Genomic DNA, 50,818 nt, shown 5'->3' on the forward strand with positions numbered 1-50,818 from the left:
AGTCATCCGAGCCTTCTTCAAAATGCAATTGGAAGCAGTCTTCTGCCGCAGACCAGATTATGATAGATTGCGATTATACGCGACTGCCTGCCAAAATGGCACCGCCAACGGATATGCCCCGCTTACCCAGTGACCTCTGCCTTCGGAGGGCAGGGCACCAATCTCAAAGTATTGATTTTAAACGATATTTTCTGATGAATTGCACTCAAAATATCCTATATGTTCTCGTAAAGTTCATCTTTTTAGGTGCAAGTGAACGACTGGTCACTGTCTGATTCAGAAGTCTAACGCTGATGCCGCTTTACGTAAATAGTCTGGCGAGAAGCGTGCATACACCTTGAATGTCACCGCCGTGGATGAATGACCCAAGTACTGCGCAATTTCGTCCATTGATACACCAGCCTCGGCCATCCATACGGCCGCACTATGCCGCAAGTCGTGAGGCACGACATCTTTCAAACCAGCTCGATGCACAGCGCCGGCGAATCCTTTTTTAATATCCAGTACACGTTCACCGCCATATTCCACGACATATGGCGACTGCCTTGCCTTGTAGGCAGTTTGTAACGCTTCAAGTGAGATATCCGTCATAGGGACCACTGCACGGCCTTTGCGATTCTTGTCGCCAACAATTCCAAGCTTGATCAGCTTACGATCAAAATCCACGCGATCCCATGTAAGCTGTAGAATGGCCGTCTTGCGAGCAGCGGTCGTAAGAGCCAACACGCAGAACAGATGCATGTGAGGCGAAGCGCAGCCAGCTAACAACTGCTTAAATTCAGGCTTGGTGAGATACCTGTCTCGGGGAGGCGGAGCCGAAGGAGCTTCGAACCGCGCGCCGCTAACGCCGCGCCAATTCAAGGCTTGCCTAATGACGTTTATTTCTTTGAGGACAGTCGCCTCTTTTCGACCTGCCAAATAGCGAGCTTGCGCGTATTCCGAACAAATATCTTCGGTGATTTGATCGGGCCTGAGATGTGCGAAGTGTTCTTCAGCTTGTTTCCAAGCATAACGAAGTCGACCAGGATCGGCGATTTTCCCATCCTTTGCATCGATGTATGCAGCGACTATGTCGCCGACGAGAGATCCCGGCGGCGCTGCAAAGTCTCGTTTGAAGTCTGCTAGGCGACGTTCGGCCTCATCACTATCAGAGGTGCGGAGGCTGCGGCGTTGGGTTGATTTGCCGTCATACCAAACGGCGTACCATTTTCCGCGGAACAGTTTTTGTCGGATATCGTGGGGCATTCGTATTCCAATACAGCTTCATAAGGGACGCGATAAAGCCTGCCGACACGAAATGACGGCAGTCGGTTCTTATTGACCAAGTCTCGTATGTGCTGCGGACTGCATTGCCACCTTAATGCCAACGTTTCTGGAGTGAATGCGATATTATCATTTGAATGTTGTGATGTCATCACTCACCACCTTTCGTGCAGGGGTATCTGACTGATCGTGAAATTACTCGCAAAGGTCGGGAACCAATAATTCCGACCCACGTTGTTGCGGCAAGTTCCCTTCGCAAGGATATCGAGATGTCGGTTTTCAACAGCACGGTTCATAATTTTTACTACCTCTCCGAGCAACAAAATGGACTATGGGAAGTAAGGGAAACAGTCACCAATCAGCCGGTATCTCTGAACGGCCAATTCTGTTGTTCGCTTAAAAAGCGAGACGCTGAAGAACTGATTGAATATCTGAATGGTTTAGATGCATCGCTAGCAGCGTGACCATCACTCCCCGCCTTTCAGGGCTTGGCGACCGTTATATTCTAGATTGGCTGCGTGTGACCTTCATCAACATAACGCACCTCATCACCAACGACGACAGCCCGACCTGTTGCCGCCAGACGGCGAGCAACGGGCATGGGGACTCCAGCACTTCCAAGGGAAGCCCGGCCTATGCGCTGCGGGCCTAGCCGCAACGCATTGAGGAAGGCAGTGTCGATACTGTTGCCGCGTCTATCTGGGACAGGTGTATTCATCACGCCGCCCTCCGCTTGAAAGGACGGCGATTGTCGTTGGCCGGGCGCACACGGCGCATACGGATCTTCTCGCCCGTTTCGCGCGACACTTCATATGCAATGTCTTTGATTGTTGCGGCAGTTGCCGGGTCGCTCACGCGGTACCAACGTGCGATCGAAAGGATTGCTGCTGCTGTGGTGCCCTGCGCAATGAACTCGTCTGCGGTAAGGATGTGCGTGTGTCTGTTAGACATGAATAAGTGCTCCTCGTGTGGTTTTGGTAAGCGTGACGACCCGTGGCGTGAAAACGCGCGGATCGTCGATGATTGGGAAATCAAGGGGCGCTCCGCCCCGTCGCTATCTTTCGCGGTAAATCATGTGACGCCGAGACCCACTGCGCCGATGGTCACAAAGAACCCAATGACAACCGTCATCTCGACAGCTTCGCGCGCTGCGTATCGTATCCAAGGCATGGGGCGAGCGTGCTTCTTTGCACCGTAATCAGGGCGCCGCATCGGCTCATCGCTGCCTGCACGTGCTGCGTCTGCGTGCAGATCGGGTTCCATATCTGCGAGCATTTCCAGTAGGGCGCGGTTCATCACGCAGCCTCCGCCAGCTCGGGGTCTCCGCTCGTGACAGCCTCAACGCTGGCACCGGCCTCGCGGAGTTCGGCGAGAAAGACATCATGGTTAGATGTAGCAATAGCGCCGCTTGTTTGGAAAACTTCAAAGGTTTCGCCCGGGCAGAGCTTGGCGAGGCGCGCTGCCTCCGCCAGTGCTTGCTCAAACGATCCGTGTTCATATGGTAGGCTAGTGGCAACACTAACGCGGCCGGTTAGTTTGCCGCGGCGGAATACAAAGAATCCGCCACCGATTACTTCGTTCTTGCGAGGTGCTGGCGATCTTCTTCTTCTCGGTGAAACTGACGTCATAATTGATACTCCTCGTGTTTGGTGGGTTCAGCAGATCAAGCTGGTGAGGCTGTCTTCGTGCTGTTCTGTCACCTTTATATGCTTATCAGTCACCAAATGTCAACATGATCGATGACAAAAACACATCAACGAAATTCACAGAGTTAACCAAGTATGAATAATGTTCTTGAAATGTTCTCATTATGATGGAATCATAATTACAGTGTTAAGGGTGTGAGGTGTCATGGATCCGCTGTTTGTCGTGCAAGGATTTACTGCGTGCAGGTGGGGTGTGATTCCCGACGCTCCGATCCAGGTTGATACGGAAGATCACGCGCTGAGGCTGGCTCATCGCTTGTCGTGCGAAAAGCCGGCCGTCCTTGCTTTATATCGATGGAATAATGAGACGCAGATCATCGCAGCTATCGGCCGTGTACCTGCTAGCGCGCTTGAGGCTGTAGTTAATGGCTAGTGTTTAACGGGTGTTGTACTTGCCAACGACGCGATGACAGACGGGCCAATCCGCGCGAAATTCCTTGAATTCTTTATGCGGGTTGTACTGTTCCAGCATCCATTCTCGGTCATTGAAGCCAACAAGTCGCTTAATGATAGCTTCGTTCTCGTCCATTGCGCTTGTGTGATAAAGAATTACATCTTCATCGCGAACTGGCGGCAAATTAGGATTCACGAGAGCTGTTTCGCCCGGACGATAGGCAGGAACCATCGATTCCCCGGACAATAGAAGGCCGTAACCACCCTTAACGCCCTGCAGGACTGCGGGCATTTTCATATAGCTGATTGGATCAAAGGTGATGATGACGTGTCCATCGCCGCCCTTCGCTGCGGCGTAAACAGGCAGGCCGCGTTCTTGGCTTACAAGCTGATCGCCGGGGATGGGTGCCGGTGTGAACGTATCAGCAATAGGCTTAGCTGATGTCGCGGCCATCTCGCCATTACCAAAGGCAAGCCAATCTTCATTCAAATCCAGCGCGCGAGCCAAACGGGCGACAAACTCAACGCTCGCGCCGCGTTTCCCGCCTTCCAAAAGACTAATCGACGACTTGTCGCGCCCAATAAGAGCCGCAAGGTCAGCCTGACTCATTCCTTTAAGGTCACGCGCCGAACGAAGGCGCTGCGCGAAATCTTTGTCCATGATGTGCTTTTCGCATATTGTTGTGAAAATGTAACGTGCGAAAATGTCACCACATGTTGACATGGATGCGAATCTGTCAGATATAGGTGTCATCAACCGGCGCAAAAGACGCTGGGCAGTTCGAAGGAGGGCCTACCTCATGATGCCAGAGAACATCCTCCCAAGGATATCGGCACTCAATAGATAGAAGCCGCGCTGACGCGCAATTGAAACTGAGGAGAGAGCAAATGACCAATACCGCCGACAGAAGCGAACCGGCTCTCATTGAAGTGCCGCCGTAGGATCAATAGGGACGCTGCTGACCTGAATAGGGTCAGTGGCGCTTTCGGCATTACTATATGTCGAAAACTTTAAAGGCGGAGTTTATGAGCCGGCACCACCCGCTGCTCGCTCCGCCTCGTAATCCCAGCGCTTACACGAGGAGGGCTTGCGCCACTTCTACACGCTGGTTTCCTTCGCGAGTACCACCCCGCGCAGGACAACAGATGGCTTCACCAAGCCCATTTGTCAACCAACACCACGCACGAGGAGAGCATGAAAGATTATGAAACCATAGAAGAAGTGCATCGCATGCACGAGGTGGGCGCCAACCCGACCGAGATCGGAAACGCGCTTAGCCTGCCCAGATCGACCGTAGCGTCAATTCTGCGTCGACCAATTCCTAAATCTACTGCAGACCGCATCGTTGTGCGGTGTGTTTCGAACGGTGGATGGTCCACGGCCAATCACTGCGTCAGTTATATCGCAATGCCACGCATCCGTGCGCTGGAAGCCGCGAACGACAACTTCGAGCATCATTCAGAGCACAAACAGCCGGGCGCAATCGCAGCCTGAGCCACGTTGGCCGTGTCGGAATTACAGACCCACGTATTCTTGACCGGCCACAGATCAACCTCCTGACAGGAGGAATATTAATGAAATCCCATAACTTGCGTGAGCCGTACAAGGCTTACCAAACCAAATTCACGCGGACTGGTGAGCGGGACACGACGAACCGCAAGCCTTATCGAACACCCGCGCAGAAGCTGCATGCCCGCGACACTGCTATCCTTAAAGACGGCAGGTACGTTTCGAACGCACCTGTGTCGTTCAGCAGAACGAAGCGGGGTGCAGCGTGACTTGTGAATGTGGCGACTGCTGGGATCTGCCCGGCTCAATTGTGACCCACAAGCTTACGGGCTGGAAGGGCATCATCATCGGCGACCGTGACGGCTGCATGTTCCTCACGGTGCGGTTCTGGATACCAGGCACCGGGCTTGGGACGATCGAAGTTTCGCGCTTCGAAGTCGAACCACAGGCCAATGATGGCAACGGCGGTGGCGGCTCTGAGGTCGGAACTGAAGAAGACAATGTCATTCCGGTCGATTTCACCAAGGGCGTGAAACTTACCAAAAACACCAAAACACGAGGAGTAGCTTGATGGGTAAACTGAAAGTTGGAGATAAGGTTAGAAGCCTAGTAACACAGATCGACGTTCGCGCAGGCGAGCTTTACGAGGTGAAAACCGTCGATGATGGTGATGTTTGGGTCATCGATGACGTTGGCGACGAGTTTTACTTGACGTCAAATGAATTTGAAACTCTGCCTGTAGCTGCGAAGGCGCAGACATTTAAGGTCGGTGATCGGGTGCGCGTGATCAAAGCCGATCTATTTCGACAGGGGACGCGCGTCGGTGACATTGGCTATGTGACAAGTTCGAGCGGAAAAGTGGTAAGCTTTGATTTACACCATGAAACCGCTGGGGTGATTAACCAACTGGCTATCGACCCTTGGAAGCGAATCCAACTCGCCCCTTTCAAAATCGAAGCAGGCAAATACTATCGCACGCGTGACGGCCGTAAGGTTGGGCCAGTAAGGTCGGAGGGCTTGTATTGGGGAGCGCCTGAAGTAAACGATTCATATTATGATGACGGCAGGCAGTGGAGGACTTACGAGTCGCATCACGACCTCATCGCCGAATGGGTCGACGAGCCTGTCAAAGCAGCTGCACCGCTCCCGTTCATTCTACGGAACCTTAAATTCACGGTCGCACCTATTGCAAAACCCGCCATCGTTGCGCTGATTGAAAACGGCCAACCAAAGCCGTCAACAGCGCCTCATGTACATGCAAATGAAACGTTTGCCGCAAAGGAAGCCGCGCGACTAGCCGGTGTCCACAAGAGCCAGGAATTCGGCGTGTATGTGCTCACTCAGAAGGTGAGTGAACCGGCGCCATCCTACAAACACGTCTGGCAACGGTTCGCTGCTAAGGGCGAGAAGATTTCAGCGATCAAAGAGCTGCGATCTGTGACGGGTCTCGGATTGAAGGCGGCAAAGGATGCCATCGAACACTGGATCGCGCACGACGAGCCGTACTCGCGCATCGCCGCCTAACCAGTAAATCCCACCGATAAACCGACCAGCCCCGCTGCATCGCGGCGGGGAATGAGGAGGTATTATGCTTAGATTTCATAAGGACGGTGCCGAATGACGCCGCCCTTCAAAGACTCCGTCGTCGAAGACGACCGCATCTTGTCCAGCGAAACAACGCTAGGTCTCGGTGACCGCTTCGTCATGGGGCTGGCAGTTGTCGCGGCTTTAGCGCTGGCCATCGGCTTTTACTCATGGGTGCTGTTGTGAACGCTGTCACGCCAGCCGGTAATGGCACCGGTAAGATCGCGCGCTCCCTAGCTCTGACGGGCTTTACCCTTGGGTTCTTGCTGATCGTGGCAGGCTTCATTTTCTGGAATGCAGTGCTGCCGTTCTACGGACTGCTTTATTTGTGGGGTGGCCAATGACCTACCCACGGTTTCCCACGCTGGCCACATCGGCGCCAGTCTGGCTGATCGGCTCGCTAATCCTGCTGGTCGTTATTATAGGGCTGAAAATCCTATGAACGCCTTAGCTCTTATCGGCGGCATCGTCGTTTGCGCAATCATCGCCCACGGGGTTGCGCAGATCGTAATCAAAACCACCACACCACCAAAAAATACGAGGAGAAAATAATGCGAGGCATCGCGGCACTATTTGCGGGCTTTGTGGCCCTTCTAGTCACTATCACCGTTGTTTTCGGATCTTGGTACACAATCGACCAAGGTGAACGAGGCGTTTTGCTGCGCAACGGCGCAGTTGTTGGGTCTTCACAGCTCGGTCTTGGTTTTAAAACGCCTTGGATTGAGGAAGTCGTTAAAATCTCTGTCCAATCACGAGCGCAGCTTTACACAGAAGTGCCCGCCTATTCTAAGGATCAGCAATCTGCGGTGCTGTCCCTGTCTGTAAATTACCGCATCCCTGCTGATCAAGTGACTGAAGTTTACAGCACCTATGGCGGCGAGGATGGTCTCTTGTCTCGGCTTGTCGACCGACGAGTGAATGAAGACCTTAAAACCGTGTTCGGTCAGTTCACCGCAGTAGCCGCTATTCAGGACCGCTCACGCCTAAATCTTGAAGTCGCTTCTGCGATTCAGAGTTCGGTTAAAGGCCCCGTTATCATCGATAGTGTGCAGATTGAGAATATCGACTTCTCAGATGCTTACGAGGCCAGCATCGAGCAACGTATGCTTGCCGAGGTAGAGGTGCAGAAGCTTCGCCAGAACGCAGAACGTGAAAAGGTACAGGCAGAAATTACAGTCACGCAGGCAAAGGCCAATGCTGACGCGGTACGTGCCAAAGCTAATGCAGAAGCAGAAGCGATCCGGATTAAGGGTGATGCAGAAGCCACTTCGATCAAGGCACGCGGCGATGCACTTCGCGACAATCCCGGCCTTGTGGCTTTGACACAGGCTGAAAAATGGAATGGCCAGTTGCCAACCACGATGTTGCCGGGCGGCTCCGTGCCGATGCTGCAGCTGCGATAAGCAAACTCGGCGGGGTTCGCTCCGCCACACCACCACCGACCAAAGCACACGAGGAGTTAATTATGGCTATCAGCCTATCAAGCCTCAAATCGACGAAGAGAACGCACCCTCCCATTATCGCTCTTTATGGCACCGGCGGTATTGGAAAGACCAGCCTAGCAGCTGAATTTCCTGACCCGATTTATCTCTATACTGAGGGCGAGGAACCGCCGACCGACGTTGATATGGTGGGCGAGCAGATCGAGTCATTCGATGACCTGCTTGATGTCATCGGGCAACTCGTTACCGAAGAGCACGAGTTTAAAACGGTCATTATCGACAGTCTGGATGCTCTGGAAAAACTGGTTTGGAGATACACATGCGGCCGAATGGGTTGGGATAACATCGACAGTAACGATAAGGGATCGCCGACAGCTTTTGGCAAAGGCTACCTTGAAGCTGACAATGATTGGCAGGAGTACATTTCCGCAATCAAAGCGTTAGCCCGCAAAGACATCCATGTCGTGCAGATCCTGCACAGCGAGGCCAAGTCGTTTAATGACCCGATGGTTGATTCCTACGACCGCTACCGCCCTAAACTTCAGAAGCGCGCAGCGGATATCATCATGGAAAAGAGTGATGCTCTTCTCTTCATGAACAAGCGTGCGTCGGTGAAGCAGGTCGATAAGGGCTTTGGAAAGAAGGAAGCTAAGGCCGAAGGTATGTCCGGAGCGGAACGCGTAATCTACACAGACGAGCGTGCAGGGTTCCTGGCAAAGAACCGCATGAACATGCCAGCGTCGATCCCATACCGAAAGGGAAGCGGGTTCGACGATCTTTCAAAATACTTCTATGGCGCCACAAGTGACGCTGCTTGATGGGCTGGTCGTCAGGGAGTTCAACGTTCAGCGAGATCATCAAAGCTGTAAAGCCGGTTGTCGCTGACAAGGATGATCGAAAGAAGATTTACCGGCCAATCCTCAATGCGTTCGAAGCACAAGATTGGGACACACAAGATGAATGCGTAGGAGAGGATGAAGCCTACGATGAGCTCTATAATGAGCTTTATCCCCGCGATTACGACTAACCACACCACCAACACGAGGAACTAAGACATGGCGAGACTTGGAACGGCGTTTGACGCCACCCAACACGACACGACGCAGTCGGATTACTCCGAGCTGCCTAACGGTACATACAAGATGGAAATCGAAGCGGCCGACGTGGTGCCGACTTCGACTGGCAGCGGCACCATTCTGAAAACCACAATGAAGGTGCTCGAGCCTGTTGAATATGCTGATCGAAAGCTGTTCAACAACTACAACATCGAGAACAAGAACCCGCAGGCGCAGGAGATCGGCCAGCGACAGTTCGCCAGCCTTTGCCGCGCGCTCGAAATGTCCTCGGTAGAAGACACCGACGACCTGCTCTTTAAGTCGTTCACGGTGCGAGTGGCCCTCGGCAAGCCTTCAAAGGACGGCCAGTATCCGGCGCGTGCCGAGATCAAGAAATACTTCTTCCCTGACGAAAACAACGTGCCTGAGCCGAGTATTGACGCTCAGCAGCCTGCGGCGGCAGCGCAGCGCCCAGCAAACGACAACCGTCCGGCAGCGGCAAACAACAACAAGCCTGCGCAGCCTGCAAAAGCTGCGGGAAGCCGTCCTTGGTCTAAGTAAAGGCCGGAACAGAAACAGCTGCCTGTGCTTGCGCGCCGGTAGCTTACCGAACCAACACGAGGAGTTTTGAATGGCTTACGAATCTGAGCGCAGACAGATCGATGCTGCGCTTCCAATACGCTTTGACGGTGCGTTTGTTGCTGGTGGCGCAGTAACGAGCGTGTTCACCGGTACTGACATCAATGACGTCGATTTGTATTTCAAATCTCGCCGCGCATTTGAGCGAGCTGTTTATGATGCATATGAGGAGGGCCTTTGGTGCGTGGCTGCCAGTAAGCGCGCCGTGACCTTTACCGATCGGAGCAACAATATTGCTCAGCTGATGTATTTTGACTTCTTCCCAAGCGCCCAGTCTATTTTTGACGCCTTTGATTTTACCGTTTGCATGGGTGCGGTTGATCTGGACGCTGGCGCCAATAGCCCTGACTCCGGGTTTGCCTTTCATCCAGACTTTCTGAAGCACAACAGCCAGCGCTTTCTGAAATTCAATGCTGGCACACGCTATCCACTCGCGTCAGCTACCCGCGTCCTGAAATACCAACAGCGAGGCTACACGATAGGCAAAGGCGACATTATGAAAGTTGCCTTGGCCGTTCGGGGTGTGAAAATTGAAACTTGGGAAGATCTCAAAGACCAGATCGGCGGCGCGTATGGTGACAAGGTTGTGTTGGGTAACGAGGACAAGCCTTTCACCATTGAGGCGGCTATTGAGGCGCTGACTGTGGACGATGCGGAAAGTGAACCATGGGTGCAACCGGCCAACGATAACATGCCGGGCAATGCAGAAGCACTGCTGGAACACCTTGCCGATCTCAATGGCATCGAATTTGTTCCGCCTGAGCTTGATGAAGACGGCTGGCCTCTAGCGGCCTAAGACCCAACCACGGCGCGGTCACCAGCCGCGCCTAACACCACCAACACGAGGAGAAACCCATGCGGGTAACGCTTGACCGAGCGCAGCTGTCGCACGCCTTGTCGACCGTGACAAAGGCAGTTGAGGCCAGAACGACAATTCCCATTCTTGGCAACGTGCTTTTGTCCGCGGACAAAGGACAGCTGAGCATCACCGGCACCAATCTTGATCTGGAAATCAGCACCAGCTTGCCGGTTCTGGACAGTCAGGACGGGACAGTCACAGTTGCGGGCAAGCTGCTTCTGGATATTGCCAAGCGCGCCACAAGTGACATTAATTTAGAAGCAGACGACAATCATCTGGTCGTTAAATCTGGCAGGAGCCGCTTCAAGCTGGATACGCTGCCAGCTGCTGACTTCCCGTCCTTCAATCACGGAAGCTTCGACACCACGATCGAAGTGGATCTCGCATCACTCGTGCAGGACGTGCAGTTCGCTGTAAGCACCGAAGAAACCCGCTATTACCTGAACGGCGTCTTTCTGGAAGCGAAGGACGGCCATATCATTGCCACGGCTACAGACGGTCATCGCCTAGCATCGACACGCATCGAGCAGGACTCCACGTTTGCTCCCGTTATTCTGCCGAACAAGTTGCTGTCATTGCTGCCGACCGGAGTCGTGTCAGTTTCGCTGTCGTCAAACAAGGTGATGGTCGAAAGCGGTTCGACCGTCATCGTGTCGAAGCTCGTCGACGGCACATATCCGGATTACGAGCGCGTTATCCCAAAACCATCAGAGCGTGTCGCTACGCTGTCGGCGAAAGCACTGCGCGAAGCCGTCGGCCGCACGTCAGTTATCGCCACCGAGCGTGGTAAGGCGGTTCGCTTCTCATTTGCGTCTGATGCTCTGACGCTCAATGTTGCTAATCCAGATCGCGGCGACGCAACTGAGGAGATGGAAGTCAACTTCAGCAGCGAGCCGCTGACGATCGGTTTCAATGGTCAGTATGTCACCGACCTCATGGCAGCGTTTGGCGCAGATGAAATCACAATGTCGATGGCGGACTCCGGTTCGCCTGCGCTGATCACGTCGGCGAGCAGGCCGGGGTACAGGTGCGTAATTATGCCGATGCGCGTGTAGGTGTGGTGATGAAAATCACCTTTGCGATATTCAAGCAGGTCACTCCTGATGCAGACAGGCCATTTCGCGTCATTGAAACATACGTGACCTCGGAGGGGATGCGTTCGCGCATCTGCTCTGGCGCGTTCTCCACGATCGATGCGGCTCAAGGTTGGGTGGCTCAGTTAGAAACCGGTTCGGCTTAATGGTTGCGCTCCCCAAACCACAGTCCACAACCGTCGGCGCGATTTATGCCGCTTACGAGGCTCAGGCGAAATCCTGGGACTCGTGGGGCATCAGCGTGGGCGAGGCTGGTACGGAATGCGACAGGGCGCTTTGGTATGCCTTCAGGTGGGCTTCGGCCCACGAGGTGCATAGCGGCCGTCAGCTGCGCTTGTTTGAAACGGGTAACATCGAAGAAGATCGGCTCGTCGCAGATCTCGAGCGCATCGGTGTCGACGTGTACGGGCAGCAAGACAAGATCCGGCTCGTATCTGGCTTCGTGCGCGGAAAGTGCGACGGTAAGGCAATGAATGTGCCGGAGGCGTCTAAGACTGAACACCTGCTTGAGTTTAAATCGAGCAATGCCAAAGGTTTCGCACTGATTATTAAGGACGGCTGTCAGAAAGCAAAGCCGTTGCACTATGCGCAGTGCCAGCTTGGAATGCATGCCTTCGGTTTGAGCCGCTGTCTTTATCTCGTCTCATGCAAAGACAGCGACAGCCTTTATTCCGAGCGCATCGAATACGATCTGGAATTCTGCCTTCGGCTGGTAGCGCGCTGCGAACGGATCGTGTTTTCGGACACGCCGCCGAGCAGGATTAGTGAAAACCCGGAGTTCTTTGGATGCATGTTCTGCAAGCATAAAGCGGTCTGTCACAACGATGCACAGCCGCGAGTGAACTGCCGCACCTGCCTTCATGCTCAGCCTGAGAGCGGCGGCGATTGCCATATCTCATGCGCACGATGGGCAAAGCCATTGTCGATCGACGAACAGCGCGACAGTTGCCCGGCGCATTTGTATCTACCGGGCATGGTTAATGGTGAACAGATCGACGTCGATGAGGATGCTGAGACGATCACGTATCGCATGAAAAACGGGGAGGTTTGGGTGGATGGCGAGGGGAGGAAGGCGGCGTGAGCGTAAAAATCAATCATGAGCTAGTCGGTCAGACCGTCAGTGTCCGTAAGGTTGGCGACAAGCAAGCATTCATCGGCATCGTTGCAGAAGCCTGGTTCTGGAAAGTGAAAGACGAACCGAGCGTCACCTATTTCAATGTCATCGATCCAACTGATGGGACCATGTGGAATCGTGATGCTGAAGAAATCATAGCAATTGAGAATATCGCGGAGGCAGCTTGATGAAAAAGCCCACCAAGGAGACGTTTCTAGAGAATATCGCCAGCCACAAAATGGAGGTTCGCTGTAACAGCGGCACGCATAGACACCTGACATTCTCCAACGATGGTTCGTCAGTATATAAGTTTCACATCACAACATGGCCCGGCTACTTGGCGATATCTGGCGATATGGGTTCGTTCATGTTCTCGCGACTTCCAGATATGTTTGAGTTTTTTCGCGGTGAACATATCAACCTTGGGTACTGGTCTGAAAAGCTTACAGCCCATGAGAAACACGGCGGTCACACGTCATATAGTGAAGATCTGTTCGTTGAAGCTCTGAAGAGCGATTTTGAAGGTTGGTACTTTGAAAGCGAAGACGACCGGGCAAAGGCATGGGATGCGATAACCGATGATTGTGATGGTCTAACTGACCGCAGCAGCAACGCTCAAGATGCCATTCAGTCTGCCATGGATTGGACCTGCCCAGTATCAGAGAATTCGTTTCAAGATTTCTGGGAACACCGGGTCGACGACTACAGCTATCATTTCACTTGGTGCTGCTACGCCATCCAATGGGCAATTCAACAATATGACGCCCGTTTTACAGCTGCGAACGACAACAAACCTAACGAAAGCATTGAAAAGGCAGCATAATGCTCCAGCTACGCGCATACCAGTCAGAAGCAATAGACGCCGTTTTCGACTATTGGCAAGAGGAGGCAGGCAATCCGCTTGTTGATCTTGCGACGGGCTGCGGCAAGTCGTTGGTTATGGCGTCTTTGATTCAGCGGCTCGTTGAAGGCTGGCCTGATATGCGCGTGATGGTCGTTACGCACGTCGCAGAGCTTATAGAGCAGAATTATCTGGAATTGCTGGGCGTATGGCCATTTGCGCCTGCAGGTATCTATTCGGCTGGTCTTGGCCGTCGTGACGCGCGCAGTCAGATTGTGTTTGCAGGCATTCAGACGGTTCACAATAAGGCTCAGCAAATCGGACATGTCGACGTCCTTATGGTCGACGAGTGCCACCTGATTCCGATCAAAAGCAACACGATGTATCGCAAGTTCATCGATGCTCTGCTCGAGATCAATCCGGACATGAAAATCCTCGGCCTGACTGCCACGCCTTACCGTCTCGACAGCGGTCGTTTGGATGAGGGCGCAGATCGTCTGTTTGATCAGATCGTCTACACCTACGGCGTTGCTGATGGTATCCGCGACGGCTTCCTTGCACCGCTGACGAGCAAGCCAACGGCTACAGAATATGACGTCAAAGGCGTCGGGCGGCTTGGGGGCGACTACAAGCAGCGAGCACTGGAAGAAGCAATCAATCGTACTGACCTTAATGACGCGGTAGTTTCTGAGATCATTGCTAAGGGTGCCGATCGTCGTTCGTGGCTTTGCTTCTGTGCCGGCGTGAAAGCTGCCATGGACGTGCGTGACGTGTTCAGATCCCGCGGCATTACGTGCGAAGCCGTAACAGGCGATACACCGAAGGAAGAACGCCGCCGCATCCTTGAGGACTTCAAAGCATACCGCATCCAGTGCGTTACGAACAATTCAGTTCTTACAACAGGATTCAATCATAAGGGTGTTGATTTAATTGCATTTATGCGCCCGACTTTGTCTTTGAGTTTATATGTCCAAATGGCTGGCCGTGGCACTCGCCCGCTTTATAGAGCAGGTGCGCCGCTGGATACGGTTGAGGAGCGTCTATCAGCTATCGCAGCAGGCCCCAAGAAGAATTGCCTCATTCTGGATTTCGCGAAACTCGTCGATCGGCATGGACCTGTCGACATGGTCGAGCCGAAAGCGCCAAGCGCTGGCAATGGCGAGCCGCCAATCAAGATCTGCCCAGCAGTGCCGGACGAAAACGGAGCGGTGGGTTGCGGTGAGAAGGTACATATCTCGCTGATGAAGTGCCCATGCTGCGGCTATGACTTCCCACCGAATGAGGATGAGAAGCTTACACGGCAGGCCGCCGATATGCCGATTGTCAGCACCGCCGAAGCAGAATGGCGCAAGGTAACGGGCAGGACGTTTCATTTTCACGAACGCAAGGGCGACAAGCCGCCATCGGTCAAATGCAGTTACATCGCAGGCTATACGCAGATCAATGAATGGCTTTGCCCGCAGCATAATGGTTTCGCACAAACCAAGGCGCATAGATGGTGGACGCAGCATGGAGGTCAGCGTCCGTTTCCCAAGACGGTCATGGAATGGCTTGAACGTCAGCGCGAACTGCTCACCACCGACGAAATTAGCGTCGTGCCGAACGGCAAATACTGGAATGTGAAGGACGTTCGGGCTGGGACCATAGCCGATAACGACAACGTTCCGGAGGCTGCGAACTACAATGTTCCAGACTGGATGGCAGAGATTGACGATACTATTCCGTTCTAGCCCCAAAAACAAGAACGCCCGCTGCACTGGGAGGAGGAGTGTGCAACGGGCTGATCTGGAAAGCGCGGCTATTGGGAGGAGGAGGGCCACGCTTCGAGTTCAGCCTCTGGGAGGAGGAGTGAGACTGAACATCCCCAAAATAGGTAACTGGTATGATGATTACAATGGGCAATGTCGCACATCAGTTATGCAAAGTTTGCATGGCCCTAAAAATGGAAAACCGCCCGGCAGCGCCGAAGCGCGCGCAGGCGGTCTTATCCTCCCAGGACGAGGACCGTTTAGCAGTATTGGTTTAGTAAAGCAACAAGTACCGATAAGTACATAATCCCATAGTTTTGGTATGATTATAAATGTACTTGCCGCAATTTTGAGTGTCGTAAATTTGTTGCAAATTATCTGTTGCACCGACTGACGACCCCACCACAATAAGCATCACCCGGCCTCACCAGCCAACCACACGAGTAGAAAGCATGAAGAATATCGACGCGGATAACTACGACCCATACAACGCAAGAGGCATGGGGGACAACAACCCGCCGACCTCCGCATATGAAGAGATCAAGCAGGAAATCGAAGACCTGTACGGAGAAGCTAAACTGTTTGCGGACGGCGAAGCCATCGACAATCAAGCTTTGGCCGACGCTGTGACCGAGCTGCATGATAAGTTACATGATGCGGGAAAGCGCGCCGATGAGGTTCGTAAGGACGAAGCGAAGCCACACGACGACGCCAAAGCTGAGATCCAGACGCGCTACAACAAGCTGATTGGCAACACCAAGACGTCCGGCAAGGGCAAAGTCGTGCTCGGCAAGGAAGTGCTGCAAGGGCTGCTGACGCCATGGCGCAATAAGGTCGCCGCTGAAAAGGAAGCTGCGGCACGTGCGGCGCGTGAGGAAGCCGACCGCGTAATCCGCGAGGCGCAGGAAGCCATGCAGGCGAGTAAGGGCAATCTGGAAGCGCGCGAGCAGGCCGAAGAAATGGTCAATGAAGCGAAGCAGGCTGACCGCTGGGCGAAGCGCGAAGACAAGGCGGCAACGACTGGCACAGGCCTTCGCTCGGTCTGGCATTGTGATCTTGTCGATGAAGGCGTCGCGCTTGACTGGGCATATGGCCGGGCGCCGGAGCGTTTCAAAGCTGTCGTGCAAGCAATGGCAGAAGAAACAGTCCGCGCCGGTATGCATCAGGTGCCGGGTTTTACTGTAAGGGAAGAGAGGGTGGCGAGGTGAGCCCCGATGAAATGGCGCGTTCTTGCCTCGGCGCTATGGAGGCGTGCCGCGAGTTCGGCAGACCTGAGGCAGACGCTAAAGTCACGCTTGTAACTCCGCAAGGGTTTAAACTACCGCCAAAATTCCCACGTGGTTATCTTTTGCAGGTCAAGTCTGACGGCGCGCGTTTATGGCACTTTCCCGCATCTCGAGTCCTGTCATGGCTACGGTCAAATGGTTTGGTGGCAATATGAGCAACTACGGCGACCAATTCATGAAGTGCCCAGAATGCGGAGGCACCGCCGAGGCCGAATGCGTTGACGTAGGTGTCGGCCTTTACATCGGCGAAGAATATATCTGCGATTGCGGTTATAATTCTGCCGCAGATGGACGGATGAACGTCGCCGCCTACAGCGACTGGTTTCCCGAGCTATCCGGCAATATCATACAGCAGTCGGAGGCGGTCTTTTGCGGCTATAACGTTAGAGCTGACTTCATTGCTAAGGGCGTTATTGGTGAAAGTTGCATCCCACTTGCCTTCTCCTAAGGGGAAGACACGTATCGTTGTCCACTCCCCCATAGGATCAACGGCTTCTTGAATCATCCGGCTTAATTCATCAGCTGTCTTATATTGCGTAGTCATTAGGATTGCCTCCGCTTTTGGCAACCCTATCACACACCCCGCCAGCCACCAACTGGCGGGTTACCACACACGAGGAGAGAATGAATGCATGCACCGCTACCCAGCGGGCCTTTCGGCTGCGTCCTTGCAAGTCCTGGATTTTTGCAAATGGACGCGCCTCGACGCGGCCTCTATCAGCTACCCGAAGGTAATGTACAAATATCGTTCAGTGGCGGCCGTACATCTGCCTATATGCTGCATTCCATCCTAGAAGCCAATGGAGGTATTCCAGAGGATCGCGTAAAGGTGATGTTTCAGAACACCGGGCGTGAGATGGAGCAAACGTTGGATTTTGTTCGCGAGTGCGGTCAGCGTTGGGGTGTTCTCATCGTATGGACGGAATACCGAGCGCAGAAGCCATTCTTTGAGGAAGTTGGTTTTCAAGGGGCGAGCCGTAACGGTGAGCCATTCGACGCGCTCATAGACAAGAAACAATATTTACCCAACCAACAATCCCGGTTCTGCACCCAAGAACTAAAAATCAGAACTGCCAAGCGTTATCTCCGTTCAATAGGATGGGATCGCTGGACAGCGGCTGTAGGCATCCGTGCCGACGAACAACAGCGACTTTTTGACAAAGACGGCAACCCCAAAGTGGTTAAAGACCGCTGGGTAAACTGGCACCCTTTGGCTGCAGCTGGTGTGACGCGGCAAATTGTTGGTGATTTCTGGAAGTCTCAGCCTTTCGATCTTCAATTGCCGAACGTGCGTGGCAATTGCTGGCTTGGTAATTGCGATGGTTGCTTCCTGAAATCCGAACGTTCTCAGGCCGTTCTCGCGAGAGATTTTCCGGATCGCCATGCGTGGTGGGAAGCTGCTGAGGCGCGAATTGGCAAGCTGGAAACACAGAAAGGTCGCCCTGCTGACAATTCAACTTTCTCAAAGAGATTTTCCAAAGCTGAGCTGCGCCGGTTCATGGAGCGCCAAGGCGACTGGATTTTGGACGACGAAGACGCGCTATGCCAGCGCGACGAAGGGGAGTGCACGGCATGATCACGATCAAGGAAAAACCCACAGTGATTGTTTCTATCTACATTGGCGGCGATCTTGAGCAAGCCAAGCAGGCGTGCCGCGAGTGGTGCATGGACGTAGGGAGCTGCGTCACCGTTGAGCCGGTCAATTACATCTACACGGGTGGCGAAGAGGCAGGAATTCGCGTCGGGTTTATAAACTATCCACGTTTTCCATCCGACGAAACATGTATTGTGGAGCGCGCCAGTGACCTTGGTAGTCGCCTCATGGAACGTCTGTGCCAGCATTCCTTTTCCATTGTGTCGCCGAACAAAACTCATTGGTATTCGCGGAGGGAAGCATGACGGACATCTGCCACGTCTGCTTCCGCCACGCCGTGGGACTCGGCGTGCAGGAGGGCAAAGAACCGATCCGCTGGCTATGCAAGGAATGCGCAGATATTGCCGAGCATATCCGATCGCGCCGCAGGCTCGACCCTTTCGAACTGCGCGCGCTTGATACCGGTGTTGAGGCAGTTGGGGAGTTTTTGCAGTCCATAGGCAAAACAGACCTTGCAGAGTGCGACGAACTCGAAGCGCGCATGCTGGTGAAAACAGCGTGGGAGGCTTGCGGGCGCGGGATGCGGGAAGCTTTGAAGGAGGCGCCGTTTTGACCGCCTACTACAACGAATTCGATCCAAAAGCTGCCGCTTGGCTGCGGGAGCTAATCAAGGCAGGACACATAGCCCCGGGAGATGTTGATGAGCGTTCAATTGTCGATATTCGACCTGCCGACCTCGTCGGATACACACAATGTCACTTCTTTGCAGGGATCGGCGTTTGGTCCTACGCATTGCGCCGAGCAGGGTGGCCCGACAACCGTCCTGTCTGGACAGGTTCTTGTCCCTGCCAACCTTTCAGCGCGGCAGGCAAAGGAGATGGGTTTGATGACGAGCGGCACCTATGGCCGCACTTCCGCTGGCTTATTTCGCAGTGCAGACCTCCAGTCGTCTTTGGCGAGCAAGTTGCGAGCAAGGACGGACTCGGCTGGCTCGACCTTGTACAAGCTGACCTGGAAGGATCGGGCTACGCCAGCGGGGCGGTCGATACCTGCGCTGCGGGCTTCGGTGCGCCGCACATCCGACAGCGGCTCTGGTGGGTGGCTGAGCGGATACCCGACTCCAACAAAATCGAACGGGGACGGCGGGCAGATTGCCAAAGATTGCAGCCCAACGGGCCGACGTTCAGACGGATCGAAGGCGACCGTTTCGTTGAACCAAATTTGCCAGTTAACGGGCTGGTCAACAGCATCGGCTCGGGATTGGAAGGACAGCGCAGCGGACATCAAACCGAGAGCGGACGGGACGGAGAGGTTCGATCAGCTGCCGAGGCAAGCGAACTTGGCAGGTTGGCCGACAACGACAACTACGGACGCATTGCGCCATCCATCATCGAATTTCAAAACAAAGAACGTCACGCTGAACCACGCAGCAGCAATGGCGGGCCCGGCCCGACTAACGGCCTCTGGGCAGATGCTGACTGGCTCCACGGCCGGGATGGAAAGTGGCGGCCAGTTGAACCCGGCACATTCCCGCTGGCTCATGGGTCTGCCGCCCGAGTGGGACGCCTGCGCGGTTACGGCAATGCAATCGTTGCGCCCGCCGCGCAAGCCTTCATCGAAGCGTATCTCGAAACCGAGTTAGTGGCCGCCAATGACAATCACTGCAACGGCCCCTTGCGTCTATCGGCATAGAGGCTGTTCAGCAAATCGACCATGTCATCGGCCTCCTGAATATCGAGGTCGGTGATGTATGTCTCGTTTACCTTTACTGCGAGGCCGGTGAAGATATCAATCACTGCCCACGTTCCGTCTGGCATCTGCTTCATATCATAGCGAGTTTCAGCCATGGCAGCGCTCCAAGGATTATTCATGCAGAATATCACAATTCTGCGCGTTTCAGAAGATCCAACGCCGCTTAAGGCAGTCGACCGTCTCCGCCTTCGTGATGCCGTTCCATGTATTTTCGACAGAGTTGAACAATCGCTTCATTGGCCTCTTCTTCGGACAGGTTTGTCTGAAGATGGCCTTTGAAGGTGATGGGCTCTCCTTTGAACACATCGATCACTGACCAGCTGCCGTCGGCCTCGTGTCGTGCTGCATAACCATTATCAGCCATAATTTCCTCCTTCAGGAGTTCACATGCACCATTTACAGACGCAGCCTGCAATTGCAGATACCGACCCAATGCTCGACGTTGCGCTTTCGTATCAGGCGCAAAACTGGCCCGTGTTTCCGTGTCGCCACTGCGACGAAGAATACGTGGATCAGGATGGATGCATCGAGATCCTTGCTACTAAAACGCCTCTGACATCAAACGGGTTCCGTGGAGCAACGCTAAACGAGCGCATTGTTCGCGAATACTGGCGCCGCAATCCATCCGCTATGATCGGGGTGCCGACAGGTGCGCCGATTGGTGCATGGGTTCTTGATATCGATCCGAAACACGGCGGTGACGAAACACTTGCAGCGCTGGAGGCCGCACACGGCGCGCTGCCTGCAACACTGACCGCAGAAACCACGAGTGGTGGCCGTCACTACTTCTTTCGTCATCGTCAGGGCGTTCGTAACCGCGGCGCACTTGGCGCCGGCGTCGACGTGCGCGGTGACGGCGGTTATGTCATTGCGTCCGGGAGCGTGCCGGAGGTTGGCCTGCCTTACCGTTGGATATCTGAGCAGGAGCCGGTCGACGCGCCAGACTGGTTGCTCGAGCTTGTGTTGCCACGCTCATACGAGAGCACATACACAGCAGCACCGTCTGTCAGTGGCAAGATCAATGACCGTTATGTCGAGCGCGCAGTTCAATCTGAGCTGGACGATCTTGCGCTTGAACCGATGGGCAACCGCAACAACCGGCTGAACGACGCCGCATTTCGTTTGGGTACGTTCGTCGGGGCAGGCGCTCTGGCTGAATCCGAAGCGCGCGCCCTGCTGCAAGACGTGGCGCGAGGCTGGGGTCGTGATTGGCCGCGCTGCGTTAAGACGATCGACAACGGCCTTGCTGCTGGTGCTCGCAGCCCGCGCAGTGTGCCACAGAACGACAACGACAACACGCGTCTGGTCGATATCAGCCGTATGATTGCCAATGGACTGGCCAAAGCTGAGGCGCGCACAGACGTTGTCGCTGAGCCAGTTGCGGACTTCAATTCATCTTTCAACGAACCAGAACAAACTACTGCAATAAAACGAGCAATCATCGCCACGCCGTTTGTTTGGAAAGACCCGGCGACACTGCCACGGCGCGAGTTTGCATTCGGTAAGCACTTCATCCGCAAGTATGTTTCGGTGACAGTTGCGCCGGGTGGTCTAGGCAAAACTGCGAACAGCATCGTCGAAGCACTCGCCATGGCGTCGGGTAAAGCGCTCAATGGAACGAAACCACCGAAGCGTCTGAAGGTCTGGTTGTTCAATGCCGAAGATCCGCGCGACGAGCTTGAGCGCCGCATCATGGCAGCGTGCATTCATTTCAATCTGAAGCCAGCTGATATCGATGGGCATCTGTTCCTAGACACAGGACGCGAACAGGAATTGGTCATTGCGATCGACGACAAGAAAGGCGTGCGGATTCAGGAGCCCGTCGTTGAAGCTGTTGTTGAAACGATTTCGGAGCTTGGTATAGACGTGATGATTGTTGACCCGTTCGTGTCGACGCACCAGGTCAATGAAAACGACAACGGCGCAATCGACAAGGTGGCCAAGCTTTGGGCGCAGGTCGCGGATCGCACGAACTGCTCGATCGACATTGTGCATCATCTGCGTAAGGTGAGTGACCGTGAAGCAACCGTTGAAGATGCCCGCGGCGCAGTTTCGCTTATCGGTGCGGCCCGCTCTGTGCGCGTGCTTAACCGTATGTCGGAAGCGCAGGCCAGTGAGGCTGGCCTTACACACGAAGCGCGGTTTTCATATTTCAGTGTGGTCTATGGCAAATCAAACTTGTCCGCACTGTCGCACAAAGCTGACTGGCGCAAGCTGGAAAGTGTCGCGCTGGGGAACGGGCAAGGGCTGACCAAGCCTCAAGATCATGCGCCGGTCGTGACGTCTTGGGCATGGCCAACAAGTGAGGAAGTAGCGGAAACACTGACCGAGGATGAACGCGACGCAATCCGGGGCGTTGTGAACGGCGGTATGTATAAGCCGGCGCCACAGGCAAAGGATTGGGTAGGGCGTGCCGTTGCGTATGCGTTGCAGCTGGACGTCGACGAAGAGACAGACAAGAAGCGTGTCGGGATGATCACCAAGGCGCTGTTCGCGGAGGGCTTCTTAATGAAGGTGGAAGACCGGGACCCTGTTCAGCGCAGGGCGACGACGTTTGTGAGGGCGGCGTAAAGACGCATAAAATTGGGTAGAAAAAACATTTGTGAAAGCTACAGTCAGAATAGAATAAAGGGAGACTGTTATGGCGGATGGCAACTTTTCTGGCGCTAAGCGCAGTATTGTGGTTGATGGATTCACTAATAGCGTTTTGGACCCGAATGAGCCAATGCTCGGGCCATTGCAAAACGGCGGCACAATCATATCGAATACTGCTCCCGGCTGTTGGGGGCCAATGATAACTCCACAGTTGCGTGGTGGTCATGAGGTGACCAAGCCCGTTTTCATCGATGGAGCTGAGATCGGTGATGGCGTAGTTATTCGTATTCGAGACATATCTGTCACGTCGCTAGCGACAGCTTCAGGTCATGACACCGTTTCCAACCAGTTTTGTTTGGGCGACCCCTTCGTGGCAGCCCGATGCCCCACCTGTGACGAAGTCTGGCCTGAAACACACATCGAAGGCGTGGGGCAGGATTCCGTCCGATGTAACAAGTGTGGAGAGGCCATAAAGCCGTTCACCATGGAGCACGGTTATACGGTTGTTTTCGATGATACGCAGTCAGTAGGTGTAACGCTGCCGCAGGATGCAGCGCGTAAGATTGCCGAAAATGCTGATTACTATGCCTCGTTGCCAGACAACTCTGTGCAGCACTCAATCTTGAATTATGCTCCTGCTGACCTTGTTGGCGCCATCGTTCGAATGCGGCCGTTCTTGGGTCAGCTAGGCACAACTCCATCCATAGCGATGCCAGACTCGCACAATGCAGGTGATTTCGGTTCCTTCCTTGTCGGAGCTCCTCACAGTTACGCGCTTACGCCGGAACAGCTTCTTGAGCATAAGACTGATGGTCACATGGATATCGACGCTGTTCGTGCGGGTGCGGTTCTAGTTTGTCCTGTAAAAGTTAAGGGCGCTGGCGTCTATATGGGCGACATGCATGCGTCGCAGGGCGATGGAGAAATCGCTGGTCACACTATGGATGTTGCAGGAAGTGTGACGCTTCAGGTTGAAGTACTGAAAAAATACAACAATGACGGACCCGTATTATTTCCACTGCTGGAAGACTTGCCTCCTCTGGCCCACCCATTCACCGAGGAAGAAAAGCAGAAAGCGTCCAAATTGGCACAACAATGGGGCGTGGAAAGAACTGAGGAAGTGGCGCCGATTTCTGTGATCGGAACGGCACAGAATATGAATGCCGCTATCGTCAACGGTTTGGAGCGTGCATCAAAGCTTCTTGGCATGACCGTTGCTGAAGTGCGTAATCGGGCGACAGTGAACGGAGCCATTGAGATTGGACGCGACCCAGGTGTAATTCAGGTTACTTTTCTCGCGCCATTGAAGAGCTTGGATGCAGCTGGACTCGGAGAAATCGCGCGCAAGCAATACGGCCTGTGATCATCCAACAGTAATAAGAAAGAGCGCCCTACGGGGCGCTTTTTTGTTGCGCAGTTTAAATTATGGCGGCGCATTGAAAGCCTGTGATGCGACACTACTTCCTTTGCAAGTCAACATATAGGTGCCGTGATGAAATATAAGGTTCTTGCTCTTCTATCGCTCGCTGCACTGGTTGGTTGCGCAAGCTATAACAAGACCACGGCAAGGCAAGCGGGCGTGGTTCCGGTTCGCAATTTTGATGCCGATCGCTATCTCGGTAAATGGTATGAGCTGGGCAGAATTGAGAACAGCTTCGAACGCGGCATGACACAGACGACAGCGAACTATTCATTAAACAAGGATGGTTCGATCAAAGTCGTCAACGGTGGCTTTGACCCTGCAAAGGGAAAATATCGCGATGCCGTGGGAAAAGCTAAGTTTGTCGAAGGACCAAGCGTCGGTGCCCTCAAGGTATCCTTCTTCGGGCCGTTCTACGGCGGCTACAATGTTGTTGCACTTGACGACGATTATCAATGGGCGATCGTTGTTGGGCCAAACCCTAACAAGTATTTCTGGGTTCTTTCCCGTCAGCCTAAACTTTCGACGAGTCTTAAAAATAGAGCACTTGCGGTCGCACGCGATCTGAACGTTGATCCCTCCAAAATACTTTGGATTCAACAATCCAAAAGATAGCATGGAGCGACTGCATGTCTGATATTCATGAAAAGAATGAAGGCGGTAAAAACTGTACGGCCATTTTGGGGTTGATGTTGCAATTTTACTACAGACATTCGGTATGTTAGCACTACCTTAAATAATAGAATTAGCTTTAATGTTCAGAAAATCTGGGAGATGGGATATGAATATAAAGACAGTCTTGCTCGCTTCAACTGTTGTTTTCGTTGGGATTTCTGGCGCGAAAGCCGCTGATGCTGTTGTTTATGAAGAGCCAGTTGCCGTTGTCGTTGAAACTCCAGTCTTCTCTTGGACAGGTGGATATCTCGGTGGCCAGGTCGGTTATGGCTGGGGTAAGTCGCGTTTCAGCGATGATTTCATTGCGAACCTCAAGCCGGACGGCTTCCTCGGCGGACTTTACGCTGGTTACAATTTCGACATGGGCAACAACTTTGTCTTGGGCGTTGACGGTGATGTGACTTACAACAATCTGAAGGATAGCTATTCTGTTCTGGCTCCAGACGGTCTGACAGATAGCATCGAAAGCAAACTTCGTTGGTCGGGTGCCGTGCGTGCTCGCGCAGGTTTGGCCATGGATCGTTTCATGCCCTACATCGCTGGTGGTGTTGCATTCGGTAGCGTGAAAAATACGCTTTCGGTCTCTGACGGTATAAACGAGGTCAGCGCATCGCAGAGCAAAACCCATACCGGTTGGACAGCTGGAGCGGGTGTTGATTACGCCGCAACCGACAATGTAATTGTTCGCCTTGAATATCGCTACACCGATTATGGTCACAAAGACTATGACTTTGACTTGGGTGCGGGTTCTGTCCGCGAGAAGTTTAAGACCAACGAAATTCGTCTCGGCGTAGCTTACAAGTTCTAAGATTCTACCTCACATAAAACTGAACCGCTCGGAGCAATCTGAGCGGTTTTTTTGTTGCGCAAAAGGAAATTTACGCAACCCAATGTCACAATAAAAATACAACCATAGGTAACGCGTAAGTCATACTGCGTAAGTCTCAAAAAACCTAAAAAGACTTGCGCAAAAGCACGCTGCTTTTAGTGCGTAAGAGTTCTTATATAGAAACTTACGCACAAAGCGCGCAGCGCGTAGTTCTATGCGTTTGAGAACTACGCATTTTTTAGAAAATTTCCTGATTGAAAAATACAACCTGATTTGAGGTCGGTTGAAATTATGCCGGTTGACGCTTGACCGACCTGTCACTCCCGCCATGATGTAAATTGTCAGCCCACCAAGCTGATGCACCATGAACACGAGGAGAGACCATGACACGAAGACGTGCGCTGAAAGGCGCGTCATCCAGCAAGCCCGAACCAAGCAAGCTCAATTCCAAACCTGCATCTAAATCAAGATCAACAACAAAAACCACAACCCAGACTGTCCGCATCAACGGCGTCCGCACAATCATCACGACACGCAATGGCAAGGTGAAAACAAAAGCGGCCCTGCCTCTGGAGTGGGAACTGCAAGCTGCACAAGTTCGCAGCCTGCGTAAACTGCCAGAATACGTGCACACAGCGCGAGACGTGCGACCGGGGACATTCACACTGGCTGGAGATCAGAACGCAGCCAAGCGAGGCCCCAAGGCAAGGGTAGAGGCATTGGCGGCAGGACTGACGCCGGGAGAAGCAGACGTCCGGGTCTATCTCTACGGTGGGGTGCTGCGACAGATTGAAAACAAGGTCGGCAAGGCCAAGCTCGAACCAAGCCAGATATCCCGCCATCCGTTACTTGATGCTCTTGGCTTCCCCGTTGTGGTCGTCAGGGCAGTCAGCGAGGACGATGCAGCAGAGCAGGCAGTGAGGCTGGTTAAAGGCTGGCTGCTTGAAAGCGCGACAAACCAAGCCGCGTAAGTGACAAACCAAACACGAGGAGAATTTTATGAGCAAAGCAGTAACAACCAAAATCATCCCTGAAGGCTTCTATTGGTCGAAGTTGTGCGGGATGGCTTTAAGAAAGAGACAGCTAGGATCACCAGTCACGGTAGAACGACATACAATGGCCCCAAGTTCTTTCTTGAGGCGGGCACTTGCAGAAATATCGCATGTCGAGAACGACGCGAATGAAGCCAAAAAACTGACATCAGAAGACGCTTCCCGTTACGGTTCTGCATTGTGGTCTGGCAAACTGAAAGAATATTTCTCTTGGAGGGCGGAGCAGGGCTTGTCGTGGTGGCATGAACAAGAGCGCCTTTATCCTTCCGCAGCCAATGATAATACGGCGGTAGCAGTCAGGAAGGCAGCATGAGCAGGCACAAGTCCCTTGCCGGAGCCATGACTGCTTTGATGGCTTACAAAAATCGGCCTGAAAGCGAAATCATACCCGTTTCAACAAACTGGAATGTGGTGCCTGAGAATAGCAACGAACCTGAAGTGATATCGCAGATGCATACTGAGCGACGCATCCAGATACTTCCGACCGTTGAGGAAATCATGCGGAATGTCGGTAGTGAGGACATCGAGCGCAATGATCGAGGTCAGATAGTTCGTATAGGTCGGCTCAAATTCAGCGATGGCACGCAAGTTGAGTCTGGAAACAAATATGGACCCGGTGGCGAGGTAATCGCCACCAAACACCGAATGCCAGCGGGTGCAATGCTTGGATGCCGCGAACAGGAAAGCAGAACGCTAGGCGGAGATGAAAATCCATCCGAAGTTGCAGCAAGTAATAACTACTTTCTAGCTTCGTTCGAATTAAAGCGCCGAGAGCGTATTCCATCAGAGAGAAAGACAAAGCGGACATACCAAACGCATGACCAGGCGAAAGAAGACCTCGCAAAAGCATACGCAAACACGCCAGTGCTGCCGCCAGTAACAAGATGCCCGCCCGGCCTACCCAATGCAGGTAGCCGCATTGGAGACAGCTTTCTTGGGATGAAGAAAACGACAACCGGTGAATCGGGATCAATGGGGTGGCAGGATGTTTCTACTGCCCTGGTAGATCGCGAGATATGGGCTCAAGCCATCGAGGCGCTATCTGAGAGGGATCGTAATACCCTGAATAAGGTGGCGCATGGGAAGGCCAAGACATACACAGACATAGGCATCGCTATTGGCCTGTCTCCACTTTACTCGAAATATAACGGCGGTGGGAAAAGGGCGCTAAGGGCTGCTAATGACAACCTTCAGGCGCAAATAAAAAAAATATCTGCCTGATGTTTAAATTCTAGATAGTTATGGTTCTTAGATGTGAAGGGGTCGAGATGGAAACGTTACGACCCCTAACAGTTCCGACAACGGACCCTGCGCTATGCTGCATTAAGTGCAGCCGCTGAGCGCGGGGTAACTATCAAAAGACAAGTCATCATCACTTATCATGCTTTGCGTGATCAATGCCGCTTGTCTTCAAATCCCCGGCGCCGTTTCTCCTCCGGCAGACGGGATACGGCGGGTTGAGCTTATTTAAAGGGCTCCCCGCCGATCAATTAGCGAGCTTGCGCTGCTGCCAATAGCGATTACGCAAACGTGGTGCGAGCCACCATGCAATAGGCGGGCTGGCAATCAAGCTGATGGCCACAGCAATCGGAAGCAACATCGCTGCGTTATCAGCGAGTGCGGGAACCGATAGAACGGTGATGGCGCCGACGCCGAATACAACGGCATTCACAACGATACTGAGCAGAGCTGCAATTTGAAATCTAACCGACATGATCGTTCCTCCTGTGAAAGGAACGCCTATTTCCGTTGTCGGTTCCCTGATCAATTCAATGCGGAGTGGAGAAGTGGTCATCTCGCTTGGCTCATAACCAAGAGATCGTCGGTTCGAATCCGACCTACCGCAACCAATTGATCTGTGCCAGGGCCCGGCCCGCGAAATCGCCATTGCGGTTGCAGATCAACCAAACAAGACCAGCAACACTTCTGTCTTACGTGCACCCAAGCTGGCTACTATCGTGAGGCCAGACCATGACACAACGCACATGGCTCCGCCTCTATAAAACAACCCGTTGGCAACGAATGCGCGAGCGACAGCTGACCGAGCAACCGTTGTGCGTGTTCTGCTTACAGGTTGGTGATGTGGAACCAGCGACGGTGTGTGATCATCGCATTGCCCATAGGGGTGACGAGTTCCTTTTCTGGAATGCGGGCAACCTCCAATCACTATGCAAGGCGTGCCACGACCGAACCAAGCAGCGCTTGGAGCGAGGTCAGGACATCGTGACCTTTGGGGCCGACGGGTGGCCGGTTTGACCCCCGTACGAGTATTTTTTTTATGAGGACAAACCCCGTCTGTAGGTCCAAAAAAACTGGATTTTTCATGCTGCCCCTCATCGAAAGTGAGACATTTATGTCACTTTTTCGAAATGTTGCAAAAATGTCACTCGCGGGGGGGGGGCATCAAAAAGTCGACGAAGGTCGAAAGCGCCGGAACGGCGAGGGTCCATCGCGCACGCATCTCCAATTCAGAATATGACCCCTTATAGGATTTCATGCCATGGCAAAGCCGAGAAATCCCCTCGGCAAAGCTAAAGTCGAGGGGCGAGATAAAGTTCACGCAGGTCGCTTCAAAAACCGCATCGATGTCAAGGCTGACGGCCCGCTCGGCAATCCTCCCGCATGGTTGAAGGATACTGCGGAGCTAAAAGCCAAGGCTGCATGGAAGCTGTTTGAAAAAGAGCTGCCATGGCTGAACCAGTCGCACCGCACGCTGGTCGGAATGGCAGCCAATATTCAAGGCCGCATCATGGCTGGGCAGGAAGTCGGCGTGCAGGCGATGAACTTGCTGCGTCAGATGCTTGGCCAGATGGGTGCAACGCCTGCGGATGCATCGAAAGTTGCGACTGGCGAAGACGGCGATGAGAAGGACGATTTGCTTGACTGATATGCCTGCGCTGGAGCGTGTGAGCGCTTACGCAAAAGCTGTCCTTGACGGCACTGAGATTGCAGGACCGCACGTTCGGAACGCTTGCCAGCGTCATTTCGACGATCTGGCGACAGGACATGAGCGCGGGCTCTGGTTTGACGACGAAGAAGCGGATCGAGTGTTTCGCTTCTTTGAAGAGCGATTGAAACTCTCAGAAGGCCAGTTTGAAGGCAAGCCCTTTACACTTCACGCATCGCAAGCCTTCAAGCTCGGTTCTCTGTTCGGTTGGAAGCGTGAGGACGGTTCCCGCCGTTTTCGTCGTGCTTACATCGAAGAAGGCAAGGGCAACGGCAAATCTCCATTCGCCGGCGGAGTTGGCCTGTTCGGATTGATCGCCGACAAGGAAGCAGGCGCGCAGATTTATGCCGCCGCTGCCAAGAAAGAACAGGCAGGAATCCTATTCCAGGATGCTGTGAAAATGGCGCGAGCTGCACCTGCTTTGATGCAGCGTGTGAAATTCAGCGGTGGTATCGGGCGCGAATTCAATATCGCGCACCACAAATCACAGTCTTTCTTCCGTCCGATCTCAAAGGATTCGGGAAAGTCGGGTTCTGGTCCGCGTCCACACTTCGCGCTTTGCGACGAGGTGCATGAGCATCCAGACCGATCGACGATGGAAATGCTCGAGCGTGGCTTCAAGTTTCGTCGCCAGCCGCTGCTGCTGATGATTACGAACTCTGGAAGTGACAAGAACAGCATCTGCTGGGAAGAACACGAGCACGCAGTTCGGGTTGCAGCCGGGACGCAGACGCCAGACGAGGTGTTTAATTACGTCGGTGAAGTCATCGATGACACGACGTTTGCATGGGTTTGTGCACTCGATAAGGGGGATGACCCTCTGAACGATCCGACTTGCTGGAAGAAAGCTAATCCACTTCTCGGCGTGATTCTGACGCACGAATATCTTGCGGGAGTTGTTGCTCAGGCCAAACAGATGCCGGGCAAGCTGAACGGCATTCTTCGCCTGCACTTCTGCTGCTGGACAGATGCCGATAAGGCATGGATGCCGCGTGAGACTGTCGAAAGCGTCATGGACGACTTCGATCCGGAAGGGGAACACACTGACAATCCGGTCTTCATGGGTGTCGACCTTTCGGGCAGTAAGGATATGACTGTTCTTGCCTGCGTGGTTCCTACGGGCTTCATGGAAATGGATCGCGACGACGGAGCTACAGTCAGTCTGCCCACCTTTGACGCGTGGGTCGAGGCTTGGACGCCACAGGAGACGCTGCAAGCTAGAGCTCAGGCCGACAAAGCGCCATATGAGTTATGGGTGCAGCAAGGCTGGCTTAACGCTACGCCCGGCAAACGTGTCCGATATGACTTCGTTGCAGCGCGACTTCAGAAGCTTGATCAGCAGTTTGAGATCAAAGCCATAGCTTATGACCGCTACGCTTACGACAAGTTTCGCGAAGAGGTAGACGCGCTCGGCATTGAAGTCGATCACGTTGCACATCCGCAGGGCGGCAAGGTCAGGGCTAAGCCAGAGCCATCGAAAGTTGAAGCTGCAAAAGCCGCTGGCCTTCCAGCGCCGCAAGGTTTGTGGATGCCGGGCTCAGTGCTGGCGCTAGAAGACATGATTATCGATGGCCGAATTCGCATGAGGCGAAACCCGGTGTTGATGACCGCGCTCATGGGCGCCACGTTCGATCACGATCCGCAGGAAAACCGATGGTTTGTCAAAACGAAAGCTTCGGTGCGCATCGATGCGGCCGTCGCCTTGGCAATGGCTATTGGTGCTGCGATGGACACTCCGATTGAGCCGGAAGAAAACCTAGATGACTTCATCAATAACATGGTCGTCATCGCCTAACTCACGACGGAGCGAATATGGGCTTCACTGATAGATGGGTCGGAAAACCCATCAAGCTCACCGACGGCGAGTTCTGGCGCGGTTTTTTCGGCCTTGGAACAACGTCTGGTGAAACAGTCACTTATGAAAAGGCCCTTGAGCTCGATGCCGTATGGGCGTGCGTAAATCTCGTATCCAATTCTGTGAAAACGCTGCCATGCAACGTGTTCAAAGACGATGGCGTCACAATTGATCGTGAAAACGTTCTTTATGAACTGCTTCACGATATGCCCAATCTTGACGACACGGCGTCTGATTTTTGGGCCATGGTGGCGATGTGCCTTTGTCTGGATGGCAACTTCTTTGCCGAAAAGAAAATGAACGGCAGTCGGCTTACGGCTTTGAACCCATTTCATCCGCTCGCCGTTAAGGTCTGCCGTGACGATCGGAACAATCGCTATTACGAAGTGACTGAAACTACCAAAGGCAAGTCAGGCACAATCCGTCGTATCAGCGAAGACAAGATGTTCCACGTTCGTGGCATGGTTATTCCCGGCTGTGATCGTGGTCTTTCGCCAATTGGCGTTGTCCGGAATACTGTCGGCAATGCGCTTGCTGGTGAAAAGACTGCTGGCAAGATGTTTGCCAATGGCATGCAGGTTGCCGGCGTCCTTTCATCTGATCAGATCCTGAAAAAGGAACAGCGTCAGCAGCTCGGTGAAGTTCTTGGCCAGTTTGCCGGGTCTGAGAAGGCCGGCAAGATTGCTGTTCTAGAAGCTGGGCTTAAATACCAGCAGCTGACGATCAATCCGCAAGACGCACAGATGCTCGAAACGCGGCAGTTCAGCGTTGAACAGATATGCCGCATCTTCGGTGTTCCGCCTGTCATGATCGGACATGCCTCAAACGGCACAACGACATGGGGCAGCGGTATCGAGCAGCTGATCCTCCAGTTCACCAAGACCTGCTTAACTCCGTTGCTGAGAAGCATTGAATCGGCAGTCTATCGCGATTTGCTGGACGCAAAGACGCGCAAAACGACTGTCGTGAAGTTCAACATGGAAGGCCTGTTGAGAGGCGATAGCCAAGCGCGCGCTGACTTCCTGCAGAAGATGGTCAACACCGGTATTTATACGCCAGATGAGGCCCGCAGTTACGAAAACAAGGCCTCAAAACCGGGCGGCGATCAGCTCATCGTCAACGGAACAATGCAACCATTGCACGGCATCGGCCACAACGGCGGACCATCGATTGATGACGCGCCCGAAACGCGCGCTGCTTAAGGATACTTTATGAAATTCGAACACATTTTGTCAGCCTTTGAGGCTGAGCCGTGGGCGATTCAGCGCGAAAAACTGGCAGTTCTTGCGGATGTTATCGCAGCTCGTGCTGCCGGTGATAAGTTCGTGACGTCTGAATTTGCTGCTGCTGTTTCCGATGCTAGAGCGAAAGAGATCGCGGAAACCGACGGTAAGGTTGCAATCATCCCAGTTTACGGGGTGCTCTCTGACCGTATGGACATGTTTTCTGCGATGAGCGGCGGCACTTCATACGCCGGCATCAAGCGACAGGTCCACAAGGCGCTGGCTAATGATGATGTGAAAGCCGTGGTGCTTGACGTTGATAGCCCGGGCGGTTCCGTTCCCGGTACCGACGAACTGGCAACGGAGATCCGCAAGCTACGCGGAGGTGACAAGCCGATCATCGCGCAGGTGAACAGTCTCGCCGCAAGTGCCGCTTATTGGTTGGCTTCATCCGCGGATGAAATCGTCGTTACGCCTTCTGGTCGAGCAGGTTCAATCGGTGTCTACACAGCGCATGACGACATTTCCGCTGCATTGGATAAGGCGGGCGTCAAGCGGACGTATATTTCCGCTGGCAAGCATAAGGTCGAAGGCAACGAAACTGAGCCGCTTGGCAAGGAAACGCTGGCTTATATTCAGGAAAGCGTGAATCGCTCATATGAACGCTTCCTAACAAGCGTTGCCGAAGGTCGCGGCATCACCAAAGCGCGCGTCGAAGCCGACTTCGGTCAGGGCCGGGTTTTCTACTCTGAAAAGCTCATCGAGCTGGGTATGGCCGATCGGGTCGCAACGCTTGACGAGACACTGGCACGCTTTGGCGCCGAAACCGAACCAACATATGTGCGACGGGTGAAAGCATCTAATGCCGCAAAGGCAGATGCAGCCACGCTTCTTGCATCGAAGATGGCGACAGGTGAACAGATTACCAAACGCGAATTCGAGAATGGTTTGAAGGGTCTTCTAAACCTATCGAATTCTGAGGCAGAGCGGGCCGCTCGGCTCTACCTCAAGGAAGGTCAGGGGGCTCCTGACGTCGAGACGGATGCTGCTGCTTTGGCAGCCCTAAACCGGCTTTTGGCCGAAGCAAACACACCACTCATCAAAATCTAAGGAGCCACACATGGCTGATAATGTACTTGCCGATAAGATCGGCGAGCTTGGTACTTCGCTTGCCTCCATCAAGGAGCAGGTTGGCAACCTTGCCGTAGACTTTACGTCGAAACTTGCTGCAAACGGCGAGGTTTCTGCCGAGCTCAAGGAAAAGACCGACAAGGCTCTGTCTGAACTCGGCGACATGACCACACGCCTTGGCGACCTTGAAAAGCGTGCCGCCCGCGAAAAGGAAGAAGGCGCGAACGAACAGAAGTCGCTTGGCGATCTGGTTATCGACTCTGCCGATTATAAAGCAGGTATGCTGACAGGTTCGTCTCGCGGTTCGATCAAGGTGACGGCAGATCGCGCTGCAATCACTTCGGCTAACACTACGGTCGGCGCTGGTCGTAGTCAGGGTACGTCTCTCGTGCCGGGTGCACGCGTGCCAGGCATTTTTGGTCTGCCAGAGCGTACTCTGACAATCCGCGATCTTGTGCTGCCGGGCCAGACTTCTTCGAGCTCAATCGAGTATGTGAAGGAAACCGGTTACACGAACAATGCCGCTCCTGTTGCTGAAACGACTGCAAAGCCATATTCGGACCTAACGTTCGACATGACTTCTGCGCCGGTTCGTACGATTGCTCATCTGTTCAAGGCTTCGCGTCAGATCCTGGACGACGCACCGGCACTTCGTTCCTATATCGATGGCCGCGCTCGCTACGGTCTGCGCTTTGCAGAAGAAAATCAGCTGCTCAATGGCTCTGGCACCGGTCAGAACATTCACGGTCTGGTTCCGCAGGCGACCACATTCAATCCGGCGTTCGCCGCGGAGAATGAAACTGGCATTGACCGACTGCGTCTGGCCATCCTTCAGGTCGTACTCGCCGAGTATCCGGCAACGGCATTTGTTCTCAATCCGATAGATTGGGCGAAGATCGAGCTAACCAAGGATCTTGGTGGAAATTACATCATCGGTAATCCGCAGGGTTCGCTAACGCCAACTCTCTGGAATCTGCCAGTAGTCTCTACGCAGGCTATGGCTGCAGGTGAATTCCTCACTGGTGCGTTCAGCTTCGCTGCACAGATCTTCGACCGTCTCGATATCGAAGTGCTGCTGTCGAGCGAGAACGTCGACGACTTCGAAAAGAATATGTTCACGATCCGCGCGGAAGAGCGACTGGCGTTCGCCGTCTATCGTCCAGAGTCGTTCGTAACCGGCGACGTTGAAGGCGCTTAATTGGGGTGGGGGGCTTCGGCTCCCCTTTTCCAGATTGGAGAAAACATGACTGATTTTCTAGAAGTCAAAGCCCTGAAGACCTTTGCTCTCGGCAAAGAGCTGAAAACCCGCAAGAGCCCATCTTTCAAAGTTGAAGCGGGCGAAGCTCGACAGTTGGAAGCGCAGGGACTTGTTTCTCTGGGCAGCAAGACTGACGTGATCAAGAAAGCGGACGGCGGCGCGCCAGATAACGGCACCAAGCCCAAGCAGAAGGCGAAATTAGATGGCAGTATCGACAAAGACGCGTAAGAGGCGGGTAGCGAGCTACATCGGCGCTGGGGTCGTTATTCCAAATCCTCAGCCCGAACCGGAGCCGGAAGTGCCACCTGAAGGTGGTGGCGATGGCTCTGATTGATCTTGCTGTATTCAAACGTCACCTACGCGTTTTTCACGACGACGAAAACGACGAGCTGACGCTTTATCTGCTGGCCGCAGAAACTGTGGTGACTGAATACCTCGATCGAGAGGTCGTAGCGGCGGGACAAACGCCATCACTTCCTGACGGCATCGTCATTAATGCTGCTATTTCGGCGGCCATTCTTCTTGTCGGTGCAGACCTTTACGAAAATCGCGAGCCTGACATGGGTGCGAGCGGAGACCCTGTTCTGCCAAGACATGTTCGAGCGCTACTGTCGGCGTATAGGGTTTGGCGGGAATAAATATTTAGCTCGGCAGTGAAAATGGGCAGCCGATATTTGCTTTTGCCCATTTGTTCCAAACAGTCTCAAACCGATCATGTGGAAAGGCCCGCCGGTCTTTGTAAAATGACGCCTCCGCATACAGCAGCTTGGTTCTCAATAGCTCCATCATGAAGTTGAGAAGCAAATGCTTTCTTTTAGTGAGTAAATCGACGACCGGCTTATTTAGATCGGATTCCGCGAATTGACCGGCTTTGTTCGGCAGATCAAAAATCCTGACGCGTACAAGATGCCTCATGATTGGATCTGGATTCAGTCTCCAGACTGATCCACCCGGCTCATCATAAAACGGCTGAGTATGTTGATGATTGTCGATGACTGCTTCGCAGCACGTAAGAATATTGTTGACGATGTCGGAAAATACGTCGGTCACAACTGAAGTATGCGTGTTGTTCGGTAAGCTTAGAACAAGATTTGACCATCCATGCTTTCTTACAAGCAGGGAAATTTGAAACTCATCTAAAATTTCGTTTTGTTCTGCAATCATCGATACACGTGCGCGGCTGATTGGCGTTTAAATTTTGCTCTAACCGCGCCTCTCCAGTCTTTGTCGCCATATGATCAGACTCGCTCGTGAGTGTCGAGCGAAGGAGGGAAATATGCCCCACGTCCGCTTCTCCGAAGACTTTGACTGGAAGCCACTCACGCAAGTCACGATTGCTTATAAGGCTGGCTGGTCCGGCCTTGTGACTACACCGTGCGCAAATTCTGCCGTTCACGCCCACAAGGCTGTTCGCCTGAAAACTCCGAGAAAAGGTGAGAAGGATGGCGACACGTAAAGGCGCAGGTGCGCTTAACAACATCGTTGTCTTTCAACAGCGCGAAGCGGTGAGGGACGAGGGTGGCGGAACTAGCCAGGATTGGGTCGACAAGTTCGAAACTGCAGCTCGTTTACAACCGCGTCTCGGTTCAGAAACGGACATTGCCGCTCGTACTCAAGGTATCCAGCCTTATACGCTTGTTGTTCGCAGTGAAACGCGAACACGAGGCGTCACGCCGTCATGGCGCGCGAGGAACAAGCGAACTGGCGTTCTTTACGAGATCCAGTCATGCGCCAATCCCGACGAAGTTAATCAGTACATCGAAATGCGCGCTGTCGTGCAGGGCGGAGGCTAATGGCTATCGGTGCTCGAATTCTGGGGCTTGCTAAACTCGAACAGAAGTTCAAACGCTTGCCGAAAGTCGCTCGCGACATGGTTCGTGGTGCGATGGAGCAGGGCGCTGACGATATCGTCGATATGATGAAACGTCGTGTTGCTGAAGACGACGGCGCACTAAGGGAAAGTATCGGCTGGACTTGGGGCAAAGCGCCAAAGGGCAGCATGGTTATCGCAACCGTCGAAGCCAGCCTTGCAGCTGATTGGACGATCACGATCTATGCAGGCAATAAAGAAGCTTATTACGCGCGCTGGATTGAATTCGGTACGGTAGGCTTTGCCAACAAAGGCATGTTCCCCGGCACGAAGAATCCCGGTCAGGGAAAGCAGCCATTCTTCTACGTGACGTGGCGTGCCAAAGACAAAGAGACGAAGCGTCGTATTCGTCGAGCCATCACCAAAGCAGCGAAAACAGTAGCCGCAGGAGGCTGATGGATGGACCCTGTATGGGAACTTCAAACTGCGATCTATTCGCGGTTATCGCAGAATGCTGCGCTGACAACGCTAATCGGCGTCGACAAGGTCTATGACAATCCTCCAGCCGATCCCAATGGCAATATACCGGCCGCTACCTATCCATATGTTTCATTCGGCAGTGCTTCATCTTCTGATGACAGTGCCGATTGCGTTGATGCGGTAAACGTTACATTTCAAATTAATTGTTGGTCGTCTTTGCCAAGTCAAAAACAGGTTCGGCAAATCGCCGACGCTGTCACGAAGGCGCTGAAGCGATGGGAACCGCAGCTCACGGTAAACGCTCTCGTCACCTTCGATCCTTGGCGCACCGACTATATCCGCGCTCCCGGCATCAATCAGGCTTCGATCCAATACACGGCCGTCATTGAGACGCCGTAGCCCGCACAGCCGGATTTCACCACCACCAAATCACGAGGACCAATATGGGTCAAGCAACCACGATTAAATCGGGGAAGATCCGCGTATTGCTCGGCAATGACGCGACTCCGATCGTTTACACAAACCCTTGCGGTTTCACACAGCGTTCAATCACCATCACAAAGGGCCTCGAAGAGGTCAACATCCCAAACTGCGAAAACCCAGATCTTGTCGATTGGGTCGGGCGTGACGCAACCAGCCTGTCGATGAGCGTGAGTGGCGAAGGCGTGCTGGCAGCCGAAAGCGTAGATGCATGGCTAGAAGCAGTGGACAGCATAGATTCAGTGCCGGTAAAGATCGAGTGGGAATTCCCGCTGAAGACGATCACCTGGACTGGTTTCATGCATGTTGAAAGCATGGAAGTAGGCGCAACCAACGGACAGCGCGCGACGAACAACGTCAGCCTGCAGTCCGATGGCGTCATGGTTCGTACGTCTACCCCGGCTACGCCATAATGCGCGACGCGTCGATCGAGCTAACCTGGGCGGATGATGATTACACATTCCGCCTTGGGTGGAGCGAACTCGAAGCACTTCAGGAGGCCTGCGACGCGGGCCCCTGGGTTATCCTAGAGCGGCTTCACAACAAGCAATGCCGGTCTGGTGAGATTGCCGATGTTATCAGACAAGGTCTCATCGGTGGCGGATTGAAGCCACCTGAAGCCACAAAGCTGGTTCAGAGATACGTCAAAGAACGTGTGTCTGATTTGGCTGAGAACCTATTATTTGCGATAGCGATTTTGCAAACCGCCCTTCAGGGAGCGCCTGACGAGCCGGTGGGGGAGCAGGAGGCGGCAAGTCAGGAGGGGAGCAACTCGACAGCCTTCCCAACGGAAAAATCAGATTTGCCGCAATCTACGGAAACGGTGCAGTTCTAGGTTATACGCCGCAAGACGTTCGACGAATGTCGATGTGGCAGTACATGGCAGCGCTTGACGGTTACATCAAAGCGAACACGCCAGACGAACCTGGTAAGCTTTCGGAATCCGAGAAAGACGATCTTTGGGATTGGATTAAGGCTGGGTGATTAACGAAGCGGGCGTTTCATAATGAGAGGTCCATCTGACTTTTGTTCGGTATACCTCATTACGACCCGGACCGTTCTTGAACGAACTGACGTCTTACTCGCGCAAGTTACGATAGCGTCTTGAGCAGAAATCGCGAATATTTCTCCAGCCTTACGTACGGGTTGAAACTCGACCGTTAAAATCTGAGTGAGCTCACCTTCACTGTTATAAGAAACCTCAAAGGTTGCAGAAGCGCGGCTATAGTCAGTATCTTCGGGTATCTTCCAACACTTTGTAGCCATGCCAATAACTGTGTCCGCATCAGAGGCTATTGCAAATGTCGGGGCCATCAAAAACAGTGCTGCTGAAAATCTGATTAAGTTTTTCATTCTACTCCCAAGTAATTCAAGCGTCTTGAGGTAGATAGGCACTTTAGGCGCTAAATCCAAACTTCATTTAAAGCCCCGTTTCGACGGGTCTGACTTGTTCCTCGTTCAATACAATTTTAGGCTAAACTTTTCCCACCAATGGCTTCGCCTCATTAAGCAGCTTTTTCAAGTCATCGCTGTCAAAATCACTGTCTTTCAAGTGCTTATGTTCTAAGCACCTCACGACATGTATCACACGCCAATCCTTAGATGGATTTACGCCTTTTAAGTCGGTCAACATTGTATCGCACATAAGCTTTCGCTCGCGAATGTCGGCAAGTTTTTGCGCATCCCGGCGTGAATACTCATTCCAAAAATAGTACCCGACGAACGCGATAACCGCGATGCAGGCCGCGCCGACCAATGCTTTCATCCACATCCCCAAGCTCGCGTGACTGCGAGCTTTTTTCTTATCAGGACATCGTTGAGTATGGCAAGAACCGACCTCGAAAGTCTGGTTGTTCAGCTTTCTGCTGACTTCAAGTCATTTGAAAAAAGCCTGGCCCGCGCCAACGATGTTTCTAATCGCCAATTTAATGCGATTGAACGACGCGCCCGCCAGATGAATAAGAATCTGGATAGCATCTTCACTCGCTCGTTCAGCGGTCTTACGGCACCACTCGCCGGAATAGGCGCTGCGTTGGGTGTCGATCAGCTTCGCAAGATGACTGATACGTGGACGGATATGACGTCCCGCGTCAACCTTGCCGCAGGGTCGATCGATAAAGGCACGGAGGTGATGGGGCGTCTCGGTGAGATGGCTCGCCGTACCTACTCCGAACTTTCACAGACTGCTGAAAGCTACCTTTCTAATGCGACCGCTCTTCGTGAGCTCGGTTACAATACTGATGAATCTCTGAACTACACCGAGGCTTTAAATAACGCTCTCGTTGTGTCCGGTGCCAAGGGCGATCGAGCTGCACGAGTTATTGATGCGCTCGCCAAAGCTATGGCTACGGGCAAGTTGCAGGGCGATAACCTTAATACAGTGATTGAATCAGGCGGCCGCGTTGCTGAAGCACTGGCAGCTGGTCTCGATACTACCGTAGGCGGTCTGCGCAAGCTTGGCTCGCAGGGCAAGATCACTGGCAACGACATTGTTCGTGGCCTATCGAGCCAGATGGAAACGCTTCGCCAAGAAGCAGCCGACATGCCTGCCACGATCGGCGATGGCTTTACACTTCTGAATAATGCGCTGCTTCAGTACGTCGGCAATGCAGACAGCGCTGCTGGTGTGTCTGCGAAGATTTCCGAAGCACTGGTCATGATTGCCGACAACTTCGACAAGGTCGCAGATGGCGCTTTGCAGGTTGCCGCGGTGATTGCGGGCGCTTTGGTTGGTCGATCGCTCCTCGGCATGATCCGTACGCTCGGAACGGCTGGCGTGGCTCTTGGCCAATTCAGGCAAGCTCTGGCTGCTGCAAGCACGATGGGCGGTTTGGCTACAGCCTTCGGTGGCCTTGGAGCAGCTGCTGGCCCTGTAGGCATGGTCATTGGTGGCGCGGTTGTTTCATCGCTCATTCTTTACAATTCAACCGTCGGTGAATCGAGCCAAGGTGCAACTCTCTTTGCCGAGCGCCTCAAGAATGTTGAGGAGGCTGCGAAGTCATCAGGCAACGCTGTTGAACAGGCCGGCCGACAAAATGACGCCTACACCCAGAACTCACTAAGCAAAGAAGTTGAGGCTGGTACAAAGGAGATGGAAGCTGCGACGGAAGCCGCAGTAAACATGTTGGCCTCTTTTGCTCAAGTGTCATCTATGAGCCTCATAACTCCGCAGCAATATGATGAGCTTGCTCGTCTGCGTGATGGGGTTAATGAAGGCACTGTATCGGCAGAAGACGCTAAGCAATCTCTGTTCGCTATGGCGAATGCTGATTACAACTTCCAAGAAGTTGCTGATGCGATTGGTCCGATCCTTGATCGTTTGGCTATGGTGTCTACAGCAGCTCGCGGCGCCGCTGCTGATCTGGCCGCAGTCTCTGGCGCGCGTGCGGTGATCGAAGACCGCTCGACCCGTTCGGCAAAAGACCCATACATTATGCAGCGTGAAGCTGCGAATGAGTATGAACGCGATCAGATGCGCCTTGCTGCCCTCAGCAAGAAAGAACACGCGCTCGAAATGGAGCGCAAGAAGGTTCGTGACGCTGCGACTAAGGACGGCATAGCTCTTACAGAGAAGCAAATTGACGCCATTGCACGCGCTAATGTTGCCGCGCAGGAAAGCCGAACAGCGGAAGGCAAAAAGCCGAAGAAAGAAAAAAAGACACCGGCTGATAAATTCGACACAACAGTTCAGGATGCTAACGACCGCACCGCAGCACTCGTCGCCGAAACAGAAGCGCTTCGCCAAATCAACCCGCTAATTGATGATTACGGCTTCGCAGCTGAAAAGGCACGCACCGAGCAGGAACTGTTAAACGCGGCTCAAAAGGCTGGCATTGCCATAACTCCAGAGCTTCGTTCGCAGATTGCTCAGACTGCTCAGCAGTGGGCGCTCGCAACTGCCGAAGCGAATAAGCTCAACGAAGCACAGGGCGAACTTCGTCAAAAGGCGGAAGAATGGCGCGATGCAGAGAAAGATGCATTGGGTGGCCTCGTTTCTGACCTTGCTGCTGGAAAGAATATGGCCGACGCACTTGCCGATGCACTCCAGAAGGTGCTCGATAAGCTGCTAAGCTTCGCATTCGATGGCTTGTTTGACGGCATTTTCGGTAAAACGGGCTCAATCTTCGGCGGTCTATTTCGTAAAGACGGCGGCCCTGTCAAAGCGGCAACGGGCGGTTTGATCCGCGGCCCCGGCGGACCTCGGACAGATAGCATTCCTGCAATGCTCTCGGATGGCGAATACGTCATCAATGCCAAGGCTACAAAGCAGAACCGCGCACTGATTGAAGCCATCAACAGCGGTCGTTCACTGGCGATGGCTGACGGCGGTGCCGTGTCGCTGAAAGCTCCCTCAATGCCGATACTGAGCTCACCTCAACGACAGAGCGCAATGCAATCAGCCCCACAGATTAACATCAATATCGCGAGCGCCAGCGGTGACGATTATATCCGATCGGTCGTGAGTGACGGCGTTAATCAGGGGCTTAGGCAGTACGACAAATCAGGCCCGATGCGATTTGCGCGGGATAGTAAACAGGCGAACCGGAGAGGGTTGGTGCGATGACCAACATTAAGTCAAAGACGCTCATACTGACCTATGCGGACGACATTAAAGACGCCCGTATCATGATTTTCGTCAACCCCGCTGATTGCGACCGCGAATTTGTTCGCCTGAAGCGGAAGCATGAAGGTGACGGGGGATGATCGATCTTCTCTCAACGGTCCGATTTGTGCCGTCATATCCGCAGCTGATCATTCCAACCAGTCAGACAAAGTTCGGTGGTCGAGTTCTCTCGACAGTTGAATATGCTGACCGGTATCGCACCGTGGACATGGAAACACTGCCAATGAAGGCAAGTGAGGCCGTTCAGCTTCAAGCCTTCATCGCAGCTGCGCAGGGCGGAATGGAAACGATTGTCTATCGTCCAAAGCATATCTGTATTCCCCGTGCCTATTGGGGCGATCCAGATAATGCGCACATCACTGCCACCGCATCGCGCGGGACAGTGACAGGTGGATACACGGTTCAATTGACTGGCGTTATGACGGGGCTGCAATTGATGGACGGCGATATGTTCTCGCTTAAGAGCGGTGACTATCGGCAGTTCTTGCAGATTGCGTACGGCGGCGGAGCCACAGCAGTCAGCACTCAGATGGTCGTGAAAGTCGATCAGCCGATCGCGTCCTACATCGCAACCGGAGCAACAGCCCGTTTCAAGCAGCCTGAGATGAATACACGACTTGTGAAAGACAGTTTCCAGATGTCGAAGGGTCCGCGACCGACAGCGTCATTCCAGCTTATCGAGGTGCCGAAGTAGCTGGTTTTGTAGCTTTAAAAATAAATGGAACGCGAATTTTCCCAGTAATCGAGGTTTTATAAGGCTGGCATGTTTTGACTGCGCGCATGCCTGCCAGACCGATTACATAATTAGTCAGGGATCCAGTTTTTACCAGCTCAACATCGCCTACTTTCCCACCTTCAAGTAATCGAAACTGAATGACGGCTTCACCGGACTCATTGAGTGGCAATCGAAAACATCGTTTCACTTGCTGAGCGAGTGACCACTGTTCCTCATGGCTTGGCTTTTGATTTGCAAGCACGGCGTTTGGGATGACGGCGATAGTTAAGGCGATAAGACTGGTTAATCGCTTCATTGAATGCCCCCTAAAGTTCTTCGCGTTCGACGCACTTTAATCATTTGTTTCAGAAAGAATAGGCTTCATGGCTTTCCCAACTCGTCTACAGCAATTGCTTGCAGAGGGGCGCATTGTTGTGCGCTCCCTTGGCGATTTCCACTTCGGAACCGGCTTCTGGTACATGTGGAACGGGTCTTCTAATCTCACATGGAACGGCAATACCTATATCCCGAACCAGCTAATTTCGATTGAAGAGCCGCCTTACCAGATGGGCGCGGAGGCTCTGCCAATCACTATAACCATGCCGACAGCGGCTGATTACGGTGTGACGCCTGACAAGCTCGCTCAGATCGAAAGCGTTGATTACAAGGGCCGCACGGTCATTCTGTACGATGCTTATTTCGATCCGGACACACGCGAACTGCTTCATGTAGAGCCGATGTATCGCGGCTATATCGACACGGTTGACCACGTAATTGACGGCGGCGAAATGGTGCTGAAAGCCAATGTCGAAACCTCAGCACTCGAAAACCACCGTGACGGCTATCGCACTGCCTCACACGAAGATCAGCAGCTTATCTCTCCCGGTGACAAGTTCTTTGAATACGCCTCGACCGTCAAGCGCGAGAACTTCTACATCACGCCTTATCAATAAGCACTCCTGACAGTAAGGACCGCCATGCATCCGCAATGGGAAAAACGCCTCGTGGCTGTCACGGAGGCGCACATAAACACGCCTTTGGTTTGGGGAAAGTCTGACTGCCTTCTGACCGCCTGTGATGCGATAGAAGCCATGACTGGCGTTGATCCGGCTGCGGATATTCGGGGCAAGTACAAGAGCAAGGCCGGTGCTTATCGACTGATTAAACAGCGTGGCTATGACAGCCTTGGCGCGGTTCTCGCTGATCGGTTCGAAGAGATCGGAACGGCAATGGCTGGCCGTGGTGATGTTGGCATTTACCAGAATACGGTCGGCTACTTCTGTGAATACGGCTTCGCTGTGAAAGGTGAGGACGGTTTGCGTTTCCTGCCACGCATGATGGCTGAGCGAGCTTTCAAGGTTTCCTGATGCTTTACATTCTGGCGGTTTTATTCGCGCTTCTGGCATCGCCAGCGGCGGCGGACCCTGTTTCTATTGTGACAGGCATTGTTGGCTTTGGCTCGTGGCTGTTTGGCGGTACGGTTCTTGCGAACATTGTTCTGGGCGGATTGGCGGTCGCAGCTAAGTATGCCTTGGGAACAATTTTCCAGCAGAAGCCAAAATCACAGGCATCCGCGACTGAAGTTAAATACGGCGAGAACCTCGTGCGTGAGGTCGGTCTTGGCGTATTCGGGACGATGGGCCACCACGTCTATCGAAATGCGTTCGACAAGGGCAATCATATTGTCCAGGACATATTCAAGCTGTCTGACTTCCGTTGTCTTGAGCTTCTGCGCGTTCAGATGGACGGTGAGTGGAAATCGTTGTCTCCTAATCAGCAAGGCGACGAGGGCCGTATCTACGGTCAGCGTATCCTCGGTGTAAAGGACGGCGGTCAGTGCTTTGTACGCTTCTATCACGGCCATCTTGATCAAGTCGCCGATCCTGCTTTGATAGCCTATGCAAATCCTGCAGGCCGATGGACTTCTGCTCATCGTGGCGCAGGCATGTGCTATGCAATCGTTACCACAATATTGGACGTGGACAATCTCACTTCTGTGCCAAGCCTAGTGTTCGAGGTGCGAGGCGCACCGCTTTATGATCCTCGGAAGGATAGCTCTGTCGGCGGCTTCGGTTCGCATCGCTGGAATGACCAAAGCACTTGGGAGTTTTCTGATAACCCACCTGTGCAAATGTTTAATCTGGAACGCGGCTTGTTTAACGGCACTGAAAAGATTGTCGGTCGCGGAGTAGCTGCAAGCCGTCTGCCTTTGTCTGAATGGTTCACCGCAATGAATATCTGCGATGAAATCATGCCAGACGGCAGCAAGCGTTATACGGCTGCTCTGATTGCATCATCTGGTGATGGCGTTACCCACGAAACCAATATGACGCCTCTGCGCGAAGCTTGTGCTGGTTCGTGGATTGAAGCCGTATCAGGTGAATATCCGCTCGTTGGTGCAAATCAGGCGATTGTTGCGACAATCACCGATGATGACATCGCTTGGGAAAAGTCTTTCCAGTTTTCGTTTTCACGCACCCGCACGGAGTTGGTCAATACGGTCGCGGCTTCATATGTCAGCCCCGATCTGTTTTATGAAACCACGTCGCTGACAACCCGCATTGATGCACTGGCGCTTGCGCAGGATCGTGAGCGTCTTGCATCCAAGGTTGATTATACCGCTGTTACAGATCATCGCGTGGGCGACCGCTTGGCAGATATTGCTATTCGTGCATCGCGCTATCAGGCCAATGGCAGTTTCACAATTCATCCGAAGTTTCTTTCGCTTCAGGTCGGGCAATGGGTGCAATGGCAGTCTGATCGCTATAACCGCACGGTTAAGTTTCAGATCCAGTCTAAGTCTCTCGGTGCGATGGGCAGCGATAGCGTTCGCGATGTTTCTATCTCATGGCAGGAAGTGGGCGACGGCATCTTTGACCCAACGGCTTACGAAACAAATCCACCAATTCCGATCCCCAACGGTCAGCCGGAGTATCAGGCGCAACTCTCAAACTTCAACGCCATCCCAAACAAGGTCATTGGCGATGATGGTCAGGAACACCCCGGCATTCGTCTGTTCTGGGATGAAATCACTGATACCACCGTTGAAGGTGTTGAAATCCAGTATTGGCCGGAGAACGACCCGTCACAGATATTCACGGCGTATGTGCCGCGTGATGTTACGGTGTTCCAGATCGTCAACGGACTAACCAGCAAATCAGAATGGAATGTTCGTTATCGCATCAGAGTGGCGGCAGGAACGCGGCCTGTTAATTGGTCATCGCCCGTTCTGGTTCTGACACAAGAAACGTCAGGTGATGACAGCCCGGTCGATTACGGGCAGCTGGATGACGGCTTGAAAGGCCTCGTCAATTACATGACGGAAGATAAGCGTGAACTTATCCGCCAAGGACAAGAGAACGCTCTGGCGTCCGCCAATGGCCTGTTTGGGGCTTATGCGAATGTGCAGGCGGTGCGTCGTGAACTCACCAGCACGTTCGGGAATGCCAGAGCTTCGTGGAAGGAAGACATTTTCGTTGCCACTGGCCCGAATAGCGCGATTGGTCAACAGCTTACACAGATCAATGTAAGCCTCGGAAATAAAGCCGATGCGAGCACGGTTGTTCTGTTACAGAGCCGTGTTGATGGTGTTGAAGGCGATATGACTGCAATCTCCAATGCTTTGACAGAGGTCAACGCATCGGTTGATGGCAATGTATCGAATGCCACTTGGCGCATGACGGCCACACAGGGATCAGGTGGCCAATCTGTTAAAATTTCAGCTTTTGGCCGAATTGGGTCTGGAGATAGCTGGAAGCAGGCTGGTTGGTTTGTGAATGTTACGCCAACAGGAAGTCAGTTCGTTATTGTTTCTAACCAATTCGCGATAGCTGACCCGAACGATGATGGGACATTCACTTACCCGTTTGTAGCCCAAAATGGTGAAATTTACATGGAGAGTGTTCGTCTTGGCACTTTGAGGTTCGACCGGCTTTTGTCCAACAATGACAAGCTCGAACTCCGAGGCGATGGGAATAATTCGTTCATCAGGATTTTTGTCTAATGGTCTATCTCGTCTATGGCTGGGTCGGCGGTAAAGGGCCGATAATGAAAGTCATGAAGAACAATTCTGATGACTTTCTCACTGTTCCAAACAATCAATATGAAAAGTTTTTCTTCAACAGTGAGAACGAAAAACTTTCATATATTTGGGATGATTGGTTTTTCACAAACGTTACTTTTGCCAATTATCCACCGTCAACGAGCGGAAACAAAAACACTTATATTCTGGAAGGAACAAGCCTTAATAATTGTACGTGGGGCATTCAGTCATGGCAGATAACGAACAATAACAGATATTTGGAGCCAATTGGTTTAATTGGACGTTTCTTTAATGGGCCATATGTTCCTTTTTCCGATAGCCGTTACATTAACGACGACGGATGGTCGAGACTTGTAAGGCTTTCCGCGCCACAAAACCTATCGCAAGGGGCCGTGTCTTTTTCGATGGTCAGCGGTGATTTTTTAGCGGAGGTGTCAGGCTACACTGGTGCTCCACATTTGATGACCGTAAATCAGATCAGCGCTAATTTTAATTATTCGGGTTGGGCTATAAGGTTAGGATCTGGCTCCGGCCCGGCATCTGATGATCTGCCGCCCGATACAAGCCGCGTGGTTACAATGATTTGGGACTTGCCAAGCGGGCCTGAGCCGATGTCATCACCAAACGGCGGTGCTGTCACTGGTGATGTGGCCATGGATATCTCGAACACGCGCGCGGTGCTGGCTAGAAAAACCTGCAAAATCTCCAGCAATGATCAACGTCATATGATCTTTGACAGTAATTGGTCGCCAGTTAAGTGTGTGATGTTTGGAGAGACAGGAAACATCAATCCCGGTACTGAACTGTTCATTCCTAATACGACAGATTTTCCACTGAATGAGAATATGCTGTTGGATGCCTTTTTTAAGTCAGACAATCAGGGCGTTTTCCAAAGGCCGCCGAACTATGCGCGTGAAATTGGAACAAGCGCAAACTGTCAGGTTGACTACAAGGTTGAACCGGGCGGAATAAGATTAAGGTGTAATGGCACCTTTGGGTTTGCACTTCGATACATGCTTTATAGCGCTGGGCCGGATGATTACACCACGGGCGGAAGCCGTGTGATGCGTGAACTGCCTAACGGTCATATTCAGTTTAAAAGACCGGGATCGAGCGACGTAGCTCCGAATTATAACGATATACTTCTGGATACGCGTATCCCAACGGTTCAGATCTTGGATGAGGCATGGGTTCCTCTTTCCAGCTTTTCACACGGCAACACGCATCGAATACCGTATGACGATAGAAACGGTACGATGTTCATCTTTCCCAAAATCATCACGGATTTTGGCAACATCAGACGTTCGGGAATGGACTTTGGATATTTGCGATCGGTCACTGTCAGTGGCGTCCAGATTACCGTGAAAGATCGCAGCATTCAAAGCTGCTTAACATCCATTCAGGACGGCTACGTTACCGCCACCGTCAATACCACTAGAGCAGAGAATGACGGATCGGCGCTGAATGGCCCAACCGGCATCAGGTATTACATTTTGGGCGTCCCTAAGTGAAATTCCACTCATAGCGGCAACGCTCTAACTTTCCAAACTTCGGAGAATAACCATGGCAGTCCTCTCGGATTATACGAGCGGAACGATTTCGCTCGCCAATGGCTCAACGACCGTTACAGGTACGGGGACGCTATTTAATGTTGCGAAATTCCGCGAAGGTGACACGCTTCAAATCCAGAACCTGACCGCGGTTATTGCGAGCGTGAATAGCGACACCTCGCTAACACTTACCGCGCCGTGGTCTGGTACGACACTGACCAATGCAGTCTATCGCGCTCGTTATCTGCCAGATGGTGCACGTGTAACTGCGCAGGCGACGACGCTGATTGAATTGCTCGGCAATGGGGTTTTGGTCAATCTAGCCGATTTGGGTGTTCAGGACAAAAAAGTTCCTGTCGGTAACGCTTCAGGACAGTATGAGTTAAAAGATTATGTTGCAGACCCGAACGGCAGTCTTGCGAAGCTGGCGGCGCTTACGTTGGCGGCTAACAAGGCACTCACGACTGATAATAACGGTAATGCACAGCAAATCGACCTTGGAACGCTTGGCCGCGCGCTACTGGCTTTGGCGAGCGGAACGTCAGCACAATATGTTCAGGGTGATGGAACTTTGCAGCCTAAAGTTGGATTGCCTGTCAGCACGGCCACTCAGACGGCGCTCAACGGCAAACTCAACCTATCAGGAGGTAGCCTGACAGGAAATCTGCAAGTTACAAATGGAAACGCGCTACGTGTATTAGGTGCTGCAAGCTGGTCAGACGCAAATGATTTTTGGTCTAACGCAATAGTCGTAGCTCGTGATTTAAATACCGGCTGTTTTTTGTCATGGCATGAAAGAACATCTCAATTCATAGAGCTGAGCTTGAATGTTAAAGGCTACGGTTCGGATGTTTATTTTTCATTTAAGGGGAATGGTTCCTTTACGGCTCCCGGCGCGATCAATGGCTCTGCTAAGAACTTCGAAGTTGATCATACTGTAGACCCTGACAATTACGACCTCAGGCATTGTGCGACAGAAGCGCCAGAGATGCTTGTCGAGTATCGCGGTATTGCAAAGCTCACAAATGGCCGGGTGACAGTGAACGTCGAAGATCATTACGGCGTGATGACGAATGCTTTTAAAAATCTTTGGGCCGATGCTCATGTCCACGCGCTGCAAAATCAGGATGGATTTGCCCGTGTCAGGCCGTCTCCTGTCGATGGGGCGACATTTGACATCATCTGCGAGGATGAGACCTGTTCTGACAATGTGGCGTGGTTGGTGATGGCTAGACGCAATGACCCTTATGTCCGGTGGGAGGGCTGCACTTTCACTGATGATGATGGTCGCCTGATTATTGAATTTGAAAAGCCGGAGTGACCTATATGAGCGAAGCTACAAAGGTTATCGTAGATAATCAGGCCATTGGCCGAAAAGGTATGCCGCGTTATCCCGAAGCACATGGGCGAGTGTTGCCCACGAAAGTTGTTCCCGTTGATGCAGGCGAACCTGTCACCAGTCACCCCGGCCTTAATCCAGTTGATGTTTATCGTCTTGAAATTCAGGCGATGATTGACGCCAAAGCCAGTGAGCGCCAGTACGACAGCGGCGCAACCTTGGCGAGCTACGTCAACTCGACAATCCCAGAATGGGCAACGGAAGCGCAAGCATTCGTCGCTTGGCGTGATGCTGTATGGCTTTGTGCACTGGCTGAACTGGATAAGGTTCAAAAGGGTGAACGTGAGCAGCCAAGTGTTGCTGATTTCTTGGCTGAACTGCCAGTGTTCGAGTGGCCGTCAGAACTTGTAAGCAATGCCTAACGTGGCTGTTTGCTGTTTAAATTCGAAGGTCTCGTAGTTTCCTCCAGCACCAAAAGGACGGCTTCCCAAATCGGTGTACCGATATTCAGCACGAGCTATCCAGTTTTGAGTAAGCGCAGCATCTATGCCTGCACCAATATTCCAGCCGTTTCTTGTGAATGTTTCGTTCTCCGAAGGCGGCGGGTCCATGTACATCGCTGTATATGTGTTGTCATATCGCCCATATGAGTAGCCAGCAGTCACGTATGGCAAAATTCGACCGAATGCATATCCCAGCCGAGCGTTCACATTGCCTAGAAGTTTAGCCTTAGCTTCGTTCTCTGTGTACAGGTTCCAGTCAGGTTCGTCGTCGGTCAGGGAGTTGGCGATTAATCCAATGTCTAAGCCCGTTACGACCTGCCCGAATTGCCAGTTGTAACCGCCATAGGCTCCTACAGCTAAGCCGTAGGGCCGCTGAGTGCTGTCAGAATAACCGTTCCCGGCATACCACT

The 50,818-nt window shown here is 52.9% G+C and carries 68 protein-coding genes, 1 tRNA gene and 1 pseudogene (1 of these 70 cut by a window edge); 56 read left to right on the top strand and 14 right to left on the bottom strand.

Annotated elements, in window-relative coordinates; translation table 11 throughout:
• Positions 1-276 precede the first annotated feature (276 nt).
• The gene (locus ACOZHT_RS10930; RefSeq protein ID WP_421565706.1) at positions 277-1,245 is read right to left on the bottom strand and encodes a tyrosine-type recombinase/integrase; all 969 of its coding nucleotides are present in this window, start codon (positions 1,243-1,245) and stop codon (positions 277-279) included.
• Between the two features lie 14 nt (positions 1,246-1,259).
• Positions 1,260-1,415, bottom strand: a pseudogene (locus ACOZHT_RS10935) (excisionase family DNA-binding protein); the annotation flags it as partial.
• A gap of 117 nt (positions 1,416-1,532) precedes the next feature.
• Here ACOZHT_RS10935 and ACOZHT_RS10940 point away from each other — a divergent pair.
• Entirely contained in the window at positions 1,533-1,727 is a 195-nt protein-coding gene (locus ACOZHT_RS10940; RefSeq protein ID WP_339508585.1) for a hypothetical protein, read from the top strand.
• 41 nt (positions 1,728-1,768) lie between these two features.
• On the opposite strand, the gene ACOZHT_RS10945 is transcribed toward ACOZHT_RS10940, so the two are convergent.
• The 5 genes from ACOZHT_RS10945 to ACOZHT_RS10965 all read right to left on the bottom strand — a co-directional run bounded on the left by ACOZHT_RS10945 (position 1,769) and on the right by ACOZHT_RS10965 (position 4,023).
• Entirely contained in the window at positions 1,769-1,981 is a 213-nt protein-coding gene (locus ACOZHT_RS10945; protein ID WP_421565707.1) for a hypothetical protein, read from the bottom strand.
• Positions 1,981-2,214, bottom strand: coding sequence for a hypothetical protein (locus ACOZHT_RS10950; RefSeq protein WP_421565708.1), 234 nt, complete (start codon positions 2,212-2,214; stop codon positions 1,981-1,983). The genes ACOZHT_RS10945 and ACOZHT_RS10950 overlap by 1 nt, the downstream gene beginning before the upstream one ends.
• 120 nt (positions 2,215-2,334) lie before the next feature.
• Positions 2,335-2,559 carry a hypothetical protein gene (locus tag ACOZHT_RS10955; protein WP_421565709.1) on the bottom strand — a complete coding sequence of 75 codons (225 nt, stop codon included), beginning with the start codon at positions 2,557-2,559 and terminating at the stop codon, positions 2,335-2,337.
• Positions 2,559-2,891, bottom strand: a complete 333-nt coding sequence (locus tag ACOZHT_RS10960) for a hypothetical protein (RefSeq protein WP_421565710.1) — start codon at positions 2,889-2,891, stop codon at positions 2,559-2,561. Before ACOZHT_RS10960 ends, ACOZHT_RS10955 begins: the two co-directional genes overlap by 1 nt.
• Positions 2,892-3,345: 454 nt before the next feature.
• Positions 3,346-4,023 (bottom strand): XRE family transcriptional regulator, encoded by a 678-nt coding sequence (locus ACOZHT_RS10965; protein ID WP_310010252.1) that lies wholly within the window; start codon positions 4,021-4,023, stop codon positions 3,346-3,348.
• Positions 4,024-4,557: 534 nt separating this feature from the next.
• On the opposite strand from ACOZHT_RS10965, the gene ACOZHT_RS10970 reads away from it, so the two are divergent.
• The 23 genes from ACOZHT_RS10970 to ACOZHT_RS11080 all read left to right on the top strand — a co-directional run bounded on the left by ACOZHT_RS10970 (position 4,558) and on the right by ACOZHT_RS11080 (position 19,820).
• Positions 4,558-4,857, top strand: a complete 300-nt coding sequence (locus ACOZHT_RS10970) for a hypothetical protein (protein WP_207441647.1) — start codon at positions 4,558-4,560, stop codon at positions 4,855-4,857.
• A gap of 80 nt (positions 4,858-4,937) precedes the next feature.
• Entirely contained in the window at positions 4,938-5,141 is a 204-nt protein-coding gene (locus ACOZHT_RS10975; protein WP_421565711.1) for a hypothetical protein, read from the top strand.
• On the top strand, positions 5,138-5,443 hold the full coding sequence (locus ACOZHT_RS10980) for a hypothetical protein (RefSeq protein WP_421565712.1): 306 nt from the start codon (positions 5,138-5,140) through the stop codon (positions 5,441-5,443). The genes ACOZHT_RS10975 and ACOZHT_RS10980 overlap by 4 nt, the downstream gene beginning before the upstream one ends.
• Positions 5,443-6,396, top strand: coding sequence for a ribosomal protein L7/L12 (locus tag ACOZHT_RS10985; RefSeq protein ID WP_421565713.1), 954 nt, complete (start codon positions 5,443-5,445; stop codon positions 6,394-6,396). Before ACOZHT_RS10980 ends, ACOZHT_RS10985 begins: the two co-directional genes overlap by 1 nt.
• A 93-nt stretch (positions 6,397-6,489) precedes the next feature.
• Positions 6,490-6,642, top strand: coding sequence for a hypothetical protein (locus ACOZHT_RS10990; protein ID WP_421565714.1), 153 nt, complete (start codon positions 6,490-6,492; stop codon positions 6,640-6,642).
• Positions 6,627-6,800: a hypothetical protein gene (locus ACOZHT_RS10995; RefSeq protein ID WP_339508608.1), complete on the top strand. Its 174-nt coding sequence runs from the start codon at positions 6,627-6,629 to the stop codon at positions 6,798-6,800. Before ACOZHT_RS10990 ends, ACOZHT_RS10995 begins: the two co-directional genes overlap by 16 nt.
• 207 nt (positions 6,801-7,007) lie before the next feature.
• Positions 7,008-7,859: an SPFH domain-containing protein gene (locus ACOZHT_RS11000; protein WP_421565715.1), complete on the top strand. Its 852-nt coding sequence runs from the start codon at positions 7,008-7,010 to the stop codon at positions 7,857-7,859.
• A complete protein-coding gene (locus ACOZHT_RS11005) occupies positions 7,793-8,716 on the top strand; it encodes an ATP-binding protein (RefSeq protein ID WP_421565716.1) in 924 nt (307 codons plus the stop codon). The genes ACOZHT_RS11000 and ACOZHT_RS11005 overlap by 67 nt, the downstream gene beginning before the upstream one ends.
• Positions 8,713-8,925: a hypothetical protein gene (locus tag ACOZHT_RS11010; protein WP_421565717.1), complete on the top strand. Its 213-nt coding sequence runs from the start codon at positions 8,713-8,715 to the stop codon at positions 8,923-8,925. The genes ACOZHT_RS11005 and ACOZHT_RS11010 overlap by 4 nt, the downstream gene beginning before the upstream one ends.
• 28 nt (positions 8,926-8,953) lie before the next feature.
• Positions 8,954-9,514 carry a DUF669 domain-containing protein gene (locus ACOZHT_RS11015; RefSeq protein ID WP_421565718.1) on the top strand — a complete coding sequence of 187 codons (561 nt, stop codon included), beginning with the start codon at positions 8,954-8,956 and terminating at the stop codon, positions 9,512-9,514.
• Positions 9,515-9,584: 70 nt separating this feature from the next.
• Entirely contained in the window at positions 9,585-10,388 is an 804-nt protein-coding gene (locus ACOZHT_RS11020) for a hypothetical protein (RefSeq protein ID WP_421565719.1), read from the top strand.
• A gap of 59 nt (positions 10,389-10,447) precedes the next feature.
• Positions 10,448-11,506, top strand: a complete 1,059-nt coding sequence (dnaN, locus tag ACOZHT_RS11025) for a DNA polymerase III subunit beta (RefSeq protein ID WP_421565720.1) — start codon at positions 10,448-10,450, stop codon at positions 11,504-11,506.
• Positions 11,479-11,691, top strand: coding sequence for a hypothetical protein (locus tag ACOZHT_RS11030; protein ID WP_421565721.1), 213 nt, complete (start codon positions 11,479-11,481; stop codon positions 11,689-11,691). The genes dnaN and ACOZHT_RS11030 overlap by 28 nt, the downstream gene beginning before the upstream one ends.
• Positions 11,691-12,626, top strand: coding sequence for an oxidoreductase (locus ACOZHT_RS11035; RefSeq protein ID WP_421565722.1), 936 nt, complete (start codon positions 11,691-11,693; stop codon positions 12,624-12,626). The genes ACOZHT_RS11030 and ACOZHT_RS11035 overlap by 1 nt, the downstream gene beginning before the upstream one ends.
• Entirely contained in the window at positions 12,623-12,847 is a 225-nt protein-coding gene (locus tag ACOZHT_RS11040; protein ID WP_421565723.1) for a hypothetical protein, read from the top strand. The genes ACOZHT_RS11035 and ACOZHT_RS11040 overlap by 4 nt, the downstream gene beginning before the upstream one ends.
• The gene (locus ACOZHT_RS11045) at positions 12,847-13,482 is read left to right on the top strand and encodes a hypothetical protein (RefSeq protein WP_421565724.1); all 636 of its coding nucleotides are present in this window, start codon (positions 12,847-12,849) and stop codon (positions 13,480-13,482) included. Before ACOZHT_RS11040 ends, ACOZHT_RS11045 begins: the two co-directional genes overlap by 1 nt.
• The gene (locus ACOZHT_RS11050) at positions 13,482-15,230 is read left to right on the top strand and encodes a DEAD/DEAH box helicase (protein ID WP_421565725.1); all 1,749 of its coding nucleotides are present in this window, start codon (positions 13,482-13,484) and stop codon (positions 15,228-15,230) included. The genes ACOZHT_RS11045 and ACOZHT_RS11050 overlap by 1 nt, the downstream gene beginning before the upstream one ends.
• A 470-nt stretch (positions 15,231-15,700) precedes the next feature.
• Entirely contained in the window at positions 15,701-16,456 is a 756-nt protein-coding gene (locus tag ACOZHT_RS11055) for a hypothetical protein (RefSeq protein WP_421565726.1), read from the top strand.
• A gap of 169 nt (positions 16,457-16,625) precedes the next feature.
• A complete protein-coding gene (locus ACOZHT_RS11060) occupies positions 16,626-16,982 on the top strand; it encodes a hypothetical protein (RefSeq protein WP_421565727.1) in 357 nt (118 codons plus the stop codon).
• A gap of 180 nt (positions 16,983-17,162) precedes the next feature.
• Entirely contained in the window at positions 17,163-18,110 is a 948-nt protein-coding gene (locus ACOZHT_RS11065; RefSeq protein ID WP_421565728.1) for a phosphoadenosine phosphosulfate reductase family protein, read from the top strand.
• Entirely contained in the window at positions 18,107-18,433 is a 327-nt protein-coding gene (locus ACOZHT_RS11070) for a hypothetical protein (protein ID WP_421565729.1), read from the top strand. Before ACOZHT_RS11065 ends, ACOZHT_RS11070 begins: the two co-directional genes overlap by 4 nt.
• The gene (locus ACOZHT_RS11075; RefSeq protein ID WP_421565730.1) at positions 18,430-18,741 is read left to right on the top strand and encodes a DUF6511 domain-containing protein; all 312 of its coding nucleotides are present in this window, start codon (positions 18,430-18,432) and stop codon (positions 18,739-18,741) included. The genes ACOZHT_RS11070 and ACOZHT_RS11075 overlap by 4 nt, the downstream gene beginning before the upstream one ends.
• Entirely contained in the window at positions 18,738-19,820 is a 1,083-nt protein-coding gene (locus ACOZHT_RS11080; RefSeq protein WP_421565731.1) for a DNA cytosine methyltransferase, read from the top strand. Before ACOZHT_RS11075 ends, ACOZHT_RS11080 begins: the two co-directional genes overlap by 4 nt.
• On the opposite strand, the gene ACOZHT_RS11085 is transcribed toward ACOZHT_RS11080, so the two are convergent.
• Both ACOZHT_RS11085 and ACOZHT_RS11090 read right to left on the bottom strand, forming a co-directional pair.
• The gene (locus tag ACOZHT_RS11085) at positions 19,787-19,975 is read right to left on the bottom strand and encodes a hypothetical protein (protein ID WP_339508630.1); all 189 of its coding nucleotides are present in this window, start codon (positions 19,973-19,975) and stop codon (positions 19,787-19,789) included. The two genes, ACOZHT_RS11080 and ACOZHT_RS11085, sit on opposite strands and share 34 nt — an antisense overlap.
• A 68-nt stretch (positions 19,976-20,043) precedes the next feature.
• The gene (locus ACOZHT_RS11090) at positions 20,044-20,244 is read right to left on the bottom strand and encodes a hypothetical protein (protein ID WP_339508632.1); all 201 of its coding nucleotides are present in this window, start codon (positions 20,242-20,244) and stop codon (positions 20,044-20,046) included.
• 23 nt (positions 20,245-20,267) lie between these two features.
• Between ACOZHT_RS11090 and ACOZHT_RS11095 the strand changes: the two genes are divergently transcribed.
• From ACOZHT_RS11095 to ACOZHT_RS11125, 7 genes are all read left to right on the top strand, one after another.
• Positions 20,268-22,451: a bifunctional DNA primase/polymerase gene (locus ACOZHT_RS11095; RefSeq protein WP_421565732.1), complete on the top strand. Its 2,184-nt coding sequence runs from the start codon at positions 20,268-20,270 to the stop codon at positions 22,449-22,451.
• A gap of 70 nt (positions 22,452-22,521) precedes the next feature.
• Positions 22,522-23,838, top strand: a complete 1,317-nt coding sequence (locus ACOZHT_RS11100; RefSeq protein ID WP_421565733.1) for an acetamidase/formamidase family protein — start codon at positions 22,522-22,524, stop codon at positions 23,836-23,838.
• Between the two features lie 129 nt (positions 23,839-23,967).
• Positions 23,968-24,510 (top strand): lipocalin family protein, encoded by a 543-nt coding sequence (locus ACOZHT_RS11105; protein WP_421565734.1) that lies wholly within the window; start codon positions 23,968-23,970, stop codon positions 24,508-24,510.
• A 166-nt stretch (positions 24,511-24,676) separates the two neighbouring features.
• Positions 24,677-25,378 (top strand): outer membrane protein, encoded by a 702-nt coding sequence (locus ACOZHT_RS11110; protein WP_421565735.1) that lies wholly within the window; start codon positions 24,677-24,679, stop codon positions 25,376-25,378.
• A 404-nt stretch (positions 25,379-25,782) separates the two neighbouring features.
• Positions 25,783-26,370: a VRR-NUC domain-containing protein gene (locus ACOZHT_RS11115; protein WP_421565736.1), complete on the top strand. Its 588-nt coding sequence runs from the start codon at positions 25,783-25,785 to the stop codon at positions 26,368-26,370.
• Positions 26,371-26,398: 28 nt separating this feature from the next.
• Positions 26,399-26,764, top strand: coding sequence for a hypothetical protein (locus ACOZHT_RS11120; protein WP_421565737.1), 366 nt, complete (start codon positions 26,399-26,401; stop codon positions 26,762-26,764).
• Positions 26,761-27,672 (top strand): hypothetical protein, encoded by a 912-nt coding sequence (locus tag ACOZHT_RS11125; protein ID WP_421565738.1) that lies wholly within the window; start codon positions 26,761-26,763, stop codon positions 27,670-27,672. The genes ACOZHT_RS11120 and ACOZHT_RS11125 overlap by 4 nt, the downstream gene beginning before the upstream one ends.
• A 265-nt stretch (positions 27,673-27,937) precedes the next feature.
• Here the strand turns inward: ACOZHT_RS11125 and ACOZHT_RS11130 are convergent, their stop codons facing one another.
• Entirely contained in the window at positions 27,938-28,165 is a 228-nt protein-coding gene (locus ACOZHT_RS11130; RefSeq protein WP_421565739.1) for a hypothetical protein, read from the bottom strand.
• A gap of 59 nt (positions 28,166-28,224) precedes the next feature.
• Here ACOZHT_RS11130 and ACOZHT_RS11135 point away from each other — a divergent pair.
• The 9 genes from ACOZHT_RS11135 (at position 28,225) to ACOZHT_RS11175 (ending at position 35,503) form a co-directional block, all read left to right on the top strand.
• Positions 28,225-28,301 (top strand) — tRNA-Met (locus ACOZHT_RS11135).
• A 650-nt stretch (positions 28,302-28,951) separates the two neighbouring features.
• The gene (locus ACOZHT_RS11140) at positions 28,952-29,338 is read left to right on the top strand and encodes a hypothetical protein (RefSeq protein ID WP_339508645.1); all 387 of its coding nucleotides are present in this window, start codon (positions 28,952-28,954) and stop codon (positions 29,336-29,338) included.
• Between the two features lies 1 nt (position 29,339).
• Positions 29,340-31,193 carry a terminase large subunit gene (locus ACOZHT_RS11145; protein ID WP_421565862.1) on the top strand — a complete coding sequence of 618 codons (1,854 nt, stop codon included), beginning with the start codon at positions 29,340-29,342 and terminating at the stop codon, positions 31,191-31,193.
• Positions 31,194-31,210: 17 nt separating this feature from the next.
• Positions 31,211-32,455: a phage portal protein gene (locus tag ACOZHT_RS11150; RefSeq protein ID WP_421565740.1), complete on the top strand. Its 1,245-nt coding sequence runs from the start codon at positions 31,211-31,213 to the stop codon at positions 32,453-32,455.
• Positions 32,456-32,464: 9 nt separating this feature from the next.
• Positions 32,465-33,586, top strand: coding sequence for a S49 family peptidase (locus tag ACOZHT_RS11155; RefSeq protein WP_421565741.1), 1,122 nt, complete (start codon positions 32,465-32,467; stop codon positions 33,584-33,586).
• Positions 33,587-33,596: 10 nt separating this feature from the next.
• On the top strand, positions 33,597-34,805 hold the full coding sequence (locus tag ACOZHT_RS11160) for a phage major capsid protein (RefSeq protein WP_421565742.1): 1,209 nt from the start codon (positions 33,597-33,599) through the stop codon (positions 34,803-34,805).
• A gap of 45 nt (positions 34,806-34,850) precedes the next feature.
• Positions 34,851-35,093 carry a hypothetical protein gene (locus tag ACOZHT_RS11165; RefSeq protein ID WP_339508651.1) on the top strand — a complete coding sequence of 81 codons (243 nt, stop codon included), beginning with the start codon at positions 34,851-34,853 and terminating at the stop codon, positions 35,091-35,093.
• On the top strand, positions 35,068-35,199 hold the full coding sequence (locus tag ACOZHT_RS11170) for a hypothetical protein (protein ID WP_268900948.1): 132 nt from the start codon (positions 35,068-35,070) through the stop codon (positions 35,197-35,199). Before ACOZHT_RS11165 ends, ACOZHT_RS11170 begins: the two co-directional genes overlap by 26 nt.
• Positions 35,186-35,503, top strand: a complete 318-nt coding sequence (locus ACOZHT_RS11175) for a head-tail connector protein (RefSeq protein ID WP_421565743.1) — start codon at positions 35,186-35,188, stop codon at positions 35,501-35,503. The genes ACOZHT_RS11170 and ACOZHT_RS11175 overlap by 14 nt, the downstream gene beginning before the upstream one ends.
• Positions 35,504-35,507: 4 nt before the next feature.
• Here ACOZHT_RS11175 and ACOZHT_RS11180 read toward each other — a convergent pair whose 3' ends face one another.
• The gene (locus ACOZHT_RS11180) at positions 35,508-36,029 is read right to left on the bottom strand and encodes a hypothetical protein (RefSeq protein ID WP_421565744.1); all 522 of its coding nucleotides are present in this window, start codon (positions 36,027-36,029) and stop codon (positions 35,508-35,510) included.
• A gap of 112 nt (positions 36,030-36,141) precedes the next feature.
• On the opposite strand from ACOZHT_RS11180, the gene ACOZHT_RS11185 reads away from it, so the two are divergent.
• The 7 genes from ACOZHT_RS11185 to ACOZHT_RS11215 are packed head-to-tail and all read left to right on the top strand — an operon-like array spanning position 36,142 to position 38,619.
• Positions 36,142-36,321 (top strand): hypothetical protein, encoded by a 180-nt coding sequence (locus ACOZHT_RS11185; RefSeq protein WP_421565745.1) that lies wholly within the window; start codon positions 36,142-36,144, stop codon positions 36,319-36,321.
• Complete coding sequence (locus ACOZHT_RS11190) at positions 36,308-36,658, top strand: phage head closure protein (protein ID WP_421565746.1); 351 nt, start codon at positions 36,308-36,310, stop codon at positions 36,656-36,658. Before ACOZHT_RS11185 ends, ACOZHT_RS11190 begins: the two co-directional genes overlap by 14 nt.
• On the top strand, positions 36,658-37,131 hold the full coding sequence (locus ACOZHT_RS11195; protein WP_105708371.1) for an HK97-gp10 family putative phage morphogenesis protein: 474 nt from the start codon (positions 36,658-36,660) through the stop codon (positions 37,129-37,131). The genes ACOZHT_RS11190 and ACOZHT_RS11195 overlap by 1 nt, the downstream gene beginning before the upstream one ends.
• Positions 37,132-37,134: 3 nt before the next feature.
• A complete protein-coding gene (locus tag ACOZHT_RS11200) occupies positions 37,135-37,554 on the top strand; it encodes a DUF3168 domain-containing protein (RefSeq protein ID WP_421565747.1) in 420 nt (139 codons plus the stop codon).
• 44 nt (positions 37,555-37,598) lie between these two features.
• Positions 37,599-38,048: a phage tail tube protein gene (locus tag ACOZHT_RS11205; protein WP_421565748.1), complete on the top strand. Its 450-nt coding sequence runs from the start codon at positions 37,599-37,601 to the stop codon at positions 38,046-38,048.
• Positions 38,048-38,470 (top strand): gene transfer agent family protein, encoded by a 423-nt coding sequence (locus ACOZHT_RS11210; protein WP_421565749.1) that lies wholly within the window; start codon positions 38,048-38,050, stop codon positions 38,468-38,470. The genes ACOZHT_RS11205 and ACOZHT_RS11210 overlap by 1 nt, the downstream gene beginning before the upstream one ends.
• A gap of 26 nt (positions 38,471-38,496) precedes the next feature.
• Complete coding sequence (locus ACOZHT_RS11215; protein WP_396996299.1) at positions 38,497-38,619, top strand: hypothetical protein; 123 nt, start codon at positions 38,497-38,499, stop codon at positions 38,617-38,619.
• Between the two features lie 490 nt (positions 38,620-39,109).
• Here ACOZHT_RS11215 and ACOZHT_RS11220 read toward each other — a convergent pair whose 3' ends face one another.
• A complete protein-coding gene (locus ACOZHT_RS11220; RefSeq protein WP_421565750.1) occupies positions 39,110-39,400 on the bottom strand; it encodes a hypothetical protein in 291 nt (96 codons plus the stop codon).
• Between the two features lie 57 nt (positions 39,401-39,457).
• On the opposite strand from ACOZHT_RS11220, the gene ACOZHT_RS11225 reads away from it, so the two are divergent.
• From ACOZHT_RS11225 to ACOZHT_RS11235, 3 genes are read left to right on the top strand one after another with little or no spacing between them, the layout of a single operon-like run.
• Positions 39,458-42,199 (top strand): tape measure protein, encoded by a 2,742-nt coding sequence (locus ACOZHT_RS11225; protein ID WP_421565751.1) that lies wholly within the window; start codon positions 39,458-39,460, stop codon positions 42,197-42,199.
• A complete protein-coding gene (locus ACOZHT_RS11230; RefSeq protein ID WP_421565752.1) occupies positions 42,196-42,339 on the top strand; it encodes a hypothetical protein in 144 nt (47 codons plus the stop codon). The genes ACOZHT_RS11225 and ACOZHT_RS11230 overlap by 4 nt, the downstream gene beginning before the upstream one ends.
• Positions 42,336-42,953, top strand: a complete 618-nt coding sequence (locus ACOZHT_RS11235; RefSeq protein WP_421565753.1) for a hypothetical protein — start codon at positions 42,336-42,338, stop codon at positions 42,951-42,953. Before ACOZHT_RS11230 ends, ACOZHT_RS11235 begins: the two co-directional genes overlap by 4 nt.
• Here ACOZHT_RS11235 and ACOZHT_RS11240 read toward each other — a convergent pair.
• Positions 42,934-43,290, bottom strand: a complete 357-nt coding sequence (locus tag ACOZHT_RS11240; RefSeq protein WP_421565754.1) for a hypothetical protein — start codon at positions 43,288-43,290, stop codon at positions 42,934-42,936. The two genes, ACOZHT_RS11235 and ACOZHT_RS11240, sit on opposite strands and share 20 nt — an antisense overlap.
• Before the next feature lie 67 nt (positions 43,291-43,357).
• On the opposite strand from ACOZHT_RS11240, the gene ACOZHT_RS11245 reads away from it, so the two are divergent.
• From ACOZHT_RS11245 to ACOZHT_RS11270, 6 genes are read left to right on the top strand one after another with little or no spacing between them, the layout of a single operon-like run.
• The gene (locus ACOZHT_RS11245) at positions 43,358-43,927 is read left to right on the top strand and encodes a hypothetical protein (protein WP_421565755.1); all 570 of its coding nucleotides are present in this window, start codon (positions 43,358-43,360) and stop codon (positions 43,925-43,927) included.
• A 24-nt stretch (positions 43,928-43,951) separates the two neighbouring features.
• The gene (locus tag ACOZHT_RS11250) at positions 43,952-44,341 is read left to right on the top strand and encodes a DUF6950 family protein (RefSeq protein WP_421565756.1); all 390 of its coding nucleotides are present in this window, start codon (positions 43,952-43,954) and stop codon (positions 44,339-44,341) included.
• Entirely contained in the window at positions 44,341-46,977 is a 2,637-nt protein-coding gene (locus tag ACOZHT_RS11255) for a phage tail protein (RefSeq protein WP_421565757.1), read from the top strand. The genes ACOZHT_RS11250 and ACOZHT_RS11255 overlap by 1 nt, the downstream gene beginning before the upstream one ends.
• Positions 46,977-48,527, top strand: a complete 1,551-nt coding sequence (locus ACOZHT_RS11260; protein WP_421565758.1) for a hypothetical protein — start codon at positions 46,977-46,979, stop codon at positions 48,525-48,527. The genes ACOZHT_RS11255 and ACOZHT_RS11260 overlap by 1 nt, the downstream gene beginning before the upstream one ends.
• A 52-nt stretch (positions 48,528-48,579) precedes the next feature.
• On the top strand, positions 48,580-49,887 hold the full coding sequence (locus tag ACOZHT_RS11265; RefSeq protein ID WP_421565759.1) for a hypothetical protein: 1,308 nt from the start codon (positions 48,580-48,582) through the stop codon (positions 49,885-49,887).
• A gap of 5 nt (positions 49,888-49,892) precedes the next feature.
• A complete protein-coding gene (locus tag ACOZHT_RS11270) occupies positions 49,893-50,327 on the top strand; it encodes a hypothetical protein (protein ID WP_421565760.1) in 435 nt (144 codons plus the stop codon).
• Here ACOZHT_RS11270 and ACOZHT_RS11275 read toward each other — a convergent pair.
• Positions 50,304-50,818, bottom strand: the 3' portion of a protein-coding gene (locus ACOZHT_RS11275) for an outer membrane protein (protein ID WP_421565761.1). 130 nt of this gene lie beyond the right edge of the window; only the last 515 of its 645 coding nucleotides appear in the window; the start codon falls outside the window, past its right edge — the gene reads right to left on this strand; the stop codon is at positions 50,304-50,306. The two genes, ACOZHT_RS11270 and ACOZHT_RS11275, sit on opposite strands and share 24 nt — an antisense overlap.

It is taken from the genome of Ochrobactrum sp. EDr1-4, from assembly GCF_049199085.1.
GTDB lineage: Bacteria > Pseudomonadota > Alphaproteobacteria > Rhizobiales > Rhizobiaceae > Brucella.

What these genes read in the sequence shown, in the direction of transcription:
- ACOZHT_RS10930 (WP_421565706.1), bottom strand. Translation starts at nt 1,245, where the DNA reads ATGCCCCACGATATCCGACAAAAACTGTTCCGCGGAAAATGGTACGCC.
- ACOZHT_RS10940 (WP_339508585.1), top strand. Translation starts at nt 1,533, where the DNA reads ATGTCGGTTTTCAACAGCACGGTTCATAATTTTTACTACCTCTCCGAG.
- ACOZHT_RS10945 (WP_421565707.1), bottom strand. Translation starts at nt 1,981, where the DNA reads ATGAATACACCTGTCCCAGATAGACGCGGCAACAGTATCGACACTGCC.
- ACOZHT_RS10950 (WP_421565708.1), bottom strand. Translation starts at nt 2,214, where the DNA reads ATGTCTAACAGACACACGCACATCCTTACCGCAGACGAGTTCATTGCG.
- ACOZHT_RS10955 (WP_421565709.1), bottom strand. Translation starts at nt 2,559, where the DNA reads ATGAACCGCGCCCTACTGGAAATGCTCGCAGATATGGAACCCGATCTG.
- ACOZHT_RS10960 (WP_421565710.1), bottom strand. Translation starts at nt 2,891, where the DNA reads ATGACGTCAGTTTCACCGAGAAGAAGAAGATCGCCAGCACCTCGCAAG.
- ACOZHT_RS10965 (WP_310010252.1), bottom strand. Translation starts at nt 4,023, where the DNA reads ATGGACAAAGATTTCGCGCAGCGCCTTCGTTCGGCGCGTGACCTTAAA.
- ACOZHT_RS10970 (WP_207441647.1), top strand. Translation starts at nt 4,558, where the DNA reads ATGAAAGATTATGAAACCATAGAAGAAGTGCATCGCATGCACGAGGTG.
- ACOZHT_RS10975 (WP_421565711.1), top strand. Translation starts at nt 4,938, where the DNA reads ATGAAATCCCATAACTTGCGTGAGCCGTACAAGGCTTACCAAACCAAA.
- ACOZHT_RS10985 (WP_421565713.1), top strand. Translation starts at nt 5,443, where the DNA reads ATGGGTAAACTGAAAGTTGGAGATAAGGTTAGAAGCCTAGTAACACAG.
- ACOZHT_RS10990 (WP_421565714.1), top strand. Translation starts at nt 6,490, where the DNA reads ATGACGCCGCCCTTCAAAGACTCCGTCGTCGAAGACGACCGCATCTTG.
- ACOZHT_RS10995 (WP_339508608.1), top strand. Translation starts at nt 6,627, where the DNA reads ATGGGTGCTGTTGTGAACGCTGTCACGCCAGCCGGTAATGGCACCGGT.
- ACOZHT_RS11000 (WP_421565715.1), top strand. Translation starts at nt 7,008, where the DNA reads ATGCGAGGCATCGCGGCACTATTTGCGGGCTTTGTGGCCCTTCTAGTC.
- ACOZHT_RS11005 (WP_421565716.1), top strand. Translation starts at nt 7,793, where the DNA reads ATGGAATGGCCAGTTGCCAACCACGATGTTGCCGGGCGGCTCCGTGCC.
- ACOZHT_RS11015 (WP_421565718.1), top strand. Translation starts at nt 8,954, where the DNA reads ATGGCGAGACTTGGAACGGCGTTTGACGCCACCCAACACGACACGACG.
- ACOZHT_RS11020 (WP_421565719.1), top strand. Translation starts at nt 9,585, where the DNA reads ATGGCTTACGAATCTGAGCGCAGACAGATCGATGCTGCGCTTCCAATA.
- dnaN (WP_421565720.1), top strand. Translation starts at nt 10,448, where the DNA reads ATGCGGGTAACGCTTGACCGAGCGCAGCTGTCGCACGCCTTGTCGACC.
- ACOZHT_RS11035 (WP_421565722.1), top strand. Translation starts at nt 11,691, where the DNA reads ATGGTTGCGCTCCCCAAACCACAGTCCACAACCGTCGGCGCGATTTAT.
- ACOZHT_RS11045 (WP_421565724.1), top strand. Translation starts at nt 12,847, where the DNA reads ATGAAAAAGCCCACCAAGGAGACGTTTCTAGAGAATATCGCCAGCCAC.
- ACOZHT_RS11050 (WP_421565725.1), top strand. Translation starts at nt 13,482, where the DNA reads ATGCTCCAGCTACGCGCATACCAGTCAGAAGCAATAGACGCCGTTTTC.
- ACOZHT_RS11055 (WP_421565726.1), top strand. Translation starts at nt 15,701, where the DNA reads ATGAAGAATATCGACGCGGATAACTACGACCCATACAACGCAAGAGGC.
- ACOZHT_RS11060 (WP_421565727.1), top strand. Translation starts at nt 16,626, where the DNA reads ATGGCACTTTCCCGCATCTCGAGTCCTGTCATGGCTACGGTCAAATGG.
- ACOZHT_RS11065 (WP_421565728.1), top strand. Translation starts at nt 17,163, where the DNA reads ATGCATGCACCGCTACCCAGCGGGCCTTTCGGCTGCGTCCTTGCAAGT.
- ACOZHT_RS11070 (WP_421565729.1), top strand. Translation starts at nt 18,107, where the DNA reads ATGATCACGATCAAGGAAAAACCCACAGTGATTGTTTCTATCTACATT.
- ACOZHT_RS11075 (WP_421565730.1), top strand. Translation starts at nt 18,430, where the DNA reads ATGACGGACATCTGCCACGTCTGCTTCCGCCACGCCGTGGGACTCGGC.
- ACOZHT_RS11085 (WP_339508630.1), bottom strand. Translation starts at nt 19,975, where the DNA reads ATGGCTGAAACTCGCTATGATATGAAGCAGATGCCAGACGGAACGTGG.
- ACOZHT_RS11090 (WP_339508632.1), bottom strand. Translation starts at nt 20,244, where the DNA reads ATGGCTGATAATGGTTATGCAGCACGACACGAGGCCGACGGCAGCTGG.
- ACOZHT_RS11095 (WP_421565732.1), top strand. Translation starts at nt 20,268, where the DNA reads ATGCACCATTTACAGACGCAGCCTGCAATTGCAGATACCGACCCAATG.
- ACOZHT_RS11100 (WP_421565733.1), top strand. Translation starts at nt 22,522, where the DNA reads ATGGCGGATGGCAACTTTTCTGGCGCTAAGCGCAGTATTGTGGTTGAT.
- ACOZHT_RS11105 (WP_421565734.1), top strand. Translation starts at nt 23,968, where the DNA reads ATGAAATATAAGGTTCTTGCTCTTCTATCGCTCGCTGCACTGGTTGGT.
- ACOZHT_RS11110 (WP_421565735.1), top strand. Translation starts at nt 24,677, where the DNA reads ATGAATATAAAGACAGTCTTGCTCGCTTCAACTGTTGTTTTCGTTGGG.
- ACOZHT_RS11115 (WP_421565736.1), top strand. Translation starts at nt 25,783, where the DNA reads ATGACACGAAGACGTGCGCTGAAAGGCGCGTCATCCAGCAAGCCCGAA.
- ACOZHT_RS11120 (WP_421565737.1), top strand. Translation starts at nt 26,399, where the DNA reads ATGAGCAAAGCAGTAACAACCAAAATCATCCCTGAAGGCTTCTATTGG.
- ACOZHT_RS11125 (WP_421565738.1), top strand. Translation starts at nt 26,761, where the DNA reads ATGAGCAGGCACAAGTCCCTTGCCGGAGCCATGACTGCTTTGATGGCT.
- ACOZHT_RS11130 (WP_421565739.1), bottom strand. Translation starts at nt 28,165, where the DNA reads ATGTCGGTTAGATTTCAAATTGCAGCTCTGCTCAGTATCGTTGTGAAT.
- ACOZHT_RS11140 (WP_339508645.1), top strand. Translation starts at nt 28,952, where the DNA reads ATGGCAAAGCCGAGAAATCCCCTCGGCAAAGCTAAAGTCGAGGGGCGA.
- ACOZHT_RS11145 (WP_421565862.1), top strand. Translation starts at nt 29,340, where the DNA reads ATGCCTGCGCTGGAGCGTGTGAGCGCTTACGCAAAAGCTGTCCTTGAC.
- ACOZHT_RS11150 (WP_421565740.1), top strand. Translation starts at nt 31,211, where the DNA reads ATGGGCTTCACTGATAGATGGGTCGGAAAACCCATCAAGCTCACCGAC.
- ACOZHT_RS11155 (WP_421565741.1), top strand. Translation starts at nt 32,465, where the DNA reads ATGAAATTCGAACACATTTTGTCAGCCTTTGAGGCTGAGCCGTGGGCG.
- ACOZHT_RS11160 (WP_421565742.1), top strand. Translation starts at nt 33,597, where the DNA reads ATGGCTGATAATGTACTTGCCGATAAGATCGGCGAGCTTGGTACTTCG.
- ACOZHT_RS11165 (WP_339508651.1), top strand. Translation starts at nt 34,851, where the DNA reads ATGACTGATTTTCTAGAAGTCAAAGCCCTGAAGACCTTTGCTCTCGGC.
- ACOZHT_RS11170 (WP_268900948.1), top strand. Translation starts at nt 35,068, where the DNA reads ATGGCAGTATCGACAAAGACGCGTAAGAGGCGGGTAGCGAGCTACATC.
- ACOZHT_RS11175 (WP_421565743.1), top strand. Translation starts at nt 35,186, where the DNA reads ATGGCTCTGATTGATCTTGCTGTATTCAAACGTCACCTACGCGTTTTT.
- ACOZHT_RS11180 (WP_421565744.1), bottom strand. Translation starts at nt 36,029, where the DNA reads ATGATTGCAGAACAAAACGAAATTTTAGATGAGTTTCAAATTTCCCTG.
- ACOZHT_RS11185 (WP_421565745.1), top strand. Translation starts at nt 36,142, where the DNA reads ATGCCCCACGTCCGCTTCTCCGAAGACTTTGACTGGAAGCCACTCACG.
- ACOZHT_RS11190 (WP_421565746.1), top strand. Translation starts at nt 36,308, where the DNA reads ATGGCGACACGTAAAGGCGCAGGTGCGCTTAACAACATCGTTGTCTTT.
- ACOZHT_RS11195 (WP_105708371.1), top strand. Translation starts at nt 36,658, where the DNA reads ATGGCTATCGGTGCTCGAATTCTGGGGCTTGCTAAACTCGAACAGAAG.
- ACOZHT_RS11200 (WP_421565747.1), top strand. Translation starts at nt 37,135, where the DNA reads ATGGACCCTGTATGGGAACTTCAAACTGCGATCTATTCGCGGTTATCG.
- ACOZHT_RS11205 (WP_421565748.1), top strand. Translation starts at nt 37,599, where the DNA reads ATGGGTCAAGCAACCACGATTAAATCGGGGAAGATCCGCGTATTGCTC.
- ACOZHT_RS11210 (WP_421565749.1), top strand. Translation starts at nt 38,048, where the DNA reads ATGCGCGACGCGTCGATCGAGCTAACCTGGGCGGATGATGATTACACA.
- ACOZHT_RS11215 (WP_396996299.1), top strand. Translation starts at nt 38,497, where the DNA reads ATGTCGATGTGGCAGTACATGGCAGCGCTTGACGGTTACATCAAAGCG.
- ACOZHT_RS11220 (WP_421565750.1), bottom strand. Translation starts at nt 39,400, where the DNA reads ATGAAAGCATTGGTCGGCGCGGCCTGCATCGCGGTTATCGCGTTCGTC.
- ACOZHT_RS11225 (WP_421565751.1), top strand. Translation starts at nt 39,458, where the DNA reads ATGGCAAGAACCGACCTCGAAAGTCTGGTTGTTCAGCTTTCTGCTGAC.
- ACOZHT_RS11230 (WP_421565752.1), top strand. Translation starts at nt 42,196, where the DNA reads ATGACCAACATTAAGTCAAAGACGCTCATACTGACCTATGCGGACGAC.
- ACOZHT_RS11235 (WP_421565753.1), top strand. Translation starts at nt 42,336, where the DNA reads ATGATCGATCTTCTCTCAACGGTCCGATTTGTGCCGTCATATCCGCAG.
- ACOZHT_RS11240 (WP_421565754.1), bottom strand. Translation starts at nt 43,290, where the DNA reads ATGAAGCGATTAACCAGTCTTATCGCCTTAACTATCGCCGTCATCCCA.
- ACOZHT_RS11245 (WP_421565755.1), top strand. Translation starts at nt 43,358, where the DNA reads ATGGCTTTCCCAACTCGTCTACAGCAATTGCTTGCAGAGGGGCGCATT.
- ACOZHT_RS11250 (WP_421565756.1), top strand. Translation starts at nt 43,952, where the DNA reads ATGCATCCGCAATGGGAAAAACGCCTCGTGGCTGTCACGGAGGCGCAC.
- ACOZHT_RS11255 (WP_421565757.1), top strand. Translation starts at nt 44,341, where the DNA reads ATGCTTTACATTCTGGCGGTTTTATTCGCGCTTCTGGCATCGCCAGCG.
- ACOZHT_RS11260 (WP_421565758.1), top strand. Translation starts at nt 46,977, where the DNA reads ATGGTCTATCTCGTCTATGGCTGGGTCGGCGGTAAAGGGCCGATAATG.
- ACOZHT_RS11265 (WP_421565759.1), top strand. Translation starts at nt 48,580, where the DNA reads ATGGCAGTCCTCTCGGATTATACGAGCGGAACGATTTCGCTCGCCAAT.
- ACOZHT_RS11270 (WP_421565760.1), top strand. Translation starts at nt 49,893, where the DNA reads ATGAGCGAAGCTACAAAGGTTATCGTAGATAATCAGGCCATTGGCCGA.